The sequence below is a fragment of the Geitlerinema calcuttense NRMC-F 0142 genome, assembly GCF_030285425.1.
The window spans coordinates 1-57,671 of sequence record NZ_JASVEJ010000010.1; the positions used below are offsets into that span (position 1 = coordinate 1).

General features: G+C 50.1%; 36 protein-coding genes, 1 tRNA gene and 3 pseudogenes (1 of these 40 running past the window's edge). 24 read left to right on the forward strand and 16 right to left on the reverse strand.

Annotation, left to right across the window (positions count from 1 at the left end; all coding sequences use genetic code 11):
- The 3 genes and pseudogenes from QQ055_RS02575 to QQ055_RS02580 form a co-directional block, all read right to left on the reverse strand.
- The coding region (locus QQ055_RS02575; protein ID WP_432805991.1) for a Calx-beta domain-containing protein at positions 1-2,121 on the reverse strand (2,121 nt) is incomplete at its 3' end.
- Positions 2,113-2,766 (reverse strand): annotated as a pseudogene (locus QQ055_RS10870) (DUF4347 domain-containing protein); the annotation flags it as partial. The pseudogene QQ055_RS10870 and the gene QQ055_RS02575, both read right to left, overlap by 9 nt.
- A gap of 329 nt (positions 2,767-3,095) precedes the next feature.
- The gene (locus QQ055_RS02580) at positions 3,096-4,391 is read right to left on the reverse strand and encodes an ATP-binding protein (RefSeq protein ID WP_286004202.1); all 1,296 of its coding nucleotides are present in this window, start codon (positions 4,389-4,391) and stop codon (positions 3,096-3,098) included.
- Positions 4,392-4,514: 123 nt separating this feature from the next.
- Here QQ055_RS02580 and QQ055_RS02585 point away from each other — a divergent pair, with 123 nt between their 5' ends.
- A complete protein-coding gene (locus QQ055_RS02585; RefSeq protein WP_283360953.1) occupies positions 4,515-4,898 on the forward strand; it encodes a DUF4346 domain-containing protein in 384 nt (127 codons plus the stop codon).
- On the opposite strand, the gene psb32 is transcribed toward QQ055_RS02585, so the two are convergent.
- Complete coding sequence (gene psb32, locus QQ055_RS02590) at positions 4,899-5,597, reverse strand: photosystem II repair protein Psb32 (RefSeq protein ID WP_283360952.1); 699 nt, start codon at positions 5,595-5,597, stop codon at positions 4,899-4,901.
- Positions 5,598-5,726: 129 nt separating this feature from the next.
- Here psb32 and surE point away from each other — a divergent pair, with 129 nt between their 5' ends.
- Complete coding sequence (gene surE / locus QQ055_RS02595) at positions 5,727-6,416, forward strand: 5'/3'-nucleotidase SurE (RefSeq protein WP_286004203.1); 690 nt, start codon at positions 5,727-5,729, stop codon at positions 6,414-6,416.
- A gap of 35 nt (positions 6,417-6,451) precedes the next feature.
- Here surE and QQ055_RS02600 read toward each other — a convergent pair.
- Positions 6,452-6,525: transfer RNA gene (locus tag QQ055_RS02600), tRNA-Asp, on the reverse strand.
- A 241-nt stretch (positions 6,526-6,766) separates the two neighbouring features.
- Between QQ055_RS02600 and QQ055_RS02605 the strand changes: the two genes are divergently transcribed.
- The gene (locus QQ055_RS02605; protein ID WP_286004204.1) at positions 6,767-7,309 is read left to right on the forward strand and encodes a GNAT family N-acetyltransferase; all 543 of its coding nucleotides are present in this window, start codon (positions 6,767-6,769) and stop codon (positions 7,307-7,309) included.
- On the opposite strand, the gene QQ055_RS02610 is transcribed toward QQ055_RS02605, so the two are convergent.
- Both QQ055_RS02610 and QQ055_RS02615 read right to left on the reverse strand, forming a co-directional pair.
- On the reverse strand, positions 7,275-8,576 hold the full coding sequence (locus tag QQ055_RS02610; protein ID WP_286004205.1) for a glycoside hydrolase family 5 protein: 1,302 nt from the start codon (positions 8,574-8,576) through the stop codon (positions 7,275-7,277). The genes QQ055_RS02605 and QQ055_RS02610 overlap by 35 nt on opposite strands.
- A 359-nt stretch (positions 8,577-8,935) precedes the next feature.
- Positions 8,936-10,399: a TM0106 family RecB-like putative nuclease gene (locus tag QQ055_RS02615; protein ID WP_284475272.1), complete on the reverse strand. Its 1,464-nt coding sequence runs from the start codon at positions 10,397-10,399 to the stop codon at positions 8,936-8,938.
- A 286-nt stretch (positions 10,400-10,685) separates the two neighbouring features.
- On the opposite strand from QQ055_RS02615, the gene QQ055_RS02620 reads away from it, so the two are divergent.
- A complete protein-coding gene (locus QQ055_RS02620) occupies positions 10,686-13,088 on the forward strand; it encodes an ATP-binding protein (protein ID WP_284475273.1) in 2,403 nt (800 codons plus the stop codon).
- 6 nt (positions 13,089-13,094) lie between these two features.
- Here QQ055_RS02620 and QQ055_RS02625 read toward each other — a convergent pair whose 3' ends face one another.
- Entirely contained in the window at positions 13,095-14,264 is a 1,170-nt protein-coding gene (locus QQ055_RS02625) for a BON domain-containing protein (RefSeq protein WP_284475274.1), read from the reverse strand.
- A 144-nt stretch (positions 14,265-14,408) separates the two neighbouring features.
- Here QQ055_RS02625 and QQ055_RS02630 point away from each other — a divergent pair.
- The 5 genes and pseudogenes from QQ055_RS02630 (at position 14,409) to QQ055_RS10785 (ending at position 30,449) form a co-directional block, all read left to right on the forward strand.
- A pseudogene (locus tag QQ055_RS02630) lies at positions 14,409-15,172 on the forward strand (YebC/PmpR family DNA-binding transcriptional regulator).
- A gap of 333 nt (positions 15,173-15,505) precedes the next feature.
- The gene (locus tag QQ055_RS02635; protein WP_284475275.1) at positions 15,506-19,039 is read left to right on the forward strand and encodes a PAS domain-containing protein; all 3,534 of its coding nucleotides are present in this window, start codon (positions 15,506-15,508) and stop codon (positions 19,037-19,039) included.
- 130 nt (positions 19,040-19,169) lie between these two features.
- Positions 19,170-21,860, forward strand: a complete 2,691-nt coding sequence (locus QQ055_RS02640; RefSeq protein WP_284475276.1) for an AAA-like domain-containing protein — start codon at positions 19,170-19,172, stop codon at positions 21,858-21,860.
- A 45-nt stretch (positions 21,861-21,905) separates the two neighbouring features.
- Positions 21,906-24,125, forward strand: a complete 2,220-nt coding sequence (locus QQ055_RS02645; RefSeq protein ID WP_284475277.1) for a carotenoid oxygenase family protein — start codon at positions 21,906-21,908, stop codon at positions 24,123-24,125.
- A 126-nt stretch (positions 24,126-24,251) separates the two neighbouring features.
- Positions 24,252-30,449: pseudogene (locus QQ055_RS10785) on the forward strand (AAA family ATPase).
- Between the two features lie 28 nt (positions 30,450-30,477).
- Here QQ055_RS10785 and QQ055_RS02660 read toward each other — a convergent pair.
- Together QQ055_RS02660 and QQ055_RS02665 are read right to left on the reverse strand one after the other, a co-directional pair.
- Positions 30,478-32,391 (reverse strand): GTPase family protein, encoded by a 1,914-nt coding sequence (locus tag QQ055_RS02660; protein WP_284475278.1) that lies wholly within the window; start codon positions 32,389-32,391, stop codon positions 30,478-30,480.
- 240 nt (positions 32,392-32,631) lie between these two features.
- A complete protein-coding gene (locus QQ055_RS02665) occupies positions 32,632-33,036 on the reverse strand; it encodes a hypothetical protein (protein WP_284475279.1) in 405 nt (134 codons plus the stop codon).
- A gap of 171 nt (positions 33,037-33,207) precedes the next feature.
- Between QQ055_RS02665 and QQ055_RS02670 the strand changes: the two genes are divergently transcribed.
- Positions 33,208-34,020: a Cof-type HAD-IIB family hydrolase gene (locus QQ055_RS02670; RefSeq protein WP_284475301.1), complete on the forward strand. Its 813-nt coding sequence runs from the start codon at positions 33,208-33,210 to the stop codon at positions 34,018-34,020.
- Between the two features lie 131 nt (positions 34,021-34,151).
- Here the strand turns inward: QQ055_RS02670 and QQ055_RS02675 are convergent, their stop codons facing one another.
- On the reverse strand, positions 34,152-34,916 hold the full coding sequence (locus tag QQ055_RS02675; protein ID WP_284475280.1) for a DALR anticodon-binding domain-containing protein: 765 nt from the start codon (positions 34,914-34,916) through the stop codon (positions 34,152-34,154).
- A 310-nt stretch (positions 34,917-35,226) separates the two neighbouring features.
- Between QQ055_RS02675 and QQ055_RS02680 the strand changes: the two genes are divergently transcribed.
- Positions 35,227-35,952 (forward strand): Crp/Fnr family transcriptional regulator, encoded by a 726-nt coding sequence (locus QQ055_RS02680; protein WP_284475302.1) that lies wholly within the window; start codon positions 35,227-35,229, stop codon positions 35,950-35,952.
- 156 nt (positions 35,953-36,108) lie between these two features.
- On the opposite strand, the gene QQ055_RS02685 is transcribed toward QQ055_RS02680, so the two are convergent.
- Both QQ055_RS02685 and QQ055_RS02690 read right to left on the reverse strand, forming a co-directional pair.
- On the reverse strand, positions 36,109-39,261 hold the full coding sequence (locus QQ055_RS02685) for an ATP-binding protein (RefSeq protein ID WP_284475281.1): 3,153 nt from the start codon (positions 39,259-39,261) through the stop codon (positions 36,109-36,111).
- A 282-nt stretch (positions 39,262-39,543) separates the two neighbouring features.
- Complete coding sequence (locus QQ055_RS02690) at positions 39,544-40,947, reverse strand: ABC transporter substrate-binding protein (RefSeq protein WP_284475282.1); 1,404 nt, start codon at positions 40,945-40,947, stop codon at positions 39,544-39,546.
- A 154-nt stretch (positions 40,948-41,101) separates the two neighbouring features.
- Between QQ055_RS02690 and QQ055_RS02695 the strand changes: the two genes are divergently transcribed.
- Positions 41,102-41,566 carry an MgtC/SapB family protein gene (locus tag QQ055_RS02695; RefSeq protein ID WP_285964313.1) on the forward strand — a complete coding sequence of 155 codons (465 nt, stop codon included), beginning with the start codon at positions 41,102-41,104 and terminating at the stop codon, positions 41,564-41,566.
- Between the two features lie 43 nt (positions 41,567-41,609).
- Here QQ055_RS02695 and QQ055_RS02700 read toward each other — a convergent pair whose 3' ends face one another.
- The 3 genes from QQ055_RS02700 to QQ055_RS02710 all read right to left on the reverse strand — a co-directional run bounded on the left by QQ055_RS02700 (position 41,610) and on the right by QQ055_RS02710 (position 46,116).
- Positions 41,610-43,274, reverse strand: coding sequence for an iron uptake porin (locus tag QQ055_RS02700; protein ID WP_284475285.1), 1,665 nt, complete (start codon positions 43,272-43,274; stop codon positions 41,610-41,612).
- A gap of 323 nt (positions 43,275-43,597) precedes the next feature.
- A complete protein-coding gene (locus QQ055_RS02705) occupies positions 43,598-45,004 on the reverse strand; it encodes a protein kinase domain-containing protein (RefSeq protein WP_284475286.1) in 1,407 nt (468 codons plus the stop codon).
- An 86-nt stretch (positions 45,005-45,090) separates the two neighbouring features.
- Entirely contained in the window at positions 45,091-46,116 is a 1,026-nt protein-coding gene (locus QQ055_RS02710) for a LysR family transcriptional regulator (protein WP_284475287.1), read from the reverse strand.
- Positions 46,117-46,360: 244 nt separating this feature from the next.
- Between QQ055_RS02710 and QQ055_RS02715 the strand changes: the two genes are divergently transcribed.
- The 12 genes from QQ055_RS02715 to ndhD1 form a co-directional block, all read left to right on the forward strand.
- Complete coding sequence (locus tag QQ055_RS02715) at positions 46,361-47,272, forward strand: hypothetical protein (protein WP_284475288.1); 912 nt, start codon at positions 46,361-46,363, stop codon at positions 47,270-47,272.
- A 24-nt stretch (positions 47,273-47,296) separates the two neighbouring features.
- Entirely contained in the window at positions 47,297-47,779 is a 483-nt protein-coding gene (locus QQ055_RS02720) for a 2Fe-2S iron-sulfur cluster-binding protein (RefSeq protein WP_283359976.1), read from the forward strand.
- A gap of 77 nt (positions 47,780-47,856) precedes the next feature.
- Positions 47,857-48,336: a globin family protein gene (locus QQ055_RS02725; protein WP_283359977.1), complete on the forward strand. Its 480-nt coding sequence runs from the start codon at positions 47,857-47,859 to the stop codon at positions 48,334-48,336.
- Positions 48,337-48,506: 170 nt separating this feature from the next.
- Positions 48,507-49,190, forward strand: a complete 684-nt coding sequence (locus QQ055_RS02730; RefSeq protein ID WP_069966798.1) for a V4R domain-containing protein — start codon at positions 48,507-48,509, stop codon at positions 49,188-49,190.
- Positions 49,187-49,513 (forward strand): hypothetical protein, encoded by a 327-nt coding sequence (locus tag QQ055_RS02735; RefSeq protein ID WP_069966799.1) that lies wholly within the window; start codon positions 49,187-49,189, stop codon positions 49,511-49,513. Before QQ055_RS02730 ends, QQ055_RS02735 begins: the two co-directional genes overlap by 4 nt.
- Positions 49,514-49,737: 224 nt before the next feature.
- On the forward strand, positions 49,738-50,223 hold the full coding sequence (locus QQ055_RS02740) for a globin family protein (RefSeq protein WP_284475289.1): 486 nt from the start codon (positions 49,738-49,740) through the stop codon (positions 50,221-50,223).
- A gap of 43 nt (positions 50,224-50,266) precedes the next feature.
- Positions 50,267-50,926: a V4R domain-containing protein gene (locus QQ055_RS02745; protein ID WP_069966801.1), complete on the forward strand. Its 660-nt coding sequence runs from the start codon at positions 50,267-50,269 to the stop codon at positions 50,924-50,926.
- 118 nt (positions 50,927-51,044) lie between these two features.
- Positions 51,045-52,808: a serine/threonine-protein kinase gene (locus QQ055_RS02750; RefSeq protein ID WP_286004206.1), complete on the forward strand. Its 1,764-nt coding sequence runs from the start codon at positions 51,045-51,047 to the stop codon at positions 52,806-52,808.
- A gap of 19 nt (positions 52,809-52,827) precedes the next feature.
- Positions 52,828-53,547, forward strand: coding sequence for an NnrU family protein (locus tag QQ055_RS02755; RefSeq protein WP_284475291.1), 720 nt, complete (start codon positions 52,828-52,830; stop codon positions 53,545-53,547).
- Positions 53,548-53,665: 118 nt separating this feature from the next.
- The gene (locus QQ055_RS02760; protein ID WP_069966803.1) at positions 53,666-54,049 is read left to right on the forward strand and encodes a thioredoxin family protein; all 384 of its coding nucleotides are present in this window, start codon (positions 53,666-53,668) and stop codon (positions 54,047-54,049) included.
- 284 nt (positions 54,050-54,333) lie between these two features.
- Positions 54,334-56,394, forward strand: a complete 2,061-nt coding sequence (locus QQ055_RS02765; RefSeq protein ID WP_069966804.1) for an NAD(P)H-quinone oxidoreductase subunit 5 — start codon at positions 54,334-54,336, stop codon at positions 56,392-56,394.
- Positions 56,395-56,478: 84 nt separating this feature from the next.
- Positions 56,479-57,671, forward strand: the 5' portion of a protein-coding gene (gene ndhD1, locus QQ055_RS02770; RefSeq protein WP_190567120.1) for a photosynthetic/respiratory NAD(P)H-quinone oxidoreductase subunit D1. 391 nt of this gene lie beyond the right edge of the window; 1,193 of the gene's 1,584 nt are visible here — the first part of the coding sequence; it begins with the start codon at positions 56,479-56,481; the stop codon falls past the right edge of the window.

Sequence of the window (57,671 nt, forward strand, 5' to 3'; positions counted from 1 at the left end):
TGCTGTCGGCGGAGTGGGATCGACAGGAGGAGCCGGGGCCGGAACTGGAGAGGGTGAAGGCGGTGGCGAGACAGGGGTACTAAAGTCATCATTAATAATCGTGCCAATCGCTCGCGAATCCCTGACTACTGCCTCTGTCACATTGCTGAGAACCACAAAGAAAGTTTCGTCAGGTTCGATGCGCGTATCGCCAATAACTGGAACAGCAATTGTTTTCTGAGTTTCTCCTGGCGCGAAGCTCAAAGAACCGCTCACCGCTTGATAATCTTCCCCTGCCCGTGCCGTTCCATCTTCTGTGGTATAGTTCAGCGTGACTGGGACGATACCTGGGCGATCGAGTTGGACGGTAAATATAGCATTCGTCGTGCCAGCATTTCCTTCGGGAACGGCCACATCCCCAATTCTCACCGCCGGCAAATCATCATCCAGAATAGTACCAACCGCTTGATTCGTCGTAATTGTGCCGCGCGCCGCCCCTGTTAAGCGGACAAAGAACCTTTCTGTGGGTTCAATGACATTATCAGCAATCACAGGTACTGTAACCGTTTTTTCCGTTTCTCCGGGGGCAAACGTGAGCGTTCCAGAGGTGGCTTGGTAGTCTTGTCCCGCCCTCGCCGTATCATCAGCCGTTGTATAAGTCACCGTGACAGGAACAATCGTTGGCGTTGAAAGCCGCACCACAAAGTTAAAATCTGTTGTGCCATTAGTGCCTTCTAGTTGCGTTACTCCTTGAATATCAATCCCTGGGACTGGAATTAAAAAGTTACCAAAGTTGGCATTTTGCTCTACCTCGCCCGGTTCTAGGGTAATCCGATAAGGTTCATCTTGATCGAGACCGGGATTTTCAGCCGGGAACGTTTGGATATAGCCTTCAGGGACAATCTCTCGAACCACATAATCGCCAGCCACCAGATTATCAAACGTATAACGTCCTGATGCATCAGTGACAGCCACTCGTTCGCCTTCATCTAAAATGCCATCATCATTGAGGTCTAGGAAGATGGTGACGCCTGCTAATCCGGGTTCTCCAGGATCGCGGCGTTGGTTGTTATTGAGATCGTCCCACTTAATCCCCGAAATTAAGAGATCGTCGTCAATAATCGTTGCAGTTCCTCGACCTTCATTGGCTAAGGCTGCTCCTGAAGCATTGCTGAGTTGGAGAAAGAAAGTTTCATTCACTTCGGGTACAGTATCGCCAATTACTTGTACCGTGACTTGTTTTTCAGTCTCGCCGGGAGCAAACGTGAGGCTACCCGTAACTGGCGTGAAATCAGTCCCGGCTGTAGCTGTCCCGGCAACGGTTGTGTAATTAACGGTTACGGGTAAATCTCCAGGCGTTAAACTTACGGTAAAAACGGCATTGCGAGTTCCTGTGTCTCCTTCTGTCACTGTGAGATTGCTAACCGAGAGAAAGAGTTGATCGTCCTCAAGAATCGTGACGGTGGCTTGTTCGTTCCCTAAAACTGCATTGCCAGATGGGTTGGATAGCTGAACGAAGAATGTTTCGTTCATTTCCACCACTGTATCGCCAATCACGGGGACGCGGATGGTTTGGGTATCTTGGTTGGGTGCGAAGGTAAGCGTCCCGCTGACGGCCTCGTAATCTTCTCCAGCGGTTGCAGTTCCATCGGAGGTTGAATAGGTGACGGTGACGGCTTGATTAATCGGTTGGGAGAGGCGAACGGTGACTAAAGCATCAGTGGTTCCCGTGTCGCCTTCAGTGATGGAGGCGTTCTGGATAAAAATTTGTAATTCATCGTCGTCAATAATTGTGCCGCTGCCTTGAGCAACGCCAATCGTAGCGCCTTCTGAGGGACTCAGGAGTTGTACGTCAAAGGTGCGTTCTGGGTCAGCATCGACAATATTGTTACCGAAGACTGGAACAGTGACGGTTCGTGAAGTTTCGGTTGAACCGAAGACTAAGGTGCGGGTAATAGCTCGATAATCTTCTGGAGAAACGGCGGTGACATCGTTGGTTTGAAACACTACCGAGACGACATCTGTACTGGTGCGGTCTAGGGAAACTGTAAATACGGCATTGGTGACATCGCCTAAATCTCCTTCAGTTACAGTGACGCTATTGATCCGAAACGTATCAAACACGGACTGATAGGCGTGCATGAGTTTGGGTTCAAAGGCTAGGGGCGATTCAATTGAGCCGGTTTGAACTTCCAGTATCCAATCGCCTCCTAAGTTAGCATTGCCAGTGCGGTTAATGGAGGCGGCGACATCTGCACCCGTGAGTTGACTGAGTTGTTGAATAAAGTTTAATCCGACTGTTCCGGCTGCAACATCGCACCCATACAGGAGAATATCAGCCCCTGTCATTAAGGCATTTTTCCAAGAGGCGATCGCGCTTTGGTAGGCGTTTAAACTTGCTCCATCTAGCAGCGTATTGCCCAATTGCAGGCTTCCCGGTTGCCCAAAGGAAACGATATGAACGCTACTAACGTTTGTTCGTCCGGCTAACACCTGACTCATTTGGGCAACCCCATCCTGTTGAGCATCCAGAACCACCACTTCGGCCCCCGGTGCGACGCCGGAAACCAAATGGGCGACATCGCTAACGGCGGCGTCAATGAAAACGATCGCCTGTCCGGGTTGAGTGCTAAAATCAACCCCCGGCATCGATTCCTCAGCTTGCCAGTTTGGGGCATCTACGACTGGGGGTAGCGAAAACGGAGAATGGGAAAGGGTGGGTAAAAGAAAATTTTCTGGATCGCCTAGACTCTTTAAATCAAAAACGGGACTTGGGATTTCCTCCATTCCCCCTAGATTAGGATGATAGGAAGAAGTTGATGGGAGATCTAGTCCACCTACCTGAAATTGAGGATTCTGATTTAGAGGCGAGGGGGAATTGAGATCGACTGACTCGCTCAAGGTCACTGTCTTTGCTCCTCACAGCACGTTGATTGGGTCAGGTAATAGTGAGATTGGTTGTGGTGATGATTGCCCCTGACCTTAGCAAGCAACCACTCAACAGGGATAAGAAACGACGCAACAGTGCTTATTTGCTTTAATTTTTATAACTTATCCTGTTTGTCGGCCATTGCTTCAAATTTGAGAATTGTTGCGCTCCTCGCACGCGATCGCGCTTACCCTCGTTCTAGGGAAGATAAAGCAATTTCCGCTTGAAGAAAGTCTACAAATTGGCGGGCCGTTCGTCCAGAGCGACCATTGTGACGGGTTGCCCATTGCAAGGCGCGATCGCGAATATCCTCCCAAGATAGATCGAGGGCGGCTAACTGAGCCAAATGGCGGACAATTTCTAGATAGGTGTCTTGATTGGCGCTTTCAAAGGTCAGCGTTAAGCCAAAGCGATCGCTAAACGAGAGTTTTTCTTGTACTGTATCCCAAGCATTCACTTCTTCAGCATTGCTGGGACGAGGGCGATCGCTAAAAAACTCGCGAATCAAGTGGCGACGGTTAGAAGTGGCATAGACTACCATATTTTGGGGGCGTGCCGTCAAGTTCCCTTCTAACACCACCTTGAGCGACTTAAACGCATCATCATCCTCTTCAAACGATAAATCGTCTACAAAGATAATAAACTTCTGAGGCAGACTTCGCAGGCGCTCTACAATTTCTGGCAGGTGGGTTAACTCCGACTTGCCCACTTCAATTAAGCGAAGATCCGGGTATCGATGCAACAATCCCTTCACTAAAGACGATTTTCCGCTGCCTCGACTCCCGTAAAGCAGAACATGCAACGCCGGGTAGCCTGCCAATAAAAATTCTGTATTTTTGAGTAAAGCCTCTCGTTGGGCATCATATCCAGCCAATTCTTCTAACTGAATTGGATCGGGAACTGCAATCCCGATCAGTTGTCCTGTAGAGTAACGAAAGGCGCGGAACCGAGCAAACAATCCCACCCCATGTTGGCGATAATACTGAGCTAAATCGGGAAGAGCCTTAGCCCAATTATTGCTCTGTTGCAAAAAATGGGGCGCTTGAGCCTCTACAACCCAGACAGTCGGCATTTTAGGCAATTCAGCCACTTGCTGCACCCATTGAGCCAGTAATTGACAATCGCAGTTGTAGATATCTTGTAGCACCTGTAAGTCAGACTGAGCCGCCTTAACAAGCGCTAGAGGTAGGGTTGCTAAGTCTTGATGTTGGGCTTGCTGGGTAAACGGATTCTCCGATTGTAGAATCTGTTGAATCAAAAAATCGGGCCAAGTTTGTCCGGTTTGAGCGATCGCGCTAAACCAATTCCCATAGGCTTGCAAGCAATGATTGATATTAATCTCAACCTGAGTCAAGGTATTGAGGAGATGAAGAAACGCTTGACTTGCAGGGTTGCGCCAAACATCTTGGTAGAGTAACAAAGAGGCAGCTTGGCGTTGCAGGGTTTGAATATTCGCGATCGCGGTACTGTCAAGTTTAGGCATAATTGCCATTTTAGAGCGTCCGAGGACACTTCGATCGCTCAAAATTCGCTTTCACTAACACCACGAGCGATCGCGCTTTTTCTTAGACTAGGAAAAGCATCTTTTCATCTTAATTTTCAGCTAATGAACCCAACTGCCCAAACCATCACTGAAATTGACCAACAATTATCCAAACGAGAGATCGAACTCGATCCAGGCGGCTATTTCATTATTTACTTAGATCGAGAGGCAAAACTGATTTGTGCCAAGCACTATACCAACGTCATTAACGATCGCGGTTTAGCCGTCGATCCCGAAACCGGAGAAGTCATTCCCGCACGCGGAAAAGTTAACCGCACCGCCGAAACCCTATTTACCGGGCAAACAGCCAAAGAATTGTGCGTCAAGATTTTCGAGCAAACTCAACCCTCGCCTGTCACCTTACTCGATCATGCGGCTTATTTAGGGCGAGAATTGGTCAGAGCCGAGATGGCTCTGATTCATGCTCAAGAGTACGTGCAAGATTAACTATTTGGCATAAAAAAGATAGTAAGTCGCCATTGGGATAACCGTTGCCGCAACCAACAAAGCCACCACCCAAACGATCGCATTGCTTTCTTTCGTTTCTTCTGGGGTGGCGAACGTGCCTTCAACCTTCACCCGATCTGCCACCACTGGCGGGCCGGGATCGGGCTGACCAGATAGCACTAAGCTGAGGCGATCGCTAGCATCTAATAGGGCTTGATTGTACTTATCTCCCTCGCGCAGGGGAACTTGCAGGGTTTCTGAAGCAACGCTTTGAGCAATCTCTTCAGACAAGACTGTCTTTACCTTTTCCCCCGTGCGAATGGCCGAGTTATTCGTAACCACGTCCAAAACTAACAGAGTTTGATTGGCTTGGGCTTCAGGCGTGGGAAACCACTTTTGAAACAATTGATCGGCAAAGGTTTCAATGGTTTCCCCATAGTCGAGGCGACGAATCGTCACAAACCGCACCTCTTGACCCGTTTCTTGGGCCAATTGTTCGACTTGCTCGCTAATTTTACCTTCATTGAGGCGGCTAATTTTATCGCCATCATCAATCACCCAAGTGGGTTCGCCCGGATTAACTTGCGGAATTTGATAAACTCCAGTAGCGCTTGCCGGGAGTGCAAACCCTCCCCAGAGCCATGCTCCCAATAGCAGCGGCAGAATGTAATAGGACAAGTATCGGTGTAATCGTTGCATAAGCTTTATTTGAGATGATAAAAATCCTACTGACAGATTATCGCTTTTGGGGGATGGAAGGGAGCGATTCGCGCGGGTTCTTCCGGACTATTCTATTGAGGGAGTTCGTTTTAACCTAGATTGAGCAAAATGACGCTAATTTTAACTAACGACGATGGCATTGATGCCCCCGGAATTCAGGCTTTACAACAAGCAGTTTCCCAAAAAGCGGCAATTGTAGCGCCTTTGGGTCATTATTCTGGCTGCGGACATCAAGTCACCACCACTCGACCCATTGCCGTAGAAAAACGCTCTCCCAGCGCCTACGGCATTCAGGGAACGCCCGCCGACTGCACGCGCCTGGCCTTAACTCAGTTGTTCCCCGATGCTCAATGCGTGCTATCCGGGATTAATGCGGGAGGGAATTTAGGCGTTGATGTCTATATCTCAGGAACCGTCGCCGCCGTGCGCGAAGCCGCACTGTTAGGCGTACCGGGAATCGCTATTTCTCACTACATCAAAAAAGGTTTGCCGATTGATTGGGAGTTTGCCGCCCAACTCACCGCCGGAATTTTAGCAGAATTACTAAGTCAGCCGTGGGAGCCAGGAACCTTCTGGAATGTGAATTTGCCCCATTTAGCACCCGATGCCGATTCTCCGGAACTGGTTTTTTGTCAGCCCTGCAAGCAGCCGTTGCCGGTGAATTACCGCGTTGAGGGCAATGATTACTATTATGTGGGGAAATATAGCGATCGCGCTTTGACCCCCGGATCGGATGTCGAGGTTTGCTTTTCAGGTAACGTGGCCATTACCCCAATTAAAAGCTTTAATCCTGCTTAAGTTGGACTAACGCTTGCGTGATGTTCTCTTTTCTACGGGACTGACGGGGCTCGAACCCGCAACTTCCGCCGTGACAGGGCGGTGCTCTAACCAATTGAACTACAGTCCCATTTTTGACGCATCTCCCATTGTGCTGCCTTTTTCAGGCTTTGTCAACCCCTTTGCCAAAACTTTTTTGGAGATGGGGTGAGTGAATGGGCGTTCATCTCGCTGACAAACCGTATTGTAATATACATTGCCCCGTTTAGTAAACCTCAATAATGACCGAAAAACGAATTTTCTTGTGCCAATGGCGCAGCGTTAAACTGAAGGTGCTATGCCTATAGACCTTCCCACCCGGTCTAAGCCCGATGATTCATCTCCAACTGCCCCTAACGATCCGCGATGCCACCGAAAGCGATTTACCCAGAATCGTCGAGATTTATAACGCCGCCGTTCCAGGGCGTTTGGCAACAGCAGACCTCGAACCGATTTCTGTAGACAGTCGCCAAGCCTGGTATAACATTCACCATCCCCAAACCCGTCCCCTGTGGGTTGCTCAAGTCCGAGAGCAAATTATCGGGTGGCTGAGTTTCCAAGATTTTTATGGTCGTCCGGCTTACAAAGCCACCGCTGAACTTAGTATTTACATTGCACCGGAACATCGAGGCTGTGGCGTGGGACATCAACTGTTGCACCATGCCATTCAAGCAAGTCCCTCGTTAGACTTAGAAACGCTGTTAGCGTTCGTATTTGCCCACAATCAGCCCAGTTTGCGCCTGTTTGAGAAATTCGGCTTTCAACGCTGGGGGTATTTGCCCAAGGTTGCGGATTTAGATGGAATTCAGCGAGATTTAGCGATTTTAGGCTTATCGCTAGTTAAACGCGATTCAGCTTGCGTTTCGCGAGGATAACCATTAAAGCCAATCCGGCGATCGCGCTAGGTTCTGGAACCGACTGGGGAGGCTGAAATACTTCTTGTTCAGGTTCCAAATCCAACGCACTCACCAGTTGAGGATCGACAAGGCGGGTACCGTCTGTTTTAGGGGCGAGGGCAAAATTGCCCGTATAGTCCCACAGCGTCCAACCCATATTGTATTCTTCCAAAACAGAACGTACATCTTGCGTCCAGGCAAAGCGATCCTCTGGATTCACCCAAAAACGACTAGCACCAAACTCAGTCGCCACTACACGCACCTGATGTTCTTGAGTCCAAGCAGCCAAGGTAGCAATCCGCGCTTTAATTTTGTCGCGATCCCACTCCTCTTGGCAATAGCCATAGGCTAAATCTACCGCCTTTTGCAGGCTAATCTGGCTTAAAACCTGCTCGCAATCATCATCATCCACGCCATAGGGTAAGTTTCTGATATAACTCAAGTGTTCGTGAACCCAATCTGTGCCTTGATGGGTAAAAACGATCGGTTCGTAGAAATGCAAGCTATAAATGACATTCGGATCGGCAATTGGCGTCAGTTGCAGCAACCCCTCAATATTATTCCAGTCATGACCCGTTGCCAGAATAGTATGCTGAGGCGCATAGGCGCGAATGCTGTCAATTAACTGATTTTGTACCCAATCCCAACGTTCTACCGGGTTTTCGGGAAGATACCAGTTAAAGGAAGGTTCGTTAAGCACTTCCAAAAATAGGCGTTCTGGATCGAAATGGCTGAGGTGTTGAGCAAAACTTCCCCAAAATTGCGAAATTTGGGCCACAAAGCCATCGTCCTTGGCGAGACGCTCTTTAAACGAACTGTTCGGGTGTAAGTCAACGATAACGGCAAGGTCATTATCTAAAATCAAGTTTAAAGCTCGGTCGAGATGCTGTAAGTAATGGGCGTTGAGATCGCTAGGATTGCCTTGATTTAAAAATAAGACCGGATCGACGGGCAAGCGGACATGATTGAAGCCTAAGCTTTTGATGGTGGCGAGATCGGTTTGGGTAATAAAGCTATTGAGTCGCGCATCGCTGTAATTGGAACTTTGGGCAAACCAGTGACTGAGATTAATCCCATTGGTTAACTGCATCAAACGGGTATCGAGATCGAGAAGATGATTAATGTCTGTGGCGGTGAATTGGGGAGGGGGGGTGTCATTGGCAACAGCCGAGGGCAAATGAATGACTGAAGCCACCGTACAGCAAGACAGTGTTAAACTTAACAGGCTTGTGAATATTTGTTTCATACCCAGTCTCAAGTGAAAAATTTGAATTTGTTGATACTTCGGGTGCGTCGTTGCGATGAGTACCAACAGCAACCCCTGGCGGCTAATTCCGTAGTTTCACTGCATTGATATAGCAAAAGCGTGTGGAGTCTAAAAAACCGTTAGGTTAATCTTGACTCGCAGTTCAGCTTGCCCTCAGCGTTATGGCGATCGCTAGGTTAATTTTCGTTTCAGTATTTTTGCAGTTCAACGTCTCTCAATCGTTACACAAGAACTTAAAAGCTGCGGAAAATACCCAGAAGCTTTACTGAAATCTAACGTTAGCTTTACCGAAATTAAATATTTTGACGCTACCCTAGTTAGCTCTCAGTTCAGTATTTTTATGGAGTAAGGCGATCGCCCCTAGAAAAGTGGGTGGGCAAAAAATACTGTACCAGCCACTCTTTCACCCGATGGGTAGCCAAGCAGTCATCCTGGTTGTAGCGAACGATCGCCTCTAGATATTGAGGATTGCCCGTTTTCAGCCAGCGATCGTACCAGTAAATACACTGAGCGCCATTGGCCCGACTATCTTGCCACTCAAACCCCATCCACCGGGCGATCGCCTTCAGCGCGTAGCCTTCAACCGGGAGAATTGCCAAGCGCGTCACCCGTTCGTGAATATCCACAAACCGCTTCAGTACAGGTTCCCAGCGCTGTCTGGGCGTAGAGTAGCGTTTGGCGAGCTGGCGAGTCGCTTTTACCTCATAATCGCAGAAATGGAAAATCGGCGCATCGGGATAGGATTCCACCAACTCTAGAAACTGCTGCCAAATTTGGGCTTCTGCATCGGGATGAGGGGCGAGGAAGGGGTGAAACACCTGAGTTTGCGATCGCCGATCGACCACCAACACGCCCAGGAGATAGTCTAGATTCAGTTCCGGTTCTGCCTCAATATCAAAATAGAGTTCCACCGCAGACACGGGTAAATCATTGGGGAGGGGTTGAGATTTGGCGATCGCCTGATTTTGGATAACCGCCTGAGCTTGCACCACCAACTGAGCCGCCACCTCTGGCTCAATTTCCCCTTCTAGGTGCTGAGGATGGCTTTGGGCTAACAACTCCACCGTCGTCACCCCCAACGCTTGCAAACTTTGGTAGCGAGTCGGCGTTACCCCTGCAATTAAAGACAAATGATTTTGCGACTGCGCCACCTGCTTGCAGCTACTCAACCAGTTGCAAAGATTGCAGCGCTGGCGGCTAATAAACACCTCTGGCTCTAAGCGAGCGTCTAGCATTTCCAAACAATCGTGCAGACGCGCTTCAAGCTGAGGCAACACCTTATGCAAATTCACCGAGTAGAAACGATTATCCCGCAATTCTAGCCCGGCCACCTGCGGCATCGTGCCTTGAACCGAGAGCAGGAGAAACGCATGAAATGCAGCAATAATCTGATAATCAAACTTAGGACGCTTTCCCAAACGGACAATCGTGGGAACGTAAAGCCAGTCGCCAAACTCCGACTCTCCGGGACATTTAATTAATAAATCGGGTACGCCCAACAAAGAAATGCCAGACGAGGCTTGCGTGGGAACCAGGAGAACCCCGCGATGAATGCAACTCACGCCTTGACGCATCATTTCTCGCGTGGCTTCTGCTCCCGCCTGCCAATCTGAGGAGGAGTAAATGGGCGATTGGTAATCATAGTCTGCTAAAACCTGATGTTGGTGAGCAGCGCTATCTTGTAACAGTTTCCCCAAATAATCGCTTTGAGGATCTTGCTGAGTGCGATCGCCATAAACCTCAAGGAAGGCTCGGCGGTTGCACCGTTGGAAGTAAAACAGAAGTTCGGCAGTCAACAGCATGATTCTTTAAGGCTAACAGGAAATTCGTTGCGGTCATTACTGATTTGCAGTTGACGCTTTCCAGGGCATCCTGTTAATAGGGTTGAACATAAAGACTGGGAACGCCAAGTCTTTACACCATGAAAGACGGCAGGCTCCGCATAAATCCTGAGTTTAGCTCAATTCAGTGGGTGCATCTTCACAACAACTTTGAATCGGTAGAACTTGACGTTCTACTGCACCTGTCGTGCATTGGGACTTCCAGTCAACCTTTGCTATCGACCAACCGACCGTATCGGTAACAACTATGTCTTCAGAATCTCCGCTTCATTTTCCCAAGCGTCGCCTTGCTGCCTTATACATTGCAGCACTCGGCGCGATCGCTATTTTATCGTTATTAGGACATGCCTGGATCGAGCGATCGCTCAACCAACAACTGTACAGCACCCAAACCCTGAGTCTGGTCAGTCGCCAGTTAACCTTGGGAGAGAAACTCACCAAAAGCGCGATCGCCCTCCAGCACGCCAGCACCCCCGAACTTCGTCAAGCCTACCGCGCCGAACTGGAAACCACCTTTACCCTGTGGAGAGACACGCACCAAACCTTACAAACCGGAGATCCGCAACAGCATCTTCCGCCTCCCCTCACCCCGGAAATTCGCCGCCAATGGGAAGCGATCGCCCCTAGCTATCAAACCCTGCTTCAAGCCACCCAAGAGATTTTAGAAACCCCCTCCAACGCCAATCTGGGTAGCCGCGTGCAAACCTTGCTGGCTCATGAAGCCGACTTTAACGCCCGCATGGAAGCGATCGCCAGCCAGTACCACCAAGCCGCCAGCCAACACCTGGGCGAAGTTCAACAAATTCAGCGCAATCTCCTCTATGCAATTCTCGCCCTCTTATTCCTGGAAGGATTATTAATCTTTGCCCCAACCCTTTGGCAACTGCGCCGCCATATCGCCGCCCTTAAACAAGCCGAAAGCCACAACGCCAGCATCGCCAAAGAACTGAAGCGCAAAAACACCGCCCTCGACTTAGCCTTACAAGAAGCGCAGTCTGCAACCCGCCTCAAATCCGAATTTCTCGCCAACATGAGCCATGAAATTCGCACCCCCATGAATGGCGTGATTGGGATGACGGGGTTACTCTTGGATACCGAACTCGACGAGGAGCAACTCGAATACGTCGAAACCATCCGCACCTGTAGCAACTCGCTACTCACCATCGTTAACGATATTCTCGACTTCTCTAAAATTGAAGCCGGCAAACTGGAACTGGAAACCCAACCGTTTAACCTGTACGATTGCGTGGAAGACTCGCTCGATTTACTGGTGGCTCAAGCCGCAGACAAGGACCTTAACCTCGCCTATCTGATTCCCCCAGGAACGCCTCCGACACTGATTGGAGATATCACCCGCCTCAGACAGATTTTGGTGAACTTAGCGGGAAATGCCGTTAAATTTACTGCCCAAGGTGAAGTTGTCGTTTCGGTGAATGCTCGTCCGTTGCATCTAGCGAAAAACGGTCAACCTCAAGAGGAGGGCGCAGGCTGGTATGAAGTCCATTTTGCTGTAAAAGATACCGGAATTGGCATTCCCGAAGACCGCAAAGACCGATTGTTTCAATCGTTTTCTCAGGTTGATGCGTCTACTACGCGCCACTATGGCGGAACCGGGTTAGGGTTAGCGATCAGTCGGCGTCTGAGCGAATTAATGGGCGGGAAGATGTGGGTAGAAAGTGTAGAAGGTCAAGGCTCAACCTTCCATTTTACGATTGTGGCTGAGTCTGCGGAGAGTCCCCAACCGGCTTATTTGAGCGATCGCGTTCCTCAACTGCAAGGCAGACAACTTTTAGCGATCGCCGCCAACCTCACCAACCAACAAATTATCCGCCAGTACGCCCAGCAATGGGGAATGAGCGTGCAAGCCCTAGAAAGCTATAGCGCGGCGCTGGTGTGGTTAGAACAAGGAAATACCTGCGATGTGGCGATCGTGGATGCTGAAATTCTAGAGTCTCAAGCCATTGTGCCGAGCGATTGTCCCTTCGCGATCGCGGTGCTGACCTATTTAGGACAAAGCCTCGATGCTCGCCGGGAACGCTGTACAAATCGCGATTCAGAGTGGGCGGCGTATTTAACCAAACCCCTGAAACCCAAACAGCTTTATGAAACGCTTACCGATCTGTGCGTTGCGACCGAACCTGCGGGTGCTAGGAGTCGCCCCAGTCTGCCCACCTCTCCGTTTGACGCCAGCGATCGCCCTTTAAAGATCCTCCTAGCTGAAGATAGCGTGGTCAACCAACGGATGGTCTTGCAACTTCTCCAAGGTTTGGGCTACCGCGCCGATGTGGTGGGGAATGGCTTGGAAGTCTTAGAAGCCTTATGTCGCCAGCCTTACGATTTGGTGCTAATGGATATCCAAATGCCGGAGATGGACGGGTTTCAAGCAACAGAGTGCATTGTCAACTCTTGGCCGCTGAACGCCGCCTCGGCTGAATGCGGCGGACTGTCCCCCCATCCGCGCTTAAAACCCCATCCGGCCCCCTCGCGCCCTCGGATTGTTGCCATGTATGCCAGCGCCTTAGAACGCGACTTGCAACGCTGTCTCGCGGCCGGAATGGATGACTATTTGAGCAAACCCGTCCGGTTAGAAGCCCTGCAAGCCGTGCTAGAACGCTGTTTAGCAAAACCGACTTTGATCGGAAATTGCTAGGGAGGGTTAGCTGATGCTGAGTTGTTCGCTATTGACTTGAGTACAGCCTTTTTCGGATTTAGCGATCGCGATCGCTCGATCCAACTCAGAACGCCCTTTCACTTGGCCTTTGAGAACAACGGTTCCCCCGGTTTGAGCCACCCACACCGAATTCAACCCGGCCGTTCTTAGGCTGCGTTCGACCCGTTGCGCCAATCCACTTTCATGATATTGCCCATCGGTGCCAATTCTCTCTGGAGGAATGTTGGGAGACTGTACCGATTGGGAGATAATGGGCGTTTGTTGGCGATCGACTAAACTATTGGCGCGCACCACTAAACTTTTAGCCACCGTTTGAATGCCCGTATGCTCGAAGTAGTTGGTGGTTTGATCTAAAAAGGCGGCTACAAAATCTAATTTGTCATCCGCAAACTGAATCGTATTGCCTAAGTGGCTGATAATCGACTGGGGTGTCACCCCCGTACGCGCGACAAAACCGTTCATCCAACCTTGAACGGCATTCAGACTCTCGCGCACAAAACCCAGTTTGCTGGCGTTATTTTCTCCAGGGATAAAGCTGCTGACGGCTGCAAAAGCCGGGTTCTGTTCGAGAACGGAGCCATTGTCATTATCAATGACGCTGTGAATCTTACTTAAGAAATTGGGGCCGAGGGGCAAGACGGCATCAATGCAGACTAAAGCCGCCATCCGCATTAAAGCCGCATCTTGGTAATTTTGCGATAGGGCATTGGCAAATTGGCTGGGGTTGGGGGAAATGCCATTGAGTCTGGAGAAAGCCAGCAGTTCAACGGCTATTTTTAAACCCAGATCGACGGATTGCAAGACATCGGCTTTTGGGGTGAGTTGGTTGAGAACGGAGAGAAAACCAATTTTTTCGCCCACCTTATTCGCCATTGCTGCGGTTCCCAAAGCAATATCGGCTTTATCGATAGTTTGGTAGAGGCGCACCGCAAATTGATAGGGTTCTTTGGGGTCTTGATACAATAGCGTCGCGCGATCGCGGATTTGCTGAATGCGCCCCGGATCGGTTTCTCCTGTCACCGATCGGATCGTGGCATCAAACCCAACAAGATTATTCCACTGACCCGGAACCACAAAATCTAGCGCCCGCAGCACCTTCACGGTAATGTTATCGCTGGGGAGGCGTTCCATTAAGCTGACGATCGATTCACTCATGCGTCACTCTCTCAAGTTGGTGTCTCTCTATTGTCGCTACTGGGTTAGGGGCGATCGCCATTTGTCCAATTTTTCTTAAGCTGTCATCGTTGCAACCGATACAATAGCGATGAACTCAGTTTGTTAATCCCTTCCGTTGAATCTATGGCAGGACACAGTAAGTGGGCGAATATTAAACGTCAAAAAGAACGAGTAGATGCGAAAAAAGGCAAAACCTTTACCAAGATTTCCCGCGAAATTATAGTCGCCGCCCGCAGTGGGGGCGATCCGGCGGGGAATTTTCAGTTGCGAACGGCCATTGAGAAAGCCAAAGCCGCAGGTATCCCCAATGACAATATTGACAGGGCGATCGCTAAAGGGGCAGGCACCTGGGGGGGAGAGGGAAACCAATATGAAGCGATTCGTTACGAAGGTTATGGGCCGGGGGGTGTGGCGATCCTGGTTGAAGCGCTAACCGATAACCGCAACCGCACCGCCGCTGATTTGCGCGCCGCCTTCAGCAAACAAGGCGGAAATTTGGGCGAGACGGGGTGTGTCAGTTGGATGTTCGATCAAAAGGGAGTGGTGCGCGTTGGCGGTTCCCTGGATGAGGAAGCCTTGCTGGAAGCTTCTTTAGAAGGGGGGGCCGAGTCTTACGAGATTTCGGAAGAAGAGGATGGCCCAGTCGCGGAGGTGTTTGCGGAGGTGACGAATCTGCAAACCTCAGCCAAACTTTACAGGATAGTGGGTTTGAGGTGTTGGAGTCTGAGTTGCGCTGGATTCCCAATAATACGGTAGAAGTGACGGATTTTGACCAAGCGCGATCGCTTCTTAAGTTAATTGATGCTTTGGAAGATTTGGATGATGTCCAAAATGTGACGCCGAATTTTGAAATGGCTGATGAAGTGATGTCTCTGAGTATCGCTTAGGGCTGTAGAAGCTGTTGCTTTTGCATTCGGATACCCGCACCGGATCGCCTAGCGGTCGGTGCGGGTTCTTTCGCGTCTGGAAATCGAATTTGAAGTTGAAAAGCGCGATCGCTCTCTCTTCAGGGCTTCACAGCATCTACCCTGCGGGAGATTATGAAAAAAAACGAAGTTCGATTTAATAGAATATACCCTTTCAGGGGTGAGTTCAGACCGGGCCAAATCTGTCCTGGGAGGAACCGTACTCAGCCTAACGGTTGAAAGCGAACTGTTTTTTCTTGAATACGCGGATCGACGGAACCTGCAACGGCCCCAACCCAGCGAGCAACATCACCTATGAAGGGCACCCCAGCCAAACTAGAACCCCAGCAACCCCAAACCGTTCAATTTGCCCTTAGCCAAGCGACCCTCAATCAGATTGAAGCTGAAGCTCGCCGTCAAGGACTTTCAGCCTCCGAGACGCTCGAACATTTAGTTCGCTCTTACTTTGAGCAACAACCCCAGACAGAACTCAGCCAGCAACTCCAGAACGCTCAACAACAAATTTGTCAACAGCAACAAGCTTTGGAAGAACTGCAACTCAGCCAAAGCCTGCAATCTCAAATGGAGCAAGAAAGCTTAAAAACCCAAGCTGAACTTCTAGCACTGCTCGATACCTTATTGACGGCGGCTCCCGTGGGGATGTGCTTTATAGATCCGCAATTGCGCTTTGTTCGGATCAATCCCATGCTGGCGGCGCTGAATGGTTTGCCCAGGGAAGCGCATCTGGGGCAAAAGTTTCCTGAACTTTTCCCAGAAATGGCGGAACGCTTTGGCCCCATTATCGAGCAGGTGCTGTCCACAGGCGAACCCATTCTGAATTTAGAACTTTCAGGGATACCTCCGGGATCGACCGAACCCGGTTATTGGCTGGCGAATTACTACCCCGTGCGCGACGAGCAGGGACAAGTCCTAGGCGTCGGGTTAATTTTAGCCGACATCACCGAACAGCAAAAGGCGCTGCGCGATCGCCAACAGCTAGAACAAGAGTTGCGCCAACGCGAAGCTCACTTTCGCCAGATCTTTGAGTGCAATATGTTAGGGATGGGGTTTTGCAGTCTAGACGGCCCAATTTTACAGGCTAATCATGCCTTTTTGGAGTTAGTGGGCTACACCCAAGAAGAAATTCAAAACTTATCCTGGCAAGAGATTACGCCCCCCGAATACCTCGCTAGAGACAAACAAGCCCTGCAAGAAAGTTTGCGCTTGGGGTATTGCACCCCTTATGAAAAAGAAATTCTGCATAAATCTGGGCGTCGCATCCCGCTGCTGGTTGGGGGGGCGTGCTTAGAGGACTCTCCGAGCCGGGGCGTATTTTACGCGATTGACCAAACCGAGCGCAAGCAAGCTGAACTGGCTCGACGCCAAGCCGAAGAACGCTTGCAGGTGGCGGTGAAAAACTCGCCGATGAATGTATTTAGTCAAGATTGTCAGTTGCGCTATACCTGGATGTACAATCCTAGCTTTGACTATCGCGTCGAGGAGATTTTGGGCAAACGCGATATTGATTTAATCCCTCTAGAAGATGCTCAAGTGCTAGAGAACATCAAGCGCAAAGCGATCGCAACTGGGGTGGGTTGTCGCGAGGAAGTCAAAGTGACGATGGGAGGACGCGACTGGTATTTCGATCTCACCGTTGAGCCGCTCTATGAGGCCAATGGACAGATTAGCGGGATTACCTGTGCCGCAGTGGATGTGAGCGATCGCAAACAACTATTACACCGCGAACAGGCGCTCCGGGCAGAAGCCGATCTGATCCGGCGTCAGCTCACCACCGTATTTGAAACCTCCCCAGTCGGAATGGCGTTTCTCGACCGCCAGCAGCGCTTTGTCACCCTGAACGAAGCCCTGGCCGAAATGAATGGCTTGAGCCGCGAACAGCATTTAGACCGCACCATTGCTGAGTTATTTGGCGAATCCGATCCCAATCTGGTGCAACTATTTGAGCAGATTTACGCGACGGGCGAACCGTTTATTTCGCCTCAACATCCGGTGAGCGTTCCCGGTCGTCAAGACCGCTGTCCCGGTTACTATAACGTTTACTATCTGCCCAATATCACGCGGGAAGGAGAAGTGGAAGGCGTGGTGGTTTATGTGGTGGATGTTACCGCTCGCGTCCGCCTCGAACGAGGACAGCATTTTCTCTCCCAAGCGAGTGCCGTTCTCGCCTCTTCCCTCGACTATCAAACCACCTTAGAACAAGTGGCTCGCCTCGCCGTCCCCAACTTAGCCGACTGGTGCGTCGTCCATGTGGTTGAGGAAAATGGCTCGATTTCTCAATTGGCAGTTGCTCACGTCGATCCGGCAAAAATCGAGTGGGCGAGAACCATTCAACAAAAATATCCCTTGAATCTCGACGAACCGCGAGGCGCGGCTTATACTCTGCGAACTGGGAAATCCGAACTGATCGCAGAGATTCCCGATGAAATCCTCGTAGAGGCGGCTCGCTCTCCCGAACACCTGGAAATGCTGCGACAGGTTGGCTTTCATGCGGTGATGACGGTGGCGATGAAGGCACAGGATCGGATTTTGGGGGTCATTTCTTTTGTCTCTGCTGAGTCCAGACGCCGTTACGATGCAATGGATCTGCGTTTTGCTGAAGAGTTAGCCAGCCGAGCCGCCCTAGCGGTGGATAATGCCCGACTCTACAGCCTCGCCCAACAGCAGCGGGTTTTAGCCGAACAAGCCAATCGGATCAAAGATGAATTTCTGGCCGTGCTTTCCCACGAGTTACGCACCCCCCTCAACCCGATTTTAGGGTGGACGAAATTATTGCGATCGCAACCGTTTCAGCCCGAAAAGGCCGATCGAGCCTTGGAAACGATCGAACGCAATGTCAAGCTGCAAACTCAACTGATTGAAGATTTACTCGATATCTCGCGGATTCTGCAAGGCAAGCTCAACTTGAGCGTTAAACCCGTCAACCTGGTAGCCCTGATTCAGGCGGCGCTGGAAACGGTTCGCCTCTCAGCAGAAACCAAAGGAATTCATCTGCAAACACAGTTAAATCCGGAATTACCCCCCCTGATGGGCGATTCAGGTCGCCTGCAACAGGTGGTTTGGAACTTACTCTCGAATGCGATTAAGTTTACGCCATCGGGTGGGGCAGTGGAGGTGGAGTTAAGCCAAGGGGCAAATTATGCTCAAATTCGCGTCAGCGATACGGGGATTGGGATTCATCCCGATTTTTTGCCCCATGTCTTTGAGTATTTTCGCCAAGCTGATAGCAGTACAACGCGCAGTTTTGGCGGTTTGGGGTTAGGGTTAGCCATTGCTCAACATATTGTAGAGCTACATGGCGGTCAGATTTGGGCGGAAAGTTTGGGTAAAGATCGCGGAGCAACGTTTATGGTGAGATTGCCGATTTGGGTGGATTCAGCTTCCCAAGAACCTGCAAATTTAGCATCCTCTGAAAATGCTGATTCGAGATCTCTATTGGCGGGCGTGCGCGTTCTCGCGGTGGATGATGATGCAGATATGCGAGAGTTGATGTTTTTTATCCTAGAACAGGAAGGCGCAGAAGCGATTGTCACGGGATCGGCAACGGATGTTTTAACGGTGCTGCCTAACGTTCAACCCGATATTTTGATTGCAGATATTGGGATGCCGGATGTGGATGGATATACGTTGCTGCGCCAGATTCGACGCTTGAATGTTGCCCAAGGGGGAGAAGTCCCCGCGATCGCGCTGACGGCCTATGCTGGTGAGTGGGATCGACAACAGGCTCTAGCGGCAGGGTTTCAGATGCATTTAGCTAAACCTGTAGAGCCGGATGCACTGGTGAAAGCGATCGCTAAGGTGTTAAATAACTCAGGTGAAGAGGAGGAATAGGAGCGAAAATTGAGGTTAGTTCAGGTCAATTCAGCTCAATTCAGTTAAATTTAGTGCTTCAGCGCGGTGAAAACGGTGCCAGAATTAACATAAACACCGCAAATCATTGCGAGCGCCTGGAACATTGTCGATGACCGCTAAACTCAACGCTCCTTATCACTATCAGTTGGGTGGAAGCTTGCCCCTTGGCGCTCCCACTTACATCGAGCGACAGGCTGACGCCGAACTGGAGGAAGCTCTTATAGCAGGAGACTATTGCTATATCCTGGATGCACCGCAAACCGGGAAATCGAGCTTGCGAATCCGCACGATGGACAAACTCCAAGCACAAGGGATTGTCTGTGTTGAGCTAGATTTAAGCGGGATTGGCAGCCAGCAGATTACCGAAGAGCAATGGTATGGCGGGATCGTTCAGACGCTCGCCAGCGGCTTAGGGGTACCCTTCGATCGGCGCAACGGGTGGCACTCGCGCTCGGATCTATCCCCCGTGCAGCGCTTGCAAGCGTGGATTGAAACCGTTTTACTCAGCCAAATCCCTCAAAATATTGTCCTGTTTATCGACCCGGTGGATAGCGTCCTGGGTCTGAATTTCTCGACCGATGCGTTTTTTGCCCTGATTCGCCAATGCTACGATCGCCGCGCTGCTGATGGGGCTTATCAAAGACTCACCTTTGCCCTATTGGGCACCGCCACCCCCCGCGAATTGATTGGAAATCGTCCCAAAGCAAACCCCTTTGCCGTCAGTCGCGCCCTAACTCTAGATGGGTTGCAACCCGATGGCATGGCTTCTCTGGCGGGCGCTCAAGTGGAAAATCCCCAAGCCCTGGCACTGGCAATCTGGCATTGGACGCGGGGACAGCCGTTCTTAACGCAAAAATTATACTCGCTTGTGCATCGCCACCTAGGCGCGGGTATTCTGAGGAAGGGGGAAGAAACTCACCTGCTTGAGCATATGGTGCAAACTCAAATCATTGAAGCTTGGGAAGCACAAGATCGACCCGTCCATTTTCGCGCAATTCGCGATCGCCTTTTTTCCCCAACGCGCTCAACCCAGCAATTGCTCAAGCTTTATCAGGGAATTCTACAGCAAGGACGCGCGATCGCTGACAACCCGCCTGAATGCTTGGAATTGCAAACGTTAGGATTAATCGCTCGCCATCAAGACCGATGGGAGGTACATAATCCCATTTACGCTGCAATTTTCAACTTAGATTGGGTCAACCAAGCGCTAAAACTCAAAAACTCCCCACTAGAGATGATTTCTGTTTCAGCCGCTTTAATTTTTACGGATATTGTCGCCTCAACCGCCAGGATGGTTGCAGACGAACAACATACCCTACATTTGGTTCAACGCGACTTGCAACAGATGCGTCAACTCTGCCAGCAGTTTGGCGGACAAGTCCTCAAATCATTAGGCGATGGCTTGTTAATGTCGTTTGAAAGTCCCGAAAAAGCCGTTTCCTATGCGATCGCCATTCAAGAAGCCTTTGCGATCGCCTCCAGCAACCTTCCCGAACGAGACATTCTCTATCATCGCATTGGCATCCATTTAGGCGATGTGTTTTTCCGAGGCGATGACGTGATGGGAAAAGGCGTCAACCTGGCTTCTAGGCTGCAACAACAGGCCGAACCGGGAGGAATTTGTTTATCTCAATCGGTTTATGACCAAGTTCAACATCTGTTAAAAGTTGAGGTGATTAAACTGGGGTTACGCAAACTCAAAGGCATTCCCGAACCCGTTCCCCTGTATCAAATCCCCCCCTATCGGTCGAGTGCGGCCCAAGAGATAAAGCCCGCGCGATCGCCCTATTATCCTAGCGGTGCAGTTCCCCTCGATTCCCCCTTTTACCTAGAACGCACCCCAGTAGAAGCCCAGGTTTACGATGAAATGAAAAAACCAGGGGCGCTAGTGCGAATCAAAGCCCCCAAAGAAATGGGCAAAACCTCGCTGATGCTCAGAGCCTTAGACCATACCAATACCCAAGGCTTTCACACCGTTACCCTGAGCCTAGAGCAAATTGACAGCGCCATCCTCAACGATTTAAACCGCTTCCTCCGCTGGCTGTGTGCCAACGTCACTCGCCAATTGCAGCTAGAACCCAAATTAGATGATTATTGGGATGAAGATATTGGCAGCAAAATCAGTTGTACCCTCTATTTCCACTGCTACCTCTTAGAAAAAATTCAGATGCCATTAGTATTGGCTCTAGATGAAGTCAACTATGTTTTTGAGCATCCCCATGTCGCCAAAGAGGTTTTACCCCTGTTTCGCTCTTGGTACGAAGAAGCCAAAAGACATCCCATTTGGCAAAAGCTGCGCCTAATTATCGTTCACTCCACCGAAATTTACGTTCCCCTGCAATTAAAACAGTCGCCGTTTAATGTGGGTTTGCCCATTGAACTCGGTCGGTTCACCCTAGAACAAGTCAGAACCTTAGCCCAGCGCTACGGCCTGCGGTGGACGGATGACCAACAAGCGCAACCCTTGATGTCTTTGGTTGGCGGCCATCCGGCTTTAATTCATTTAGCCCTCTATCACCTCAGTCGCGGCGACACGACAATCGAGCAATTGCAAGAAACAGCTTTTACGACCAAAGGGATTTATATCCACCACCTGCAAAGACATCAAGTGACCTTGCAAGAACAACCGGAACTGTCACAAGCCTTTTATACCGTCTTAAACTCTACTGAACCCGTTCCCTTAGAGTCCATCGTGATGTATAAACTCAGCAGCATGGGGCTAATTAAGTCCTTGGGTAATACAGCGATTGTGAGCTGCGAACTCTATCGCCAGTATTTTATGTTACAAAGAAAGCGATAAAATCAGCATTGCTCTACTGAAAAACTTCTGATGCTGGGAGGTTGAATGACTGGCGCTCGTTTTCCCCGCTCTGTATTATCGGTCAGTCGCCAAGAGTTTGGCAAACCTGAAGATAATCCCCATGCTAGCGGCCCACCTTTACAGTTAGAAGTGATAGACGGATCTCTCCCTGCCGATATCTACGGTCATGTTTATATTGTCGGGCCGGTGGGTTCTGTCGCGGCTGAGGCGGATTCGCATTCCCCAATTGTCGCACCCTGCCAAGATGGCACGACGCTTTTGTATAACGGGGAGGGGATGGTTTATCGGTTAGACTTTGACGCTTTAGAACAGGGCGTTTCCCTCACCACTCGCATTATAAAAACGCCCTGTTATTATGCCGATTTGGGGACATTTTACGATCCAAAGTATCAGGGTTCCCAGAACTCTCCCGATCTGCGGTTCAAAAATTTAGGGATCTCGCGGGTTTCAGGACGCTTAGGTCTCCGCAACCAGTTAAACACGGCTTTTTTGCCCGTCAGATTTGCCGAAGAGGGCTGCGATCGCCTGCTGGTCACTTGGGATATGGGACGCCCCTACGAACTCGATCCCGTGACCCTAGAAGCTGTTACCCCCATTGGGCGCAATGACGAGTGGGAACCTGTAACCAAGTTAGTTAACCTTCCCTTTGAACCCCCTCCCCCTTTTCAGGCGATCCAAACAGCGGCCCATCCCTGTTTCGATCCCAACACGGATGGCGGACAGGTGGTGACGACCAATACAGGGCGATCGCTCTCTAACCTACTGTCTCAGATTATCCCGATTACAGGGCGATCGCTCTCTAACCTGCTGTCTCAGATTATCCCGATTGTGGCGATCTTGCGCTCGATTGCTGGAGTCCAATCCACAGAGAAATCTACTGTTCCCCTAGAAACTGCTGTGGGCGAATATCATACCCCAGTTGAAACCCTTTGGGCAAAACTGAAACATTTGTTCCTGTTGTTGCTGCAATTTCTGCGGGCGATTGTGGAGTTCTTTGTTGGTAACTTTCTGGATATTATTATTTGGGATGGCAAAGGCGACTTTAAGAAATGGCGCATTCACCACAACGGACGCCCGATAAAAATTAAACAAACGACCCATCAAATCGGGCTGACGGAAGATTACATTGTTGTGATTGATACCGCTTTTAAGGTCTCTATTGAAGAGCTTTTGCCCTACCTCAAATCTCACAAAGCCCAACAATTAGAAGCTTGGGCGCGGAAGATTTTAGACCATCCGCAACTAGCCAATAACGATATCTATATCATTCGCCGTCAAGACTTGAAAGAGGGGACTCGGATTGTTGAGGCGAAAAAAGCGGTAATTCCCTACGAAGCGGCTCATTTCTCGGTCGATTACAAAAATCCCGACGACCAAATTATGCTGCATTTCTCCCATGTTTGCGCGTGGGATGCGGGGGAATGTATCTCCATGTTTGATTTTGATGAATTTGCCACTCCAACTCCAGCACTAGAGAAACAACGGTTGTATGGCGTCCTTTACGGGCCGACGGATATCAGCCGTTTGGGATGCTGGACGATTAATGGTAGGACTGGGGAAGTGGGTGAAAATCCCCAACTGGTGATGGATCTAGAGTTAACTTGGGGGCCTGCGATCGCCAGTTATCGCACAACCTCTCCCTACGGTTCTCCCGATCGTTTAGAAGATATTTATTGGGGATGTTTGGGCTGTTGGGATGATTTATTATTCCCCCACATTCTCAGCCTCTACCAAAACTATCCCTATCGAGAAGTTGGCTTGAATCTGATCCAACAAATTACCCAAGAAGGACGTAAATCTAACCTTCTTCGCCTCCAGATTGAACGCGATCGCCAAAACCAGCCCCAACGTTTAAGCATTGCTGACTCTTATCAATTTCCCGATGGTTATTATGTGACTTCTCCCCAGTTTGTGCCATCCGCTCGTGGCGATCGCTCTACAGACGGTTATATTGTCTGTATTGTCCATTACGGTGAGGGCGACGATCCGCAAACAAACGGGAATGAAATTTGGATTTTTGATGCGCGAAATCTCCAAGCCCCGATCTGTAAGTTAGCCCATCTGAGAATGAACATTGGGTTTACCGTTCATGCAACTTGGTTGGAGAAAGCCCAACGACGAACAGCCGCGTATTGCATTCCCGTGAAGGAAGACTATCAGCCGATTATGGAGAAACACTCGAAAGAAATTCAAGACCTCTTTCAAGAGTGGGTTTATCCCCAAAAAGAATTACCCGTAGGCTAGCTTAGTTTCAGCAATAGAACTCTATCCTAATCTTTAACCCAATTCAGCACCTGGCTATTTGGGGAGTTTTTTAGGGTTGCGATCCGTGGGTACGACATTATCGAACAGATTTCTGAAGAAAACAGAATGGTGGTGTATTGAGGTTGCGATCGCAATACCCAACAACCCGTCATTATCAAGCTTCTGCGGGCTGAGTATCCCACCCTCGAAGAGATTACCCGACTGCGCCAAGAGTATGCTGTCGCCAAAGACTTAAAATGCCCCGGCGTGGCGACTCCTTACCGCCTAGAGAAGTATCAAAATAGCTTTGCGCTGATTTTAGAAGACTTTGAAGGGGAATCTTTACGAGAAACCCTCAAAAGACAACAACTTGCGATCGCCGAATGCTTGCAAATTGCGATCGCCCTAGCCGATACTCTCGCAGAACTCCACAAAGCCAGAGTCATTCACAAAGATATTCAACCAAGCAATATTATTCTCGATCTCCAGACGCCAAGCGTGAAGCTAACAGGTTTTGGCTTTGCATCGCGCCTTTCCCAAGAAAATCACAGCGTCAACAATCTGCAACTGATTGAAGGGACTCTCGCCTATATGTCCCCAGAACAAACCGGGAGAATGAATCGGGCGATTGACTACCGCAGCGATTTTTATTCTCTAGGCGTTACCCTCTATGAGATTTTAGCCGGAAAGCTCCCCTTTTCTACCCCAGATCCCATCGAGTTAGTCCATTGTCATATTGCCAAGTCTCCTATCCCCCTGCATCAGGTAGAAGATTGCCAAATTCCCGAAGGCTTATCCGCCATTATCCTCAAACTGCTGGCGAAAAATGCCGAAGATCGCTATCAAACCGCTTATGGGCTAAAGTTTGACCTAGAAACCTGCCTGCACCAATGGCAAACCACGGGGCAAATTATACCCTTTCCTTTAGGTCAGCGCGATCGCGGCAACCAACTGCTAATTCCGCAAAAACTCTACGGACGCGAGTCAGAAATTGCCCTATTAATGGAAGCATTCTACCGCGTTGCCGGAAAAAGCGAGACTGCCACCGGACAAAGCGAACTAATGCTCGTTTCAGGTTACTCCGGTATTGGAAAAACCTCCATCGTTAACGAAGTCCATAAACCGATGGTGGAAGCGCGGGGATACTTTATTGCAGGTAAATTTGACCAATTTAAGCGTAATATTCCCTACGCCGCACTCATTCAAGCCTTTCAAGAACTGTTGCGCCAGCTTTTAACCGAAAGCGAAGCCCAAGTTTCTCGTTGGAACGCCAAACTTTTAGAGGCATTAGGTGCCAATGCTCAGATCATTATTGATGTTATCCCAGAACTCGAATTAATTATCGGTTCCCAGCCCGAAGCGCCTAAATTAGGGGCAGCAGAAACCCAAAACCGTTTTAATCGCGTTTTTCGGGAATTTCTCGGTGTCTTTTGTCAAAAAGAACATCCCCTGGTTATCTTTCTAGATGACTTACAATGGGCAGATTCTGCGTCATTAAATCTGATTCACCTGTTGATGACGGATGAGAATAGCCGCTACCTCTTGATGATTGGCGCTTATCGCGATAATGAGGTGAATGCAGCGCATCCGTTAGTGAAAACGCTAGAAAAAATTCAAGCGACGGGTACGCTAATGCACGCCATTACCGTGCAACCTTTACCGATGGATTGCGTGCGTCTGCTTGTCAGCGAAACCTTAACTCAACCGCCTGATTCTCAACAGGTAACAGCGCTGGTTGAATTACTGTTTAATAAAACACAAGGCAACCCGTTCTTCTTAACTCAAATCCTCAAAACCCTTTATGTCGAAAAGTTATTAGTCTATCAAGTTGAAACCGATACCTGGCAATGGGATATTCAGCAGATTCAAACGGTTGGCATCACCGATTACAACGTTGTTGAACTGATTGCTCGTAATATTCTCCAATTGCCGATTGAAACCCAAAATGTCCTAAAATTAGCGGCTTGTATTGGCAACCAATTTAATCTAGATATTCTGGCAATTGTATATAAAGCCTCTGAATTTATCACCGCCAGTCAACTTTGGGAGGCTTTACAGTCGGGGCTGATTTTACCGCTATCGACGAGTTATAAAATTCCTTTGGCTTTTGGCGAAACGGGATTTATTGCCGATCGCGGCGAACGTGTTAAAGTGGGTTATCGCTTTTTACATGACCGAGTTCAACAAGCGATTTACTCTCTGATTCCCGATGGCGATAAGAAGGCGACTCACCTCAAAATTGGTCAGCTATTGCTGGAAAATATCTCGCCCGAAGAACGCAAAGAGAATATTTTTGCTTTGGTGAACCAACTCAATTTTGGCATCGATTTACTCACCAGTCATGCGAAGCGTCGAGAATTAGCAGAATTGAATTTATTAGCAGGGCAGAAAGCCAAGTCTGCCACCGCTTATAGTGCCGCCGTCAAGTATTTACAATCGGGCTTGCAACTTCTGCCTAAAACGGTTTGGAAAAATCACTACATCCTGGCTAGAGATTTGCATACTGAAGCGGTTGAAGCGACTTATCTCAACACTGACTTTGAAGAAGCCGAGCGTTTAAGTAATATTGTACTTAAATATGCTAAAACTCCGCTAGAAAAAGTCAAAATCTACGAAATCAAGGTACAATTTAATATTGCCCAAAACCAAATGCAAACTGCAATTGATGTGGGCTTGTATGCTTTAGAATTATTAAATATTTCACTGTCTGAATCTCCGCCCCAAGTTGAAGATATTTCGCAGCTTTATAAGCTGCCTTTAATGGAATCTTCTGAAAAGCTGGAAGCGATGCGAGTGTTAATGATTCTTTATGCACCTGCTTATATTGCAAATCCCGCATTTCTCCCCAAGCTTGTCTTTACCACGGTTAATCTTTGTATTACAGAAGGTAATTCTCCTCTAGCACCATTTGCCTATGTTTATTATGGTTCATTGCTGTGCGGAATCTTTTTTAACTTTGAGTTAGGATATCAATTTGGAGAATTGGGGGCTTGGCTGTTAGAAGAACTGAATGCTAGAGAAATTCAATGTAAGGTAGAAGTTCTTTTAAATGCTAGTGTTCGACATTGGAAAACATCTGCTTCTCAAACCGCTAAAATGCTGCATCAATCTATTAGTACAGGCTTAGATACAGGTGACTTAGAATATGCTTGTACTGGAGCAGCGACTTGGTGTGCTAACATAACCTTGGTGGGAGAACCGTTAGATAACGTCCATCAAAAACAACAGGATCTTCTGGGTTTAATTTACAGCCTTAAACAAGATTTTTATGTGAATTACTTCAATCTTTGGAGCCAAGTTGTTCTGAATTTAAGAAACGAAGTTGAGCAACCCAAAGAGATTAAGGGCGAGTTATTTGATGAAACCAAAACTTTGCCCTTCTTGCAAAAAACGAATAATTTCACCTCCCTATTTGCCTTCCATCTGGCTAAATGCATCCTGCACTATTTGTTTAGAGATTATGCAATCGCGATCGCCCATGCAAAAGAATCTGTAAAATATCAACAAAGTGCGGCTAGTTTGATGGTCTTTGGGCAACTCCCTTTTTACTATGCTCTGACCCTGGCTGCAAACTATCCCCAGTTAGATCCAGCCAGTCAAGCCAATACTTTAACTGAATTAGAGGGACACCTCAATCAACTCCAAACTTGGGCAAACTCTGCCCCCATGAATTACCAACATAAATACGAACTGGTAGCAGCAGAAAAAGCCCGAATTTTGGGACAATTTGCTCAGGCGATGGAATTGTACGAACAGGCGATTCGCAACGCCAAAGCTCATAATTATTTGCATGAAGAAGCCCTCGCTTATGAGCTAGCCGCCGACTTTTATCTAGCGCGAGGGATGGAAGATATTGCCAAAACTTATGTGCTGAAATCCCACAATGCTTACATTCGTTGGGGGGCTGTGGCAAAAGTTAGAAACTTAGAATTGAGTCACAAGCGCTTTTTAGCTCAATCCTCCTTGAGAACTCCTACAACCTCAAGAAGTAATAGCAGTTTAACCCCTACCAGCGCCAGTGGAAATAGTCTAGATGCGATCTCGGTGATTAAAGCCTCTCAAGCCTTAGCCGGAGAAATTATCCTTAATAAGCTGCTGGAGAGCTTAATCAAAATTGCGATTGAAAATGCGGGCGCTCAAACGGGATTTCTAATCTTAGAAAAAGATGGCAAACTTTTAATTGAAGCTCAAGGTGCAGTCGATGAAGAGCGAGCCATTATCCGTCAATCAACTCCTGTAGAAAGCCATTCCCAACTTCCGAGTTCTCTGATTCATTATGTGGCGAGAACCAAAGAGGATGTCATTTTAGCAGATGCCAGCCGCGAGGGAATGTTTACCAGCGATCGCTATGTCGTCGAGATTAAACCCAAATCGGTCTTATGTACGCCCATTACCCATCACGGTAAATTGATCGGTTTGTTGTACCTAGAGAATAACCTGACCACTGGAGCCTTTACCCCTAAACGCCTAGAAGTCTTAAAGCTGCTATCGGCGCAAGCCGCCATTTCCATTGAAAATGCTCGCCTCTACGAAGAAATGGCCGCTTTAAACGCCAACCTCAAACAAGAGATTATCGAACGCAAGCGTGCTGAAGAGGCGGTACGCGAAGACGAACGACGGCTGAAGCAATTTCTAGAGGGAATTCCCTTGGGAGTGTTTGTCATTGACGCGAACGGGAATCCTTACTACGCCAATCAAACTGCTCAACAGCTTTTAGGTCAAAGTGTAGTTCCAGGAACCGCCATTGTCCAACTGACTGAAACCTATCAAGCTTATCTGGCGGGAACTGAACAGTTGTACCCCACCGAGCAACAACCGATTGTACTGGCGTTGCAGGGACATCGGACAACCATTGATAATTTAGAGATTCGCAGGGGCGATCGCAAAATTCTCCTAGAAGTATCGGGTACCCCCGTTTTTGATGATAAGGGAAAGATTGTGTATGCGATCGCCACCTTCCAAGACATCACCCTTCGCAAGCAAGCCGAAAGCGAACGAGTGCTATTTACCCAAGAACTCGCTGTTAAAAATCAGGCCCTCGAACAAGCCAAAAATCAACTCGCTCAATACAATCGCACCCTAGAACAACGGGTAGAAGAACGTACCCACGAACTCTCTCAAACCTTAGAAGTTTTAAAAGCGACGCAAGCCGAACTCCGGTTTGAAAACGATTTGCTGCGTAACGCCGAACAAACCTCCGGTTTTGATTACCACGTCGGCGGAAGCTTACCAATGGATGCGCCAACCTATGTGGTCCGTTCCGCAGATCGTTATCTTTACAAAGCCTTGAAGCAGGGCGAGTTTTGCTACGTGCTGAACCCTCGCCAGATGGGTAAATCTAGCCTGATGGTACGGATGATGCAGCATCTTCAACATGAAGGCTATAGCTGTATCGCCATTGATATGACTCGGATTGGTAGCGAAACCGTTGCCCCCGAACAATGGTACAAAGGCTTAATGGTGGAGTTGTGGAAATCCCTAGAACTCGTCGGGAAAGTCATCTTAAAGCCTTGGTGGAACGAACGCACCGAACTCTCCCCCGTTCAGCTTTTTAGCCAATTTATTGAAGAAATCCTCCTGGTTCATGTCGGGGATGAAGACAACCCTAAATCTCGCCAAATTATCATTTTCCTCGATGAGATTGACAGCGTTCTTGGCTTGAACTTCCCCGTCAATGACTTTTTCGCCTTAATTCGCTCTTGCTATAACCAGCGCAGCCTCAACCCCGAATATCAGCGCTTAACTTTTGCGCTGTTTGGAGTGGCGACGCCTTCTAATTTAATTATCGATCCGCGCCGAACGCCATTTAATATCGGTCAGGCGATTCGCTTGGAGGGCTTTAAAGAGCATGAAGCCCAACCTCTGTTACACGGCTTAACCGAGAAAGTCAGCAACCCGCAAACCGTGCTGAAGGAAATCTTAGCTTGGACCAATGGACAGCCCTTTTTAGCCCAAAAACTCTGTCGGTTCATCGCCAATCAGAGCGACTCGATTCCCACAAACCACGAGGCGATGTGGATTGAGGAGTTAGTGAGAAAATACGCAATCGAGAATTGGGAAACCCAAGACGAACCCGAACATTTTAGAACGATACGCGATCGCCTTTTGTTTGGCCACCCCCAACCCAGCCGCGTTTTAGAACGCTATCAGCAAATTCTCGAACGCGATCGCATTCCCGTTGATGATAGTTCGGAAGTGGAAGAGTTACTCTTATCTGGCTTAGTGATGGAGCAAGAAGGCTATCTGAAGGTGCAAAATCGGATTTATGCCCATATCTTTGATCGCACTTGGGTGGATCGAACGTTAAGCACTTTAGTCGCCTAGGGATTGAAAACGCGCAGTGGGTTTCCCCTCACTTTGCGTTATGAAAATAATCCTCAAACTGGGCTTGAAGTTGGGGAATCGTTAGATTTTTTGTCCAATACTCCACTAAAGCATGACCAGATGCCCAAGCATTGCGTTCTGGGGGCATGGGGTTTTCTAACAATAGCGGCCAGAGGGCCAGTAAGTCAAAATTGCGTCCCCCTTCTTCCCCAGAACCTAGTAGGGAGTAGAGTTCGTAAGCCATTTGTAACTTACCAATGACGATGGGTAACTGTTCGACGGGAATTTGTTCGGCTAACAGATAAGCCAGTTGTGGCGAACCTGTAGAAACCGTTGAAATGAATTGCAAAACTGGACTTTTGAGTAACGCCGCTAGCCCTTGAGTTGTCGCCATTTGAAAGGTAAAGCGATCGATAATTTGAGCGGCGGCGAGGGTGCGGGCGTCTAAGTCTCGCAAAAATCGGGCTAAACGCAGTTGTTTGGCTGGCGCGATCGCTTCTACTAAACTCATCGATAACAGATCGATTCCCCATTGCTTGCGCCCCGTTTGGCTATCGCCCGTGACGATGGGTAAAACGCGATCGCAATATTCCCCCAACAATTGCGCCCGGTATTCTGTCGCCTCGCGAATTGCTTTCTCTTTAGGGCGATCGCCCCATTGCCAATTATAGGGCGGCTCCCACTCGCGGATCGGTCGCAGGCGATCCACCTGAGTCACAATGGCAATGACTGGAAAATCTTCTCGATCCGCCTTGATTTCCTGAAGAAAGTCCACATCCATTTGCAGCGCCGGATCGAGGGCGGGCGTTACCAACAGCAGCAAATCTGCATTTTGTCCGTAGTCAAGCACCAACTCGCGTAAATCTTCCCGGTTGACTTGTTCGTATCCCGGCGTATCCCATAGGGTGAGAATTTCTCCGCTTTGGCTTTCCCAATGGTAATTTTGAATGCGATCGGTACTGGGTAAAACATCCACCGCTGCGCGTTCGGCTTGGAATAAGGTATTAATTAAACTGCTCTTACCCGCCCCCGTGCGCCCCACCAACAGGATGCTTACAGGCTTTTGGGCTACTACTTCCGGCGGTTCTGCTGAAGCGAGCAGATCGCGGAGGGTTTGGGTTTGCGCCTGGGGTAACTTTGGGGTTGTCGCCTTAATTTCCACACCGGGGGGAAGAGTACCGCTATAAAGGGCGATCGCGCTGCGGGTTAAATTGCGTAAAGCCGCTTCCCGTAACAACTGGCTGAGATTGACTAATAACTGCTGATTCGCCTGGTTGCTAGACTGTTGGCTGGCTACCCTCGCCGCCGCCACCGCCGGATTTAAAGCCCACTGCGCCCAATTCCAAACCCGCCATAATTTACGCGCTGAGGGTTCTAATTTACGATACACTTCATACGCTTGATAGGCTTGCCCCACAGTCACTTGATTTAACGCGGGCGATAGCTGTTGCATCCACCGATCTAAATCATCCACGGTTCCCCGTATCAACTCATAAGCTTGGGGAATATAGATATTTAACAGGGGATAGCGCTGCTGAGGATTATAAGCTTGTGCTACAGCAACAACCACGCTTTGACATTGCTGCCAAAAAGTCTGCCAATCTTCCCAAAGGGGTGGCGCGTTCTGCGAAGCCTTTAAAATTTCCTGTAACTTCGTTTCAACTTGGGTAGCCGCATCACCGCCAATGGCCTGAGCTTCTGTTGCGCTAGATTCAATATCGGCATTCACTTGAGCGATAACGGTTTCAATTTCGCTAAAGGCGGGTTTTGTCCACCGTACCAATAACCAGCGCCACCCGACTAAGACGATCGTAAAAATTGCCCAAATCCAATTGATTCGCCAAGTGTGAATCTGAACGCCCGCCGCCAAGAGCAGGAAGCCGATAACTATTGCGATCGGGAGTGCTAGGATAACCCATTGCCAAAGTTTTAAGCGCACCATAGTTGAGTGCTGAGTGCTGAGTGGAAAGTGAGATTGTAGCAAGTTCCGAACGCTCAGATATTACACCATCCTGAGTAAGACCTGAGAAACCGGGTTTCTTGCCAATTGCTCAAGCTGAAACCCTTAATTTTTCGTCGAGAAACCCGGTTTCTGGCACTGATGCAAGATGTGACGATCGGGAAACTGGAAGTTGGGGAAGAGAGTGCTGAGGGGTAAGTGCCGCAGTTGTGTTAACCCCTATTATGAATGACCTTGGACGTGCTTAAGGGCTTTCTTTTCGGGGTGGGTGAGGGAAGCGTCGTTATTTTCGGCTTGACGGGCTTTTTCTGCTAGGCTTTCCCATTTTTGGCTGGCGTGTTCTCTGGCTTTCTCTAAGCCTCGGTTGCGCTCTCCGGGTTTACCGACCATTTCTTTGGTTTTATCTAAATTCTCTAACACTTTTTGGGAAGCTTCATCAGCTTTACGGGCGGCTTGGTGAGGATCGATGCGGGTTTGCTCTGATAATTTACCCGGAGATTCTGCTTCTTTGATGAAGGGGTTGGCGAAGGCAGAATCGCTACCAACTGGGCTAAACGCTAAACTGCCAAATAATAGGATTGACAGGAAGCAGAGCGCTATAAACTGCTGAAAGCGACGTTTAATCATCGATATTGTCTCCTTGCCGATGGTTTGTCCTAGGGTTGATTGTGACGAATGACGGCTGTTTGTTTCGTCTGGCAAAAGACAGACAAGGGGGTATTTCCCAGTCTAGACTTCACAGAAGCGCTCGGTAAGGCAAAATTTGATTGGTACAGTCCATTCACCTCTAAGCCGATCATGAATATTGAATTGCTGGTGTTAGATATTGATGGCACGATCGCCGGAGAGTCTAATGAGATTAACCCAGGTGTGAAGGAGGCGATCGCTAAAGTTAAGGCGCAAGGGATTAAAGTGGCGATCGCTACAGGTCGAATGTATTGTTCTGCTTTACGCTTTCATCAGGCGATTCAATCGGATCTTCCCCTAATTGTCTACCAAGGCGCTTGGATTCAAGACCCGATTACGCAGGTTCGCCACCGTCACTTACCTTTATCTCTAGAATCTGCCCATCAGTTACTCGATTATTTTGAACAGCCTGCACTCCGGGATCTGATCTCGGTTCATCTCTATATCAACGATCGCCTCTACGTGCGCGAAATTGCCAATGAAACGGAAGCCTATACGATGCGTTCTAGCGTTAAAGCCCATCCGGTGGGCGATTTGCGACAGGCTTTGACGACGGAACCCACGAAACTGCTAGCGCTTTCGGATGATATTGAATTAATTGATAACATTTGGGGAACGCTTCGCAAGCGCTATACCCCAGCGGAGTTGTACTTAACGAAGTCGGTAGCGACGTTCTTTGAAGCGACTAATCCTTTAGTGAATAAGGGAACGGCGGTGCGCTATCTGGCGGAGGAGTATCTGGGGATAAAACCGGAGAATGTGATGGCGATTGGTGATAATTTTAACGATCTGGAGATGCTGGAGTATGCCGGAATTGGGGTGGCGATGGGGAGCGCTCCACCTGGGGTGCAAGCAATAGCCGATTGGGTAGCGCCAACGGTTGAGGAGGATGGCGCGATCGCTGCAATCGAAAAATTCCTTTAAAATCAGAAAGGACACCGACGACTGGCCGTGTTTCGTCTCGGTGCCCTCACTGGTTCGCTCCTCACACAAGAGTTAATATAGCCGACCTGCTTGGGATTGTCACCCCCCTCAATGAAAAGTATTTCTTATCACTAGAGACTGAAAGGGGCAAAAATACCTAAAATCGGGGTTAGCAAGGTGTGGAGCAAGGATTGAGCCAGACTCAGCAGTTTCAGACGAAGCCTTGCCAGTTCTAGGTTTTCGGTTTTCACCAATCCCCAAATTAAACACGCTCTCTCAAAAGATAGAGTTTCTTGGCTGAGGTTTTGCAGCAGTTTGAGGGCGAGGCGTTCGGATTGTTTGCCGGGAGGGAAGCTGAGGAGATCGTGGGCTTCTAGGATGCGGTAAACCAAGCGGCGTTCTAGGGGATGAGCCAGCACCGATGCCCAGGGAAGCGGGGAGGAAGGGGAAATGCGATCGCCCGCCCGCAGCAGCGAACAGCAACGAGCGTGGGCATATTGCCCCAGAAATTGGCGTTCGGCATCCAGGGGAGGCAAGTGCAGAGATAGCCAGCCGGGATGGGGCGCTAGCGGGTTCTGGGGGCGAGCCTGCAACCATTGGATAACAGCGCGATCGCGCAAATCGAATTCTAGCCATCCTTCCGGTTTGAGAACGACTTCAAACTCCGATCGCTCAGAAAGGGTGTCAGCCATTTGACAAGCCACGGTTTCGGGTGAAGTGTAAAGACAGGCTGCCACTTGTCGGGCGATCGCGCAGGAGTAGCTAAAAGCGACCGTTTTGTCAACTAAGCGGAGGGTAAAAATTGGTAGATCCCTAGGAAATAAAGGGCTTAAGGTTGTTTGGATCTGGCGGTGCAGCCCCAAGGCGATCGCAGTTGTTTCCAGCGGGGGATTCATGCCATCAACAGAGTTAAAAACTTTAGATTTTCTTTTACTTCACCGTTTTTCTATCTTTGGGTAGAACTTTGGATCAAAATAAACAAAGTAGAACCAAAAACAATAAATTGGTAATGAGTAGGTATTCTTTGTTACCCTAGAAATCATCCAGGGCATAGCACAAGAACGCCAACTTGAGAGTGATTTTGATCCGGGCGAGTTTGCTAACAGTAGATTATTTGGATGGGAAAAGTTCAGTTCAGCTAGCTACTGTAGGCGCAGCCAAGGTGTTTCCCTTGATAACATCCCAATCTCCACAATGCTTATGCTTATGTACTCCTCCTCCATGCCTTCAGAATCAGAAGCATCTCGTCCTTTCCTAACCTGGCAACGAGTCATTGACTGGGCCCAAGAACATTATCGTTGCCGCACCTTTAGCAAAGACGAGAAAATTCCTGTACGACCCGGTTTACTGTATTTAGTCCAACGCGGATCGGTGCGGCTGGTTAGCATTTCTCAAGTCAGTGCAACCGCGAGCAGTACCGCATCTCGCTTTACGCGCCGTCGCGAGTCTAACCCCAACCTGTGGACCCCCGAAGAAGCCTTTTTAGGCTTTGTGGGTGCCGGACAGCCCTTTGAAATCGTAGCGCAATCTCCCTTTACCATCCAAAGCTACGCTCACGTTGATAAAACTAGCGTGATTTGGATGTATTGGCACGATCTCGATAATTGGCCCCACTTCCGCCGCGAAGTGATGGACGCCTTCCGCTATCAGCACCAGCGCAAGCTGCTCTGGCTCAGTACCCTCGGTCAACGTCGAACCATTGACCGCCTCTTAGGTTTCATTACCCTGTTAGTTGAAGAACATGGGGAACCTTGCGATAACGGTTATTGCTTACCTTGGACGCTGACTCACGCTCAAATTGGCAGCGCGATTGGTTCAACTCGCGTCACAGTCACCCGCCTGATGGGTAAATTGCGATCGCGCGGTTTAATTCGGACCCAAGGAGACAATCTCATCTGCCTACCGGCTAGCGACGCCCCCAAGACCGAATAGCACAAGAGCCAACCTAGACTCTTAGAAATTCGTCCCGTTCTCACTCAACTCTCAAACCCTGTCCAGCTCTGAATGCTAGCCTCTCTAGACCCTGGCAAACGATCGATTGCGACCCGCCGAGAAGAGAGGTTCAGCCTCAGCCATTGCACCGCCCCCTTATGCCAGTGCTGGATTGGCAGGGGAGGGTAACGAGAGGGTAAAGCGCGACCCTTCTCCCAAACAGGACTCTAGCGCGATCGTTCCGCCTTGGAGTTCTGCCAATTTGCGCGCAATGGCTAACCCTAGCCCCGTACCTTGATGCTTGCGGGACAGAGAGCTATCGATCTGAGAAAAGGGCGAGAACAGTAAATGCTGATTGGCTGGGCTGATGCCAATTCCGGTATCCCAAACCAAAAAATGAACCCAGTTTGCCACCCTTGGGTTTTGCCCCTCGCTCGAACGATAGACCTTTAAACCCACGCTGCCATTCGGTGTAAACTTCACCGCATTACTCAGTAAATTTAACAAAATCTGCCTGAGCCGCTTTGGATCTGTCACCATATATTCCAAAGTCGGGTCAATTTCTATCTCCAGCGCAATCCCTTGACTGCCAGCCCGTTCTTGCAGTAATCCCACAATCGACTCACAGATTTCTTGAATAAAGACTAACTGCGGCTCTAGCTCAAGTCGATTAGCCTCAATTCGCGATAGGTCGAGAATATCATTAATTAACTCTAATAAATGCTTGCCGCTGCCGTTAATCCGCTCTAGATAATCTCTTTGTTTGGAGTTCAACGAGCCAAAAGTTTCAGTCAAAAGAACGCTCGAAAATCCCATAATAGCGGTTAGGGGCGTTCTTAATTCGTGGCTGGTGGTGGCGATAAACTCTTCCTTGAGTCGATTCACCACCGTCAATTGATGGTTTTGTTCCTGGAGAGATTGCCATTGATGGCGAGATTCGCTGACATCCCGATAAATGGCCAGAACTCGCTGCACGCCTCCGGCTGGACTGGCAATCGGAATATAAAGGCTTTCCAGGGTGCCGGAGACGAACTGATGGCTAACAAACATCTGTTCGCCCTGGTGAAACACCTGTTTGAGAGCCAGTTCAATCTCGGTCGCGCGATCGCGCCATAGGGTGCGAATCGGCTGTCCAATCGCCGCCGCCGCATCGCCCAAAAATTCGACCCCGGCAGGGTTGAGGTAAAGACAGCGAAACACCCAATTACCCGCCAAATCGGTATCGGCATCGTACTCCACAAAGACATCAACAGACTTTTCTAAAAACAGGTGAAAGTCGTTGGCGTTTTCGGAACTGGCGGATTTTGGAACCTGCCAATGGCTTTGACGCAGGGCGATCGCGCATTCGCTGGCCACCTGCTCAATTAACGCCAAGTCGCTAAACTCCAATAGGTAGGACTGCGGGCAATAAAGCTGAATGGCACCCAGCAAACCGCGCTCGTCTTGAATGGGTTTGAGGATTTCCGTCCCCCCTTCCGGTAAATTGAGGCGTTCTCCTTGCGGGCGGTCTAACAAGCTTTGGGCATCCAGCATCCACGGTGCAGTAGGCGTTACCTCGGTTGGTCGGAAAACTTGCTGTCGAGCCTCGTAGGTGCTAATGCGAACCCGTGCTGGCTGAAACATCTCAGTGAGACCCACAGCAACGCTTTGAAGAATCTTTTCGGTGCAGGCGCGATCGCGACCCAGTTGAGCCAGTTGGCGCAAGAGCTTTTCTAAGGCTAGCGATCGCGCTAAAGATTGAGTCCGTTGAGCTACCCGAATCTCTAATTCCTGAACATAGGCCCGCAACTGCTGCGACAGAGCCGCATGTTCTACCGCCTGGGCGATGCGCTCGGCCACGGCTTGAACGAGTTGCTGTTCTTGCACCGTCCATTGTCTGGGCATACGGCACTGATGAACCACCAGCAGCCCCCAAAGCGTGTTTTCTTCGGGATGAAGGGTAGGGGAATCCTCGGTATTGGCGGCGCTCAGGCGGTCGTGCGAGAGTAAAATTGGGGCAGCGATCGCGCTCCGTACCCGGATGCCATCCAGCATTTGTCGATGGCACTTCGCCAACTCTAGCGCTTGAATATCCGTCGCCAGCCAAAAACGACCGCGACTGTAAGCTTCTAAATAGGTACTGGGCAAGCATTCTGCGCCAAAGATTTGACCCTGTAGGGTAGGATAGGCCGGGTCTACAGCTTCAGCCAAACAGACACCACTGTGATTGGGAAGCAATTGGTAAGCCACCACGCGATCGGCACCCAGGTGGGTTTGCAGCAGTTCGACCATTTTTTGCAGAATGCTCGGTAACTCTAAATGGCTGCGAACGAGGGAGGCAATTTGATGAGCAAGCGCCTCGCGTTGGCTCTGTTCGTCGCGATCGCGCTCGGAGGCTCGCAAGTCGGTTAAATCGGTGACAAATCCTAATAAATAGGGTTCTTCGGCTTCGGATGCTTTAACGATGGACAAGCAGACTTCAGTCCACACGACAGAACCATTGCGTCGGAAAAAGCGCTTTTTGAAAATTTGCGGGTTTGAAGATTGATGGAGCAAGGCTTGAATGGCTCTGACTTCGCGCGCAAAGTCTTCGGGGTGAGAAATCGAACGCGCATCTAGATGGCGCAGTTGAATTTCTGTATAGCCGAGCAATTGACAAAAGGCGGGATTCGCTCGCAAAAGGCCTCCATCTAAGCTTTCCCAAAAGATGCCGTAAGGAGACTGGCTAAATAAACTTTCGTCGCTGAGGAGGGAGGGGGGGCGAAAGGTGGAGTGCGGGCGCGGAAGCTGAGGTTCAGGGGTGGCGGTTGAGTGCTGTTGCTCCATGAGCGGCAATAATTGTAACCAAAGGCGGCGTAAGAGGGCGCGATCGTTTTGCAGATCGCTGGGTTCTAGGTAAGCCAGATTCGGCAAGATGGCGAGGGTTTCCGGACGTTGCAGCCATTGGGCGATCGCGTCTGGCTCGAAGGTTAGGGTTAACTCCCATTGCTCTGGAGTTGAACTGGAACCGACGGCTTGCAGTTGCATCCAGACATTTAATTCTGAACTCAAAATGGTGAGGCTGGCGGCCACCTCTGCTAGATTGAGCCGGACTAACAGGGGTTTTAATCCTGCTAGCGGTAACGTGTCGCTAGGGGGCGTTTTCGTGAGGGTTAAGGCGATCGCCAGGGAGGACTGTTTCAGAGAAGATTCAGCATTTTTCCAAGTCTGTTCCAACTGCTGGCATAACTGAGGACACGCTCCCGCAATCAGAACGAGGGAAACCCGATTTCTGGCATTGGCGGCCTGATGTAAAGCATTGAATACTTCACAAATCGAGATCCAGTTCATTCGTAAAACGATTTTTCCCGCTAGCGAGCTATTATTCATTGCAATGGGGAGGGGTAAGCGCCGAGACGGTAGCAGGGTTACACAGGGCTAGCCGTATTCTGTGACGGTGAAAACCAACTGCCATTCAATCTCAGAGCGCCCTAGAAAGATCGGAAGTCGGAATAAGATTGCCGAACCTCCAGTTAAAGCAACGTTGAGGTTCGAGGACTATGGTTCATTGTCCTACAAACTCACGGGGAAAAAAGTAAAGATTTGTATAAGAGAATACCTCTTACTGAAGGTTTACGGGCGTAGGGGAACAAACTCAAAACCATAGGGCGTTCGAGTCCCCGGCTGGATGGTGACTAACTGCACCGCAGCAGCGCGATCGCCAGAGGGTTGAAACCGAATCGCCTCAGCCGCCCCCGTCGCGTTAAAGTTATTAGCACTTAAGGCTTGCTGTATTCCCGCCCGCGATGGATTGCTTTGCAACCCTGCCAATAACGCCTGAGTCGCATCATAGGCCATTGCCGTTCGCCAGTTCACCTCCCCTCCCCAGAGCTGGTTGGCTTCGCGAGGAAACGGCGCTTGCGGATTACCTAAAATATGCCAAGGCACCGATAACACCATTCCTACGGCATTATCGCCCCCGACTTGCAGCGTATTGGCTGTATAGATACTATCGCCCGCCAAAATCGGCAGGCGGCGACGATTCACCGCCACCACCTGCAACGCCCGATCGACCATTGGCGAATCGGGGGCGAGCATAATGGCCTGTGCGCCTTGGGCGATCGCGCTTTCTACCGCATTTCCCGGATTAAAGGTGGGGCTAGCAAAATCAAATTCCGCCACCACTTGACCGCCATCGGCAAACAGGGCCGTGGTAAACTCATCCTTCAACGATTGGCTGTAATCGCTGGCGGAGTTAAAGAACACCCCTACGCGCTGCACCCGCAATTGCGATAAGGCATGGCGGGCGAGGGCATTCGCCGCAAAGCGATCGCTCGGTACTGTCCGAAAAATATAGTTCCCGACCGCTGAGAGGCGTACTGAGGTACTGGTTGGCGAAATTACCACTAACTGACCTTGCTGATAAATCGGCGCAGCAGCTAACATAGCCGGACTGCTAAAGTGACCCACAACCCCTAAAATCTCTGAATCTCGGACTAAGCTTCGGGCCACTTGTTGAGCCATTTCCGGCGTATTGCGGTCATCGGCGATCGCCACCCGCAGGGGTACGCCATTTATCCCCCCGGCGCGGTTAATGTTCTCTTGAGCTTGGGCAACTCCGCGTAGGAGTTCTTTAGCGGCGTTGATCTGGGTGCTGCTGGGTACAACCACCGCAATCGAGTAGGCTTGTTGCGTGCCAATTCGAGCATTATTGAGATAAATCAGCGCCTCTGGATCGTTGCGATTGGTCTGAAGCGCAGACTCCAAAGGCGCGATCGCCTCTGCATAATTTCCGGCTGCGATCGCCTCCGCCGCTGCTTGCTTTTGGGGAGAAGTCGTTCCGGGAATTAACCAGCGATCGCCCCGACTGATTAAAACCTCTCCCCCCGGTTGCGATACCTCTCCCGGCGTGCCCGTCACCAAACCTCGCAGATCCATGCCTAGCCAGTTGGCTAACACCCATAGACCGCCACCCACCACGCCGATGGTAATCAACAGCGCTAAAACCAGTGTTGTTGTTTCATTTTTCTGGCTCATGGCAATAATTGTAATCGCTAAAGGTATCAGCCTTGATTAGAGGTTAACGCTTGGGTTCCTGACTCGCTTAACGTGACCGCAAATACAAAAGTTACTTTAACCCACGAAACGCTCTGGGATAATGAACTTATAGTATTGAGCGGGGAACCAACGATTGGCAGGCATAGAACCTTATACCTTTAGCTTAAACGACTGGCTCCAGACCTTCCTCAGATTAGGGATAGCCGTTCTAGTGGGAACCGTTATTGGTTTAGAGCGCGAAATTAAACATAAACCCGCAGGTCTGAGAACGCATATTCTCGTCAGTCTTGGATCTGCCTTATTTGTCCTCACTTCGATTCAAATTGGTGACGCCCTCCGCAGCGGCGATGCTCTGAGTCGGATTATTCAAGGCATTGCTGCTGGGGTGGGATTCATCGGGGGGGGCGAAATCCTGCGCGAGTCTAAACCCGACTCGGAGGGAATGCGCGTGCGCGGCCTCACCTCCGCTGCTGCGATTTGGATTTCGGCGGCCCTGGGCGTCGCGGCAGGTTGCGGGTTATGGCAGTTAAGCCTCACGGCGGCGGCGATCGCCTTTATTGTCCTGAAACTCTTTAAAAAACTCGAAACCTTTACCTAAAACGAGTAACAGACGCTCGCAAACACGCCTCTGCTCAACCGGACTAGAAGTTAAAGTGGGTGCGAACCAAACCCATATAAATCGGATCGTTATTATTGTTATGTTCTGGGTTGAGAATCACATAGGCAGCCGGAGCAATCCAAATATTGTCCGTAATGTGCAAGCGGTAAAAGGCTTCAATATGATAGGACACATCGCGATCGACGCGGTTTCTCACATCGTTTCCGGCGGCTCTGGGCGGCATCCCGAACATAAAACCGAGTTCGTTTCCGGCGCGTCCTAAATCAGGAAAGGCTAAACCCACAGCCCAGTTCCACACATCGGCCGTATCGCCCCTGGAAACGCCAAAACCCGGACTCGTTTCAGCCCTGGCGCGGCTATAACCCGCCCATCCCCCCAGCACCATTCCACGGGTGAGGCGGAAGCTCGATTGAATCCCCACCGAATGAGCCGAGGTTGCCGTCTCATCGCCAAAGGGCGCTTGAGCAAATTGGCTGCCCGTTCCCCCAGTCAGGTTAATTTGTCCCGGTTCGTTGGGGCCGGGGGAATAATAACGAATATAGGTGAGTGCCAAGCCAAAGCGATCGCTCGGCAAAAAGGTCAGTTGTCCAAACGCTGCATGGTAGCCATTAAACAACCCTTGACCCGGTAAAGGATTAGAAATGCTGCTCGGCGGGCCGTGATACGCCAGCGTCAGCGAAACCGCATCGCTAAACCGAAAATCGACCCCAGCCCCCCCACCATCGCTTTGACGGTAAATCGGGTTGCGCTGCGCGAAGGCAGATTGAGCCGCTGTCACGGGCGATAGAGTAGCGGTCATATCGTGGGCAGCTAGACCCACGGGGATGATATAGGCCGTAGACCGCGAACCGATGGGAAAGCGATAGAACAGCGAGCTAATAAAGAAAGTTGAGGCATTGGTGCCGAAATCATGGGCCGTCATATCGGTTCCCGTGATGTCGCGCGTGAAGTTCACAAAGTTACCGGCTTCAAATTTGGTACGCAGTAAGTCGCGCCCGGTGAAGCTGGTATCGAGGCTGAGAATGGCGCGCCCCCCTAGGGTGGTGTTGGTGTCTTGAGAGCGACCAAAGGAATCAACGATGCCAAAGTCAACTTCGCCAAAGAGTTTGGTGGTGGTGGAAAATTGATTGGCTTCGAGTTCGGCTGTACGCGCTTCTAGGGCATCCACGCGACCGCGCAAGGTGGCAAGTTCGGCGGCGAATTCTTCTTGCAAACGTTGGATAACTAAAAGGTCTTCCCGCGTTAGCGCGTTGGCTGTGGCTGCGGCAATCAGTTCATTAATCCGGTCTAAGCAGGCATTGACTCCGGCGGCAAACTCGAAGCGAGTCATCGCTCGGTTGCCTCGATAGGTGCCATCGGGATATCCGGCAATGCAGCCATAGCGTTCAACTAAGGATTGTAAGGATTGGAAGGCCCAATCGGTGGGTTGTACGTCGCGTAACTGGGAGATGGAGGTGACTTGACCAATGGAAGGATTGTTAGGGAGACGTTCGTTACTGTAGTGCAGAATTTGGTCAAGCGAGTTCAGGCGACTATCCGCCAGGGGGATTGGCGTTTCAGAGGGGGCAGCTTGGGCCTCTGTTGAGAGAGGCAATGGAGTTTCGGCAACTGCGGCAGTTAAACCCATCCATTGAGCGAGTACGAAGAAAGAGACTAAATGAAGAGCAGACCTCCACAAGGTTGGCACTGTACGATCCTCACATCCTGAAATGGAATAAATGTAGAGCCTGGAAAGCAGGTGCTGAAAGCGCTTGGTGAGTTCTCGGCTTTTGCAACTTATAGCTGTACTCAGTAAGGTTAGGACAGGCTGAACTGCTCAAAGGATGAGACTCACTCGGTTTTAACTCAGCACACTGCTACGCACCAAGCAAGCTACAGCACTAACTTCCCCACTCAGCACACCGCTACGCGGAAGCTAAAGCAACAGCACTTTGCTATACAGATAAGTTTGATTTTAGGAGAGGAACGCTGCGAAAAATGTAATAAAACCTAAAGAATAGTAAGGGATTCTTAATTTTTCTGGGTAAATCGAGCAATGAGCTGATAAATCAGGCGAAAGAAGGCAACAATCGCGATTAAGGCTGCGCCGACGAGCGGCGGGACAATCAGCAAGCGCCCCAACAGGGGAGAACCGCGAAACACGAAGGCGGCGATCGCTAAACTAATTCCGGCCAGAATGGTCAGGTCAAACTTTTCAATCCATCGTCGATATTGAGCATAAACCAGCAGTCCGATTGCACCCCCCCAAAGACCCATCGCGATTCCAGGCGAAGCAATCCAGCCATCCAGTACCAGGGCAAGCAAAGCTGCTTCATAGCCTGTAAATCCAGCGATGCCCAACCATTCTACGGTGGAAAAGGCCGCCCGATGAGGGCGCACCACCTGAGCCGTAGTTGCCGCTACGGGTGCTGGATGGGGCATTGGGGCTTGGGAAGGGACAGGAATGGGGGAGGGAATAGGGGGAGGAGTCGGCGGGCTAGAAAGGGCTGCAATTACCTCCTGAGCCGACTGGAAGCGTTGATTGGGCGCAGAGAGTAACAGGCGATCCAGCACTTGGGCGAGTTGAGGGGAAACTTGAATGCGCGATCGCCAATTCCACTGATTGTTGTAACTATCAAATAAGCTTTTGGGGTCTTCGTTGGCCAGCAAATTCAAACATGTCACCGCCAGGGCGTACAAGTCGGTTGAGGGATACACTTGAGTCCCCGCCATTTGTTCGGGTGGGGCAAACCCCTGGGAATAAATCCCCGTAGAACCCGCCGCTTGAGGGGTGTTGGTAATTTGTTTGACCGCTCCAAAGTCTAACAGGTGGAAGCGACCGGCGCGATCGCGCATGATGTTAGAGGGTTTAATATCTCGGTGGATCGACCCGCGATCGTGAACAAACTGAAGAATCGGTAAAATTTGCTCTAAAACCTGCAAGACCTCCGCTTCCGAAAAAGCCCCCTTTTGCTGTAACTCCTGTTCTAAATTGCGGCCGTCGATGAACTCTTGAACCAGATAAAAAAACTTCTCTTCCTGACCGGGTTGGCGCGTCGCCACATTGAGCGGAAAAAACGCGAACAAGTCGGGAATCTGTGGGTGTTTGTTGCCCAACTCCTCTAAAACCGCCGCCTCGCGCTCAAAAAGCTGTTGCGCGATCGCCATCTGCTGTGCCGACAAATCCCCAGCCGGCTGAAACTGCTTCACCACGCATTGACGCATCGCCGGAGTATAGCGATCGCGAGCTAAAAACGCCGCCCCAAACCCTCCTTTACCCAGCAACTGAATCGGCAGGTAGCGACCCGCTAAAATTAACGGCATCCCGCAGGTGGTGCAGAACTTTTGCGAAACCGTCTTGAGCGTCTCTGAATCGTCTAGGTCATTAAAATGATTGAGCGGGCGAGGGCAACCTGGACGAGTGCAGCAAACTTCCATAATCAATCTCAGTTTTGAAAGAACAGAGTCTCAAAACTAAAGTAAAGGATAAAGCGAGGGTCTTCATCCTTTGGCTTGACCAACACTCAGGTTGGAGACTGAGGCGTCGAGTTAGCGTCCAGACTCGGTAAAGCGCTACTGAGCGTTACGGGGGGCACCGCCTCCGCTTCGCCGTTGGGAATCACTTTACCCTGAGTCGCAAAAGAGGGCAAAATCACCTGCGTAAAAGCCTCTGCTGCTTTGGATCGGTAGCGATGGGGATTGGCAATCACCGAGAGCATCCGTTGAACCACCACCCCTTCAATCCGAGTCCGGTGCAATACCCCCATTTGTAACTCTTTTTCAATCGCCGAAATCGACACAAACGCCGCCCCCAAGCCAGACTGAACCGCATTTTTAATCGCTTCAATAGAATTGAGTTCCATCTCAATTTTCAATCGCCGCGTCTCAATCCCGCAGCGCGTCAACACCTGATCGATAACTTTACGAATCGTCGATTGGGAGTCTAAAGCAATAAACTGGAGTTTATACAGATCGTCCCTCTGGATTGTCTTAAAACGGGCTAACGGGTGAAAAGTGGGCAGAATCAGCGCCAGTTCATCTTCAGCGTAGGGAATAATATCAAGAGATTCTTGCAATTCAGGAGGAACTTCACCGCCAATAATCGCCAGATCGATTTGTCCATTGGCCACGCTCCAAGAGGTTCGGCGGGTTGAGTGAACGTGAAGCTGTACGGCCACATCCGGGTAGTGTTGGCGAAATAAGCCAATCATGCGGGGAAGCAAGTACGTTCCGGTCGTTTGGGAAGCTCCGACGATCAGCGTTCCGCCTTGAAGATTTTGTAAATCCTCAATCGCCCGACAAGTTTCTTGACAAAGAGACAGAATTTTTTCTCCATAACTCAAGAGGAGATGTCCGGCCTCAGTCAGTTGAGCGCGTCGGCCGCCGCGATCGAATAACGGCACGTCGAGTTGTCTTTCCAAGTTCTGCACCTGTAGACTAACCGCAGGCTGAGAAACATATAAACTATCTGCGGCTCGTTTAAAGCTTCCTTCAGCGGCGATCGCTTTGAGAATCCGTAACTGATCCAAAGTAAAAGGAACTTCAGACATATTTGCTAAACCTAAAGGAGGATAGGGAATGGGGAATAGGAAATGGGAGTTGAGAAGATGTGCATGACCCGAATTTAGGACTGGGAATGAGGATTGTCTCCCAGAAGGAAGCGAAAAACCTGGCGGCGACTCGCTTGCTCGGTGCAATTCCCAATTCTCAGATCTCAATTGCCAATTTCCCTCACAATAACGTTGTGACATGAAACGGGATCAAAATAAATAGACCTAACTTTTTAAGGCATCTATGAAACGGGAGGTTGTTGAGGACTTTCTGAATTTACCAGGTATTGCGGGGGTCGCCCTAATGGATGGGCGATCGCGACCCTACTTTTGTGGGGTGGACAATACGCTGAACTTTCAGCAAAAAGAAGCCCTCGCCCAAGGGATTCGTCAAGTGGTAGAGACCACGCCAGAGGGGTTTGAATCATTTGAGTTTCAATTTACGGCACATCGAGTTTATATTTACAAGCTAGCCCAGGGCATGATTTTGCTGGTTCTCACCAGCGAGGACTTGGTTGACCTGCACTATCTGGGCGCGGTAGAAAAGCTCAAAATGGCTTTGCAAGAGAACTTGACCACTGCGATCGCGACGTTTCGCTTGCTGGCCGGGAGCATTACTCTTTCCAGTCAAAGTTACTGGAAATCCGCTCCCCAACCCCCGGTTCCTCAACCGGCTTCTCCTTCTTCAGTCGATAGCGGACGAACCACAGGTTCCCGCAATGGCTTTAAAACCGCGCCCCCTTCCCCTAATTCTTCGGTTCCTCCTAGCTTGCATCCGCTCTCATCGGAGCCAGAACCCCAGCAACAAAGTTCTCAAGTTACGCTAAAAGAAATCCTCCTAGCGCTGAACCACTTATCTGAGTTCACCACTCATTACCTCGGAACTGCCGTGATCGCCAACTATTGGAAGTCCAGTCGTCCAGAAGTGCAATGGCTCAACGAGTTCCACATTACTCGCGGTGCAGAAATTACTTTTGGTGAAACAACCGGATCGGAGGCGTCGCTTCACGAAGCGGTCGATCTCCAGCAAATTCAGTGGATACAGGCGTGGGTTTCTGCTTTTATTACTCGGTGTACGCGGGTGATCCGCGACTTTCCGCTGCTTGTGGAGCAAACAGCCCTCAGCGAGCAGCAGAAAAAGTTACTCCTTCCCTAATCTTTACTTTCACTAGGCAATTCGATGGTTAAAATTGTCAAGCTTGAGCCAATTGCTCAGGAAACTGAAATCGCAACGAATAATAATTTGCTGTCGGTCTTAATTGAAAAAGACCTTGATGTCCTTAAAGAATGTGGCGGGCGGGGAATGTGTGCCACTTGCCACGTCTATATTAAGCAGGGGATGAATTTTCTCTCGCCGATGACGCGCCGCGAACAGCGCACGCTGGAAATTATTACCTCCTGCAAGCCGACTTCTCGCTTGGCGTGTCAGTCGCGCGTTCTAGACGATGGGGTGGTGGTGGAACTGCCCCCTGGGATGTATGTTAAATCCTTACAGGATATTGAGGCGTTAATTGGACGACGCGCCGAGCAAGATTTACTTCACCCCGTTACCGGGCAAGTGCTGGTTGAGAATGGTAAGTTAATTACCCGTTCTACGCTCAAGCAACTGGAAACGACGAAATTCCAAATCGGAGAGTTTTTAACCTATACCACAGATGCCTAGGTTCGATCCCTGCTCGTGGCGTTGGTTGAAGGAGCAGGGATTGCGCTGGGTGCGAGAGAATTATTCCTAAAGGATTTATGATTACTCAACTCGAACGTTTGAGCCAGATGGCAGATGGTCGCTATGCTACGGATACCGAACTGTTGTTTTTAGAGGAATATATCCAATCTTTTAGCTTGCGCGTGCAGACCTATCGCCAAATTCAAGCTTCAGAAGCAGAACTGTTAGAGCAGGTTCAACATCGAATTCGACAGGTCGATCCGGCACTGTTGTTGAGCAACCAAACGGACTTGAGTGGAAAATGGAAGCGCGATACGATTCGGGTGCTGCGCTATTCGGCAATTACAGTATTGCTTGATGATGCCGAACTGTTGCGCGATCGCCTTTTGTTTTGGATGCAGACGGTGATGAAGGCGTTTGATGCTCAACGAAGCTGTAACGTGACCTATCATGTCATGCAACAAGTGGTGCAATCGCTGTTTCCTGTAGATGAGGCGAGTTTGCTGTGTCCAATTTTAGAGTTAAATCGGTCGCTGCTCGGAGCCAAGCCGGAGTGAGGCGTTTTTAAGTGGCATGTGGAGTTAGGTAACAACTATGAGGCTAGCTCCGGCTGCAAAGTTTAAAATAAGGACGCGATCGCTATTTTAAGACTCAACCCCAGATCGGAGGGCGCGAGTGCGATCGCCCGTCCGTTTAATCCTCCTCAGCCCAAACGTTTTGCACAACTATGGTGAACGTAACAACCCGCCCGAACTCGCAGAAACGGAAGCATCCTAAAAAACACAATCATTACGGTTTTCGCGATTTCTTCCAGTTTCAGCCAGAGCAAGGCACGCTTGTAGACTGGAACGAAGCTCAAAATGTTCTGACTAGCGAAGATTTTATTATTGGTTTAGTGGAGGGTTTAGAAGAAGAAGTCGGCGATGCCTCAGCCGCCATTATGTACACCATTGGCTGTGAATGGGGACAAAAAGATGCCTTCTTTTTTGAAAAATGGTTTGAAAAAGAATTCGATCGCAATATCCGCCAAACGAACCTGATGTTTCTCCTCGAAACCTGGTGGTGGCCCTTTACCTCCCAAGGTTGGGGTCGTTGGGAAGTGGATATGGGCGATCGCAAACAGGGATTTATGTTCATTAACCTGTTTGACTCGGCAGTGGCTCGCAGCTTGGGCGATGTTGGCAAACCCGTCTGTCATATCTACGCAGGCTTGTTTGCGGGCTTTTTTACCGAGTTGGTGAAAAAACAACTCAGTTGCATTGAAATTCAATGCTATTCAATGGGCGAAACCTATTGTAAGTTCCTGATTGGGGGCAAAGATCGCATTGATGCGGCCGCTTTCTGGCTCAACGAAGGCGCAACCGCTCGCGACATTGAAAAACGTTTACGCGCCGGAGAAAGGCTCGGATGAGTCAGCTAACCCTTAATCCTACGAATGGTAAATCGGCGATCGCCCCGCCGGAACATTGGCTCAAACAGTCCGTGGGTGACTTTTTTGCTGGCATTAATTGGGAACGACATTCCGTTGAAGTGCAGCAAATCAAACGGGCTGTTCAACAAGGCAGTCGCGAGCCTTTAGCCCTAACCTTGAAGGTTTCGCAATTTTTAAGCTGCATTCCTTGGGAAGGTCAACCCCTAGCGGCTTCCCCGGTTGCCGAACCTGAGATTGACTTAGACACGGCTGTGCCGCCCTCAAATGAGTTTACGCTCGAAGATTTTTCGGATTTATTCTAAGTTGAGAAGCCTTATCCGCTCTGAGTTAAGCGCTTAGAGATTGGGAATACTGAGAACTAGAGGTAAAGCTCGGCGTGCTGAGGCTGGGGCTGGAACCCGATGGGCGCGTCAAGCTGTCCAAGCGTCCGGCGAGATGGCTCAGTTCCCAACGGCATCGTTAACAGTCTCTCTAGAGCAGCCTCTGTGGGGCTTTGCTGCGAACTCACTCTTATGGTTGACAACTTATGCACCCTAAACTTGAAACGCTGTTTGAAGAAGCGGAAAATCGATACCTCAAACCGGAAGAACTCACCGTATTGAGCCAATATGTGGAGTCTTTACCGGAACGGTTAGAAGTTTACCGACAGATCCGCGATCGCGAAATTGACATCATGCAAACCGTCGCCGATCGACTCACCGCTCAATTTCCCCAAGAGTCTAAAGAAACCCTAGAACGCAGTATTAAAAACGCCCTGCTGATGCTGCGCTACTGTGCAATGGCAATGCTCCTCAACGATGAAGCCTTTGTCAAAGAACGCTTATTGGGTTGGTTGGCTCAAAGCATTCAGACCTATAAAACTCAACCCATTGATTCAGCCCTTTATAAGCTGTTAAACCAGCAACTGGCCCAATCGTTAACAGCCAAGCAAATTAACCTTCTCAAGCCCGCCTTGGTGCTGGCTCAAACCTCTTTACTGAAACTTGAAGGTGCCAGCGAGCCAAAATCGTAAGGGCGATCGCGATTTCCCTGTGTATTTACCCCCAAATTGACCTATGATTTCCGTTGCCGATCTCCTCATTGACAACCGCATCCCTGGAAACTACTTCGCCATCGATGCCTACGTCCGTAGCGACTTAGAATTAGGACTGCTCGAAAATCGTCGTGGCAATCGTCTTTTGGCAATGCCCGAAACCCTAATTCAAGCGATTTACTCCGGTTTAGATAAAGAAACAGGTCAAGCCACCGGACTGGTATTGTTTAACTGCGGTCGGTGGTGGGGAAAAAACTTCTACGCTCGTTTTTGCGAAGAAATTGCCGAATACTATAAAACCGCCGTCAGCGATATGGCAATGGTGGAGTTTATTCAATGCTTGCAACAGTGCTGGATCGTTCACGGTTGGGGCAAAATTGAGCTAGACCAAACGCACCAACATCTGGGCTTTTTGCTGGTCAATACCTGGAACTCTCCCTTTGCAGCCCACGCCCCCAAAGGCAATCGTCCCGTTTGTCACCTTGATGCTGGGATTTTTAGTGCCTTCTTCAGTCAACTGAGCAACCGAGAATTACATTGCGTCCAAACGGATTGCGAATCTCTGGGCGCATCGTGCAATCGTTTTATCCTCGGCTTACCGGACAGACTGCGCCCGGTTGAAAGTTGGGTTCAAGATGGTTTAAGCCACGACGAGATGATGCAACGTTTGGCACAAAGTTAGCCGTCTTCGCCAATGGTCGTTTTTCTCAGCTTGCAAGGCAATAGCGGGCTGAGATTGTAATGGCGCGGATGCACCAAACATTAGGACAGTACCCATTGCACAAACCCTAAACTTGACCTTGAAAATTTCCAAGTATCGAATTTTAGGATTAGTTGGACAAGGCCAATTTGGTCAGGTGTTTTGCGGTTGTCATCGCAAAACGGGTCAAATTTTTGCGCTGAAAAACTTAGACCGACATCGGTTCCCCACCCATAAGTTTTTACGAGAACTGCGCTTTTTACTCTTGCTACAGCATCCCAATATTGTCACCTGCCATTCCCTCGAACATACGCGCACGGGTCGCTATTTGGTGATGGACTATTGCGAGGGCGGAACGCTGCGGCAACTGATGGAAATGCAAGCCGCGCCCTGGGTTGAGTCTGGCTTAAAACTAGCGATTGATATTCTGGCGGGTTTAGAACACGCTCACAGTCGGGGTATCGTTCACTGCGATATCAAACCGGAAAATATTTTGCTAACGGCTAAACCCGGAGGATGGTTAGCCCGCATTTCCGACTTTGGCATTGCCCGCCTCTCTCAGGAGTTGGCGGAGGAAACGGGAAATACGGGTTCCCCGGCGTATATGGCTCCCAAACGCTTTTACGGCCAGTATTCTCCGGCGTCTGACCTTTACGCGGTGGGGGTGATGCTGTTTGAGTTGCTGGCTGGTTATCGCCCGTTTTCTGGGCCGCCTGGGCAGTTAATGTCGGCGCATCTCAATCAGCCGGTGAAGATCCCGCCGCAGGTTCCGCCGGAGTTTCACGGGTGCATTCTCAAGGCGCTGCAAAAGTTGCCCGGCCGTCGCTTTCATAGCGCTAGCGAGATGTTAGCGGCTTTGTTAGAGGCACAGGCTCGTTGGCTGGAGGGGCAAGCGCCGCGCGAGCAGAGTGAGAAGGTGGGCTTTTCCCCGATACAAGGTCGGCTGCGGACTGAGGGCAAGGCGGAGGGGGTGCGCCAGTTGGGGACGGTGCGATCGCCCATTGTCGGGATAGCGATTGTAGACAAGCAACTGATTTGGGCGACGCAAACGACGCTCACCAGTTATGTGTCGCGTCAAAGCTTTAATTTCAAAGCTCCCATTCAGGCGTTGTTGCCCTATCAGCGGGGCTGTTTGGCAGTGACGGAGCAAGAGATTTACGATTTGAAGTTATGGGGGCTAGAGGCGACACCGCAGCGAGTCGCCCAGTTTGCCAGCCCTCGGATTGCGGCGGTTGAACCCCAAGGACGTTGGATCGCGACAGCAACGCAGGGGCAACCTCTTCAAGGGAGCGAGTTCCAAATTGTGCCTTTAACGGGGTCTAGTCGGCGGAAGACGGGCTTGAATTTGTCGCTGGCACCCCGGCAGTTATTGGCGCTCGATTCTCGTCATATCGCTGCGATCGCGGCGGTGTCGCCAACGGAAACGCTGATTCAAATTTTGACCCGACGCCAGACTTCGATCGGGGTTTGGCGTTTGCCGGTTTCGATGGATCGGGCGATTTTGGGCAACAGTCCCTATCAATTGCTGGCGATCGCGCCCCATCCCACGCTTGCCGATACGACGGAAGTGATCTTGCTCGATTTAAAGCCGTTTCGTCTGCGGCGCATTGTTCTAGATTTAGCGCCTCCGGTGTGCGTGGCGGTTACGTCTTGGGGGTATGCTGTCGGTCATCGCAGCGGGTGGATTGTTTTGTTGGATGGGGAAGGAACCGTGGTGGGGCGGCTGGATTTAGAGGACTTTAGGGGGTTGCAGGTCCTGATTCCCTATCAAACTTCGGGTTTAATCGCGAGTGCGTTTCACCAGGATCGCGGCGGGCTATACCTCTTAGATTTGCGACAATTCGAGATAGACTTGGTTTTCTGAGGGCAAAAACGAGATTGCTATGGCTGATGTTTCTGGGTCTATGGTCAATTCCCACTGGATGATGTTGGGTTTGTTGGCAAGTTTTGCGGTGGCTCACAGCGGTTTGGCTGCCCTGCGTCCGCGCGGCGAAAAGCTGTTGGGCGCTCGCCTGTATCGCGTGTTGTTCGCATTAGTAAGTTTGCCGCTAGCGGTGGTGCTGATCGTGTATTTTTTCAATCACCGCTACGATGGGGTGCAGTTATGGCAGGTGCAGGATGTGCCTGGGGTGAGGGCGCTGGTTTGGGGGCTATCGGCTATTTCGTTTATTTTTCTGTATCCGGCGACGTTTAATTTATTGGAGATTGCGGCGATCGCCAAACCGGAGGTTCACCTCTACGAAACGGGGATTATTCGGATTACTCGACACCCGCAAATGGTGGGACAGATTATTTGGTGTATTGCTCATACGCTCTGGTTGGGGACAACTTTTATGGTTGTCACCTCTTTGGGGTTGATACTACATCATGTATTCGGCGTTTGGCATGGCGATCGCCGCTGGCAAATGCGGTACGGCGAAGCTTTTGAAGCGGTGAAAGCCAGAACTTCGATTATGCCGTTTCAAGCGGTTTGGGACGGACGGCAAACCTTAAAAGTTGACGAATTTTTGCGTCCGGCCTATCTAGGGGTAGTTGTTTTTGTGGCGCTTTTGTGGTGGCTTCACCCGACTCTGATGGTCGCAACCAGTCGAGTTCCCTGGTAAAGAAAATAAATTCTCAGAAGATCCCCATTTTCGGTGAAATTCAGTGACTCAAACGATCCCAAATAGATGTAGCATGATCCCAAATCCATAAAAATGCACATAAAAAAACTGAGGGAGCATGATACTGTCAATCAGCGAACGTTCGTTTCCCAAAGAAGTTTTAGAAGCTTCCACCCCCGTTTTAATTTACTTTTGGGCCCCTTGGTGCGGAGTGTGTCGGTTAATTCCCCCCGCTTTGAAGCGCTTTCAAGAGGAATGGGGAGATTTAATTAAAATTGTCGGGATCAATGCCGACGAAAGCTTAAAACTCGCCAATACTTACCGATTAACCACCTTACCCACCCTGATTTTGCTCGATCGCGGTCAAATCCGGCATCGCTTAGAAGGCTTTCACAGCAGCGACGACTTGCGCCGTCAGCTTGAAGCGATCGCCCTAAGTTACAGCGCCAAACCCGAACCCGCTTATTGGTCAACTCAAGAGTCTGCGGTTTTCCTTACATAAGAAAAAAATTTTTGCATCTTCGTTTATTCATCGCTCGTTAGACGCGATCGCCACCTTGTAAAACCCTACTCTCCAGGCTACGGACGGATAACCGCTGTTTCCCGTCTTCATTTTGCCAACGCCTACGCAGTCTCCCGGAGAACATCCCCTTGACAAAATCCCCCGTCTTTGGCCTGTCAGTCGGGGGATTTTAACGCGAACTTTACGCCAAGCCGGCAGCCTGTGTGTCAAAATGAGTAGCGGTTTTGCCAAAATAGTGAAGAAATCTAAAGTAGGCGTTAGTGATGGAATTTCTCTATCAATATGCCTGGTTGATACCAGTCCTGCCTTTATTAGGGGCCATGCTGGTCGGCATAGGTCTAATCTCGTTAAACAAAATGACTAATCAGCTACGGCAAATCAACGCCGTAGCCATTGTCTCGCTGCTGGGTGCAGCAATGGTGCTGTCGTTTGCGCTGCTTTGGAGTCAAATTCAGGGTCACGCACCGTTTACTCAAACCTTAGAATGGGCAGCAGCGGGTGATTTTCACCTCAAGATGGGATACACCATCGATCATCTCACGGCTGTCATGTTGGCGATCGTGACCACCGTAGCCTTCCTGGTGATGATTTACACCGATGGTTACATGGCCCACGATCCAGGCTATGTCCGCTTTTACGCTTACCTGAGCTTATTTAGCTCCTCCATGTTAGGGCTAGTCATCAGTCCTAACCTCGTCCAGATTTACATCTTCTGGGAACTCGTCGGGATGTGTTCTTACCTCCTGGTGGGTTTCTGGTACGACCGCAAAGCCGCAGCCGAAGCCTGCCAAAAAGCCTTTGTGGTTAACCGCGTGGGAGACTTTGGTCTGCTACTCGGTATCCTAGGTCTTTACTGGGCGACGGGTACCTTCGAGTTCGAGGAAATTGGCGCGAACCTGCAAGCGCTAGTGGCAGATGGCTATCTCAGCGTAGGTTTAGCGACCCTCTTCGGAATTCTGGTCTTCCTCGGCCCGGTGGCGAAGTCGGCGCAATTCCCCTTGCATGTCTGGCTGCCCGACGCAATGGAAGGCCCCACCCCCATTTCAGCGCTGATTCACGCGGCAACGATGGTGGCGGCGGGCGTCTTTTTGATTGCCCGGATGTATCCGGTGTTTGAACCGCTACCGGCGGTGATGAATGTCATTGCCTGGACGGGGGCGTTTACCGCCTTTTTAGGGGCATCGATCGCGATTACCCAAAATGACATTAAAAAAGGGTTGGCTTATTCCACCATTTCCCAACTCGGTTACATGGTGATGGCGATGGGCATTGGGGCCTACAGCGCCGGTCTATTCCACCTGATGACGCACGCCTATTTCAAGGCGATGCTGTTTTTGGGTTCCGGTTCGGTAATTCACGGTATGGAAGCCGTTGTCGGTCATAATCCCGCTTTAGCGCAGGATATGCGACTGATGGGCGGCCTGCGGAAGTATATGCCGATTACGGCCCTGACCTTTTTGATCGGGACGCTGGCAATTTGTGGGATTCCCCCGTTTGCTGGATTCTGGTCAAAAGATGAAATCCTCGCGAGTGCCTTTGAGGCGAATCCGGCGCTGTGGGCGGTGGGTTGGCTGACGGCGGGGATTACCGCGTTTTATATGTTCCGGATGTATTTCTCGACCTTTGAGGGTTCTTTCCGAGGAACCGACAAGGCGATTCAGGCGGAGTTATTGGCAGCATCAGCAGTCGATAGCCTAGAACCCGCCTTTGGACCGGGCGCGATGGATGTGAAGGAACTCGAATCCCACAGCCACGACCATCATCACAGCGATTCGCCTCACGAATCTCCCATCACGATGACCTTACCGTTGATGCTGCTAGCGGTGCCTTCGGTGTTAATTGGTTTGGTGGGAACGCCGTTTGCCAATTACTTTGAAGCGTTCGTTTATCCTCCAGGCGAAGCGGTGGTAGAAGCCGCAGAACACGCAGGCGAGTTTGACTGGTCGGAATTCCTGATTATGGGCGGTTCCTCGGTGGGGGTTGCCTTGATTGGGATTACGCTGGCGTCGCTGATGTATCTGAGTCGGAAAATTGATGCTAGCGCGATCGCCAAACAGATCGAACCCCTGTATCAGTTCTCGCTCAATAAGTGGTACTTTGATGACCTTTACCATCGGGTCTTTGTACTCGGTCTGCGTCGCCTTGCTCGACAAGTGATGGAAGTAGACTTCCGAGTGGTGGATGGCGCGGTTAACCTGACGGGATTAATTGCCCTGGTAACGGGCGAAGGTCTGAAGTACCTGGAGACAGGACGCGCTCAATTCTATGCTCTGATTATTTTTGGAGCGGTTTTGGGTTTGGTCATTTTCTCTGGAATTAGTTAAGACTCGCTTGCCAGAAGGGACTGTTGGCAACCTTGACGACCCAACAGTCCACTGTCAACCCTCAATTACCTCTTGGCAATGGATATTGCAAATTTTCCTTGGCTAACCACAATTATTCTGTTTCCCATTGCGGCTTCGTTGTTGCTGCCGGTTTTACCCGATAAGGAGGGTAAAACGGTACGGTGGTATGCCTTAACGGTGGGTTTGATTGATTTTGTTTTGATTGTTTATGCCTTCTATACCGGGTATGACTTAAACGAACCCGGTTTGCAGATGGTAGAACGCTATGCTTGGGTGCCGCAACTGGACTTGAATTGGTCGGTTGGGGTGGATGGCCTGTCAATGCCGTTGGTGATTTTGACGGGGTTTATCACAACCTTGGCAATGCTGGCGGCTTGGCCGGTGACGCTGAAGCCGAAACTGTTTTATTTTCTGATGCTGGCGATGTACGGCGGTCAAATTGCCGTGTTCGCCGTGCAGGATATGTTGCTGTTTTTCTTGGTGTGGGAACTGGAGTTAATTCCGGTTTACCTGTTGCTGTCCATTTGGGGCGGTAAAAAGCGGCTGTATGCGGCGACGAAGTTTATTTTGTACACCGCAGGCGGTTCGCTGTTTATTTTGGTGGCAGCGCTAGCGATGGCGTTCTTTGGCGATCAGGTTTCGTTTGATATGAGCGCGATCGCGGCTAAAGACTATCCCATTCGGCTAGAACTGCTCCTGTATGCCGCATTTTTAATTGCCTATGCGGTGAAGCTGCCGATTTTCCCGTTACATACTTGGCTTCCGGATGCTCACGGGGAAGCAACAGCACCCGTTCACATGTTGCTGGCGGGGATTTTGTTGAAAATGGGCGGTTATGCTTTAGTGCGGATGAATGCCGGTATGCTGCCGGATGCTCACGCTATCTTTGCCCCCGTTTTAGTGATTTTGGGGGTGGTTAATATTATCTACGCCGCTCTGACTTCTTTCGCCCAACGCAACCTCAAGCGGAAGATTGCCTATTCTTCAATTTCCCACATGGGATTTGTGCTGATTGGCTTGGGTTCGTTTACGGACTTGGGTTTGAGCGGCGCGGTGCTGCAAATGATTTCCCACGGCCTAATTGGGGCGAGTTTGTTCTTCCTGGTGGGGGCCACCTATGACCGGACGCATACCCTGATGCTCGATGAGATGGGGGGTGTGGGTCTGAAGATGCGGAAGATGTTTGCCATGTGGACGACTTGTTCGATGGCGTCTCTGGCTCTACCGGGAATGAGCGGATTTGTGGCGGAGTTGAT

Coding starts and splice junctions, on each gene's coding strand:
- QQ055_RS02580 (WP_286004202.1), bottom strand. CDS start 4,391: ATGCCTAAACTTGACAGTACCGCGATCGCGAATATTCAAACCCTGCAA.
- QQ055_RS02585 (WP_283360953.1), top strand. CDS start 4,515: ATGAACCCAACTGCCCAAACCATCACTGAAATTGACCAACAATTATCC.
- psb32 (WP_283360952.1), bottom strand. CDS start 5,597: ATGCAACGATTACACCGATACTTGTCCTATTACATTCTGCCGCTGCTA.
- surE (WP_286004203.1), top strand. CDS start 5,727: ATGACGCTAATTTTAACTAACGACGATGGCATTGATGCCCCCGGAATT.
- QQ055_RS02605 (WP_286004204.1), top strand. CDS start 6,767: ATGATTCATCTCCAACTGCCCCTAACGATCCGCGATGCCACCGAAAGC.
- QQ055_RS02610 (WP_286004205.1), bottom strand. CDS start 8,576: ATGAAACAAATATTCACAAGCCTGTTAAGTTTAACACTGTCTTGCTGT.
- QQ055_RS02615 (WP_284475272.1), bottom strand. CDS start 10,399: ATGCTGTTGACTGCCGAACTTCTGTTTTACTTCCAACGGTGCAACCGC.
- QQ055_RS02620 (WP_284475273.1), top strand. CDS start 10,686: ATGTCTTCAGAATCTCCGCTTCATTTTCCCAAGCGTCGCCTTGCTGCC.
- QQ055_RS02625 (WP_284475274.1), bottom strand. CDS start 14,264: ATGAGTGAATCGATCGTCAGCTTAATGGAACGCCTCCCCAGCGATAAC.
- QQ055_RS02635 (WP_284475275.1), top strand. CDS start 15,506: ATGAAGGGCACCCCAGCCAAACTAGAACCCCAGCAACCCCAAACCGTT.
- QQ055_RS02640 (WP_284475276.1), top strand. CDS start 19,170: ATGACCGCTAAACTCAACGCTCCTTATCACTATCAGTTGGGTGGAAGC.
- QQ055_RS02645 (WP_284475277.1), top strand. CDS start 21,906: ATGACTGGCGCTCGTTTTCCCCGCTCTGTATTATCGGTCAGTCGCCAA.
- QQ055_RS02660 (WP_284475278.1), bottom strand. CDS start 32,391: ATGGTGCGCTTAAAACTTTGGCAATGGGTTATCCTAGCACTCCCGATC.
- QQ055_RS02665 (WP_284475279.1), bottom strand. CDS start 33,036: ATGATTAAACGTCGCTTTCAGCAGTTTATAGCGCTCTGCTTCCTGTCA.
- QQ055_RS02670 (WP_284475301.1), top strand. CDS start 33,208: ATGAATATTGAATTGCTGGTGTTAGATATTGATGGCACGATCGCCGGA.
- QQ055_RS02675 (WP_284475280.1), bottom strand. CDS start 34,916: ATGAATCCCCCGCTGGAAACAACTGCGATCGCCTTGGGGCTGCACCGC.
- QQ055_RS02680 (WP_284475302.1), top strand. CDS start 35,227: ATGTACTCCTCCTCCATGCCTTCAGAATCAGAAGCATCTCGTCCTTTC.
- QQ055_RS02685 (WP_284475281.1), bottom strand. CDS start 39,261: ATGAACTGGATCTCGATTTGTGAAGTATTCAATGCTTTACATCAGGCC.
- QQ055_RS02690 (WP_284475282.1), bottom strand. CDS start 40,947: ATGAGCCAGAAAAATGAAACAACAACACTGGTTTTAGCGCTGTTGATT.
- QQ055_RS02705 (WP_284475286.1), bottom strand. CDS start 45,004: ATGGAAGTTTGCTGCACTCGTCCAGGTTGCCCTCGCCCGCTCAATCAT.
- QQ055_RS02710 (WP_284475287.1), bottom strand. CDS start 46,116: ATGTCTGAAGTTCCTTTTACTTTGGATCAGTTACGGATTCTCAAAGCG.
- QQ055_RS02715 (WP_284475288.1), top strand. CDS start 46,361: ATGAAACGGGAGGTTGTTGAGGACTTTCTGAATTTACCAGGTATTGCG.
- QQ055_RS02720 (WP_283359976.1), top strand. CDS start 47,297: ATGGTTAAAATTGTCAAGCTTGAGCCAATTGCTCAGGAAACTGAAATC.
- QQ055_RS02725 (WP_283359977.1), top strand. CDS start 47,857: ATGATTACTCAACTCGAACGTTTGAGCCAGATGGCAGATGGTCGCTAT.
- QQ055_RS02730 (WP_069966798.1), top strand. CDS start 48,507: ATGGTGAACGTAACAACCCGCCCGAACTCGCAGAAACGGAAGCATCCT.
- QQ055_RS02735 (WP_069966799.1), top strand. CDS start 49,187: ATGAGTCAGCTAACCCTTAATCCTACGAATGGTAAATCGGCGATCGCC.
- QQ055_RS02740 (WP_284475289.1), top strand. CDS start 49,738: ATGCACCCTAAACTTGAAACGCTGTTTGAAGAAGCGGAAAATCGATAC.
- QQ055_RS02745 (WP_069966801.1), top strand. CDS start 50,267: ATGATTTCCGTTGCCGATCTCCTCATTGACAACCGCATCCCTGGAAAC.
- QQ055_RS02755 (WP_284475291.1), top strand. CDS start 52,828: ATGGCTGATGTTTCTGGGTCTATGGTCAATTCCCACTGGATGATGTTG.
- QQ055_RS02760 (WP_069966803.1), top strand. CDS start 53,666: ATGATACTGTCAATCAGCGAACGTTCGTTTCCCAAAGAAGTTTTAGAA.
- QQ055_RS02765 (WP_069966804.1), top strand. CDS start 54,334: ATGGAATTTCTCTATCAATATGCCTGGTTGATACCAGTCCTGCCTTTA.